The organism is Mesorhizobium sp. M0587 (assembly GCF_040320945.1).
Classification (GTDB): Bacteria; Pseudomonadota; Alphaproteobacteria; order Rhizobiales; family Rhizobiaceae; genus Mesorhizobium.
Genome location: NZ_JAMYQP010000001.1, coordinates 229144 through 286814 on the forward strand (window position 1 = coordinate 229144; position 57671 = coordinate 286814).

At 61.6% G+C, this 57671-nt stretch carries 51 protein-coding genes and 1 pseudogene (2 of these 52 only partly in view); 21 read left to right on the forward strand and 31 right to left on the reverse strand.

Going from position 1 to position 57671, the window contains the following annotated elements; all coding sequences use genetic code 11:
* From sctQ to NKI49_RS01100, 7 genes are all read left to right on the forward strand, one after another.
* A protein-coding gene (gene sctQ / locus NKI49_RS01070) for a type III secretion system cytoplasmic ring protein SctQ (protein WP_352598169.1) crosses the window boundary here: on the forward strand, positions 1–9 show its final stretch. The gene continues 1050 nt to the left of window position 1, outside the view; only the last 9 of its 1059 coding nucleotides appear in the window; its start codon lies off the left edge, out of view; the stop codon is at positions 7–9.
* Positions 2–655, forward strand: coding sequence for a type III secretion system export apparatus subunit SctR (gene sctR, locus NKI49_RS01075; protein ID WP_352598168.1), 654 nt, complete (start codon positions 2–4; stop codon positions 653–655). The genes sctQ and sctR overlap by 8 nt, the downstream gene beginning before the upstream one ends.
* 19 nt (positions 656–674) lie before the next feature.
* Positions 675–944, forward strand: coding sequence for an EscS/YscS/HrcS family type III secretion system export apparatus protein (locus NKI49_RS01080; protein ID WP_352598167.1), 270 nt, complete (start codon positions 675–677; stop codon positions 942–944).
* 9 nt (positions 945–953) lie between these two features.
* The gene (gene sctT, locus NKI49_RS01085) at positions 954–1769 is read left to right on the forward strand and encodes a type III secretion system export apparatus subunit SctT (RefSeq protein ID WP_352598166.1); all 816 of its coding nucleotides are present in this window, start codon (positions 954–956) and stop codon (positions 1767–1769) included.
* Between the two features lie 115 nt (positions 1770–1884).
* On the forward strand, positions 1885–2763 hold the full coding sequence (locus tag NKI49_RS01090) for a D-glutamate cyclase family protein (protein WP_352598165.1): 879 nt from the start codon (positions 1885–1887) through the stop codon (positions 2761–2763).
* Between the two features lie 46 nt (positions 2764–2809).
* Complete coding sequence (locus tag NKI49_RS01095; protein WP_352598164.1) at positions 2810–3130, forward strand: universal stress protein; 321 nt, start codon at positions 2810–2812, stop codon at positions 3128–3130.
* A gap of 92 nt (positions 3131–3222) precedes the next feature.
* A complete protein-coding gene (locus tag NKI49_RS01100; RefSeq protein WP_352598163.1) occupies positions 3223–3735 on the forward strand; it encodes a hydrolase in 513 nt (170 codons plus the stop codon).
* Here NKI49_RS01100 and arcC read toward each other — a convergent pair.
* The 4 genes from arcC to arcD are packed head-to-tail and all read right to left on the reverse strand — an operon-like array spanning position 3732 to position 8385.
* A complete protein-coding gene (gene arcC / locus NKI49_RS01105; protein WP_352598162.1) occupies positions 3732–4673 on the reverse strand; it encodes a carbamate kinase in 942 nt (313 codons plus the stop codon). The genes NKI49_RS01100 and arcC overlap by 4 nt on opposite strands.
* 1 nt (position 4674) lies before the next feature.
* Positions 4675–5676: an ornithine carbamoyltransferase gene (argF, locus tag NKI49_RS01110; protein WP_352598161.1), complete on the reverse strand. Its 1002-nt coding sequence runs from the start codon at positions 5674–5676 to the stop codon at positions 4675–4677.
* Between the two features lie 17 nt (positions 5677–5693).
* Positions 5694–6908, reverse strand: coding sequence for an arginine deiminase (locus tag NKI49_RS01115; protein WP_352598160.1), 1215 nt, complete (start codon positions 6906–6908; stop codon positions 5694–5696).
* Between the two features lie 10 nt (positions 6909–6918).
* Positions 6919–8385 carry an arginine-ornithine antiporter gene (gene arcD, locus NKI49_RS01120; protein ID WP_352598159.1) on the reverse strand — a complete coding sequence of 489 codons (1467 nt, stop codon included), beginning with the start codon at positions 8383–8385 and terminating at the stop codon, positions 6919–6921.
* A gap of 304 nt (positions 8386–8689) precedes the next feature.
* On the opposite strand from arcD, the gene NKI49_RS01125 reads away from it, so the two are divergent.
* Complete coding sequence (locus NKI49_RS01125; RefSeq protein WP_352598158.1) at positions 8690–9142, forward strand: pyridoxamine 5'-phosphate oxidase family protein; 453 nt, start codon at positions 8690–8692, stop codon at positions 9140–9142.
* A 157-nt stretch (positions 9143–9299) separates the two neighbouring features.
* Here the strand turns inward: NKI49_RS01125 and NKI49_RS01130 are convergent, their stop codons facing one another.
* From NKI49_RS01130 to NKI49_RS01170, 9 genes are all read right to left on the reverse strand, one after another.
* Positions 9300–9890: an NAD(P)H-dependent oxidoreductase gene (locus NKI49_RS01130; protein ID WP_352598157.1), complete on the reverse strand. Its 591-nt coding sequence runs from the start codon at positions 9888–9890 to the stop codon at positions 9300–9302.
* A 32-nt stretch (positions 9891–9922) separates the two neighbouring features.
* Positions 9923–10309: a hypothetical protein gene (locus NKI49_RS01135; RefSeq protein WP_352598156.1), complete on the reverse strand. Its 387-nt coding sequence runs from the start codon at positions 10307–10309 to the stop codon at positions 9923–9925.
* An 83-nt stretch (positions 10310–10392) separates the two neighbouring features.
* Positions 10393–11646 (reverse strand): MgtC/SapB family protein, encoded by a 1254-nt coding sequence (locus tag NKI49_RS01140; protein ID WP_352598155.1) that lies wholly within the window; start codon positions 11644–11646, stop codon positions 10393–10395.
* Between the two features lie 13 nt (positions 11647–11659).
* A complete protein-coding gene (trxC, locus tag NKI49_RS01145; protein WP_352598154.1) occupies positions 11660–12109 on the reverse strand; it encodes a thioredoxin TrxC in 450 nt (149 codons plus the stop codon).
* Positions 12110–12278: 169 nt separating this feature from the next.
* The gene (locus NKI49_RS01150) at positions 12279–13835 is read right to left on the reverse strand and encodes a bifunctional aminoglycoside phosphotransferase/ATP-binding protein (RefSeq protein ID WP_352598153.1); all 1557 of its coding nucleotides are present in this window, start codon (positions 13833–13835) and stop codon (positions 12279–12281) included.
* A gap of 53 nt (positions 13836–13888) precedes the next feature.
* Entirely contained in the window at positions 13889–14287 is a 399-nt protein-coding gene (locus tag NKI49_RS01155) for a c-type cytochrome (RefSeq protein ID WP_352598152.1), read from the reverse strand.
* Between the two features lie 215 nt (positions 14288–14502).
* Entirely contained in the window at positions 14503–14949 is a 447-nt protein-coding gene (locus tag NKI49_RS01160) for a pyridoxamine 5'-phosphate oxidase family protein (protein WP_352598151.1), read from the reverse strand.
* Between the two features lie 53 nt (positions 14950–15002).
* Positions 15003–15437, reverse strand: a complete 435-nt coding sequence (locus tag NKI49_RS01165; RefSeq protein WP_352598150.1) for a DUF2267 domain-containing protein — start codon at positions 15435–15437, stop codon at positions 15003–15005.
* Complete coding sequence (locus tag NKI49_RS01170; RefSeq protein WP_352598149.1) at positions 15434–15667, reverse strand: hypothetical protein; 234 nt, start codon at positions 15665–15667, stop codon at positions 15434–15436. The genes NKI49_RS01165 and NKI49_RS01170 overlap by 4 nt, the downstream gene beginning before the upstream one ends.
* A 28-nt stretch (positions 15668–15695) precedes the next feature.
* Between NKI49_RS01170 and NKI49_RS01175 the strand changes: the two genes are divergently transcribed.
* Entirely contained in the window at positions 15696–16505 is an 810-nt protein-coding gene (locus tag NKI49_RS01175; RefSeq protein ID WP_352598148.1) for a universal stress protein, read from the forward strand.
* Positions 16505–19157, forward strand: a pseudogene (gene mgtA, locus NKI49_RS01180) (magnesium-translocating P-type ATPase). Before NKI49_RS01175 ends, mgtA begins: the two are co-directional and overlap by 1 nt.
* A 1429-nt stretch (positions 19158–20586) precedes the next feature.
* Here mgtA and NKI49_RS01185 read toward each other — a convergent pair.
* On the reverse strand, positions 20587–20817 hold the full coding sequence (locus tag NKI49_RS01185; protein WP_352598147.1) for a hypothetical protein: 231 nt from the start codon (positions 20815–20817) through the stop codon (positions 20587–20589).
* A 177-nt stretch (positions 20818–20994) separates the two neighbouring features.
* On the opposite strand from NKI49_RS01185, the gene NKI49_RS01190 reads away from it, so the two are divergent.
* A complete protein-coding gene (locus tag NKI49_RS01190) occupies positions 20995–23208 on the forward strand; it encodes an autotransporter family protein (RefSeq protein WP_352598146.1) in 2214 nt (737 codons plus the stop codon).
* A gap of 240 nt (positions 23209–23448) precedes the next feature.
* Here the strand turns inward: NKI49_RS01190 and NKI49_RS01195 are convergent, their stop codons facing one another.
* On the reverse strand, positions 23449–24048 hold the full coding sequence (locus tag NKI49_RS01195; protein WP_352598145.1) for an NADPH-dependent F420 reductase: 600 nt from the start codon (positions 24046–24048) through the stop codon (positions 23449–23451).
* Positions 24049–24163: 115 nt separating this feature from the next.
* Complete coding sequence (locus tag NKI49_RS01200) at positions 24164–24898, reverse strand: SDR family NAD(P)-dependent oxidoreductase (protein ID WP_352598336.1); 735 nt, start codon at positions 24896–24898, stop codon at positions 24164–24166.
* Between the two features lie 256 nt (positions 24899–25154).
* Between NKI49_RS01200 and NKI49_RS01205 the strand changes: the two genes are divergently transcribed.
* On the forward strand, positions 25155–26051 hold the full coding sequence (locus tag NKI49_RS01205) for a LysR family transcriptional regulator (protein WP_352598144.1): 897 nt from the start codon (positions 25155–25157) through the stop codon (positions 26049–26051).
* 125 nt (positions 26052–26176) lie between these two features.
* On the opposite strand, the gene NKI49_RS01210 is transcribed toward NKI49_RS01205, so the two are convergent.
* The gene (locus tag NKI49_RS01210; protein ID WP_352598143.1) at positions 26177–27046 is read right to left on the reverse strand and encodes an SDR family oxidoreductase; all 870 of its coding nucleotides are present in this window, start codon (positions 27044–27046) and stop codon (positions 26177–26179) included.
* Between the two features lie 103 nt (positions 27047–27149).
* On the opposite strand from NKI49_RS01210, the gene NKI49_RS01215 reads away from it, so the two are divergent.
* Positions 27150–28043 (forward strand): LysR family transcriptional regulator, encoded by an 894-nt coding sequence (locus tag NKI49_RS01215; protein ID WP_352598142.1) that lies wholly within the window; start codon positions 27150–27152, stop codon positions 28041–28043.
* A gap of 130 nt (positions 28044–28173) precedes the next feature.
* On the opposite strand, the gene NKI49_RS01220 is transcribed toward NKI49_RS01215, so the two are convergent.
* Both NKI49_RS01220 and NKI49_RS01225 read right to left on the reverse strand, forming a co-directional pair.
* Positions 28174–28443 (reverse strand): hypothetical protein, encoded by a 270-nt coding sequence (locus tag NKI49_RS01220; protein ID WP_352598141.1) that lies wholly within the window; start codon positions 28441–28443, stop codon positions 28174–28176.
* A 29-nt stretch (positions 28444–28472) separates the two neighbouring features.
* Positions 28473–29453, reverse strand: coding sequence for an NADP-dependent oxidoreductase (locus tag NKI49_RS01225; protein ID WP_352598140.1), 981 nt, complete (start codon positions 29451–29453; stop codon positions 28473–28475).
* Between the two features lie 505 nt (positions 29454–29958).
* Between NKI49_RS01225 and NKI49_RS01230 the strand changes: the two genes are divergently transcribed.
* From NKI49_RS01230 to NKI49_RS01245, 4 genes are all read left to right on the forward strand, one after another.
* The gene (locus NKI49_RS01230; RefSeq protein ID WP_352598139.1) at positions 29959–32508 is read left to right on the forward strand and encodes a caspase family protein; all 2550 of its coding nucleotides are present in this window, start codon (positions 29959–29961) and stop codon (positions 32506–32508) included.
* The gene (locus NKI49_RS01235) at positions 32505–32864 is read left to right on the forward strand and encodes a hypothetical protein (RefSeq protein ID WP_352598138.1); all 360 of its coding nucleotides are present in this window, start codon (positions 32505–32507) and stop codon (positions 32862–32864) included. Before NKI49_RS01230 ends, NKI49_RS01235 begins: the two co-directional genes overlap by 4 nt.
* Positions 32865–33114: 250 nt before the next feature.
* A complete protein-coding gene (locus NKI49_RS01240) occupies positions 33115–34221 on the forward strand; it encodes an OmpA family protein (RefSeq protein WP_352598137.1) in 1107 nt (368 codons plus the stop codon).
* A 7-nt stretch (positions 34222–34228) separates the two neighbouring features.
* The gene (locus NKI49_RS01245; protein WP_352598136.1) at positions 34229–35473 is read left to right on the forward strand and encodes a caspase family protein; all 1245 of its coding nucleotides are present in this window, start codon (positions 34229–34231) and stop codon (positions 35471–35473) included.
* A gap of 47 nt (positions 35474–35520) precedes the next feature.
* Here NKI49_RS01245 and NKI49_RS01250 read toward each other — a convergent pair whose 3' ends face one another.
* Entirely contained in the window at positions 35521–36099 is a 579-nt protein-coding gene (locus NKI49_RS01250; protein ID WP_352598335.1) for a DUF6931 family protein, read from the reverse strand.
* A 192-nt stretch (positions 36100–36291) separates the two neighbouring features.
* Here NKI49_RS01250 and NKI49_RS01255 point away from each other — a divergent pair, with 192 nt between their 5' ends.
* Positions 36292–36828: an OmpA family protein gene (locus tag NKI49_RS01255; protein ID WP_352598135.1), complete on the forward strand. Its 537-nt coding sequence runs from the start codon at positions 36292–36294 to the stop codon at positions 36826–36828.
* Positions 36829–36839: 11 nt separating this feature from the next.
* Here the strand turns inward: NKI49_RS01255 and NKI49_RS01260 are convergent, their stop codons facing one another.
* The 8 genes from NKI49_RS01260 to tagH all read right to left on the reverse strand — a co-directional run bounded on the left by NKI49_RS01260 (position 36840) and on the right by tagH (position 51671).
* Entirely contained in the window at positions 36840–38468 is a 1629-nt protein-coding gene (locus NKI49_RS01260) for a caspase family protein (protein WP_352598134.1), read from the reverse strand.
* A gap of 449 nt (positions 38469–38917) precedes the next feature.
* Positions 38918–41287 carry a M23 family metallopeptidase gene (locus tag NKI49_RS01265; protein ID WP_352598133.1) on the reverse strand — a complete coding sequence of 790 codons (2370 nt, stop codon included), beginning with the start codon at positions 41285–41287 and terminating at the stop codon, positions 38918–38920.
* Positions 41284–41694 (reverse strand): DUF1036 domain-containing protein, encoded by a 411-nt coding sequence (locus NKI49_RS01270; protein ID WP_352598132.1) that lies wholly within the window; start codon positions 41692–41694, stop codon positions 41284–41286. Before NKI49_RS01270 ends, NKI49_RS01265 begins: the two co-directional genes overlap by 4 nt.
* Before the next feature lie 105 nt (positions 41695–41799).
* Positions 41800–44298: a serine/threonine-protein kinase gene (locus NKI49_RS01275; RefSeq protein ID WP_352598131.1), complete on the reverse strand. Its 2499-nt coding sequence runs from the start codon at positions 44296–44298 to the stop codon at positions 41800–41802.
* A 5-nt stretch (positions 44299–44303) separates the two neighbouring features.
* Entirely contained in the window at positions 44304–45077 is a 774-nt protein-coding gene (locus NKI49_RS01280; protein ID WP_352598130.1) for a PP2C family protein-serine/threonine phosphatase, read from the reverse strand.
* A 160-nt stretch (positions 45078–45237) separates the two neighbouring features.
* Entirely contained in the window at positions 45238–48792 is a 3555-nt protein-coding gene (gene tssM, locus NKI49_RS01285; protein WP_352598129.1) for a type VI secretion system membrane subunit TssM, read from the reverse strand.
* Positions 48793–48814: 22 nt separating this feature from the next.
* Entirely contained in the window at positions 48815–50314 is a 1500-nt protein-coding gene (gene tssL, locus NKI49_RS01290; protein WP_352598128.1) for a type VI secretion system protein TssL, long form, read from the reverse strand.
* A gap of 301 nt (positions 50315–50615) precedes the next feature.
* The gene (gene tagH / locus NKI49_RS01295) at positions 50616–51671 is read right to left on the reverse strand and encodes a type VI secretion system-associated FHA domain protein TagH (RefSeq protein ID WP_352598127.1); all 1056 of its coding nucleotides are present in this window, start codon (positions 51669–51671) and stop codon (positions 50616–50618) included.
* Positions 51672–51921: 250 nt separating this feature from the next.
* On the opposite strand from tagH, the gene NKI49_RS01300 reads away from it, so the two are divergent.
* Genes NKI49_RS01300 through NKI49_RS01310 form a run of 3 tightly spaced genes read left to right on the forward strand, consistent with a single transcriptional unit; the run spans position 51922 to position 55755 of the window.
* Positions 51922–54249 (forward strand): type VI secretion system Vgr family protein, encoded by a 2328-nt coding sequence (locus NKI49_RS01300; RefSeq protein ID WP_352598126.1) that lies wholly within the window; start codon positions 51922–51924, stop codon positions 54247–54249.
* 10 nt (positions 54250–54259) lie between these two features.
* Positions 54260–54688 (forward strand): DUF6484 domain-containing protein, encoded by a 429-nt coding sequence (locus NKI49_RS01305; RefSeq protein ID WP_352598125.1) that lies wholly within the window; start codon positions 54260–54262, stop codon positions 54686–54688.
* Positions 54688–55755 carry a HEAT repeat domain-containing protein gene (locus NKI49_RS01310; protein ID WP_352598124.1) on the forward strand — a complete coding sequence of 356 codons (1068 nt, stop codon included), beginning with the start codon at positions 54688–54690 and terminating at the stop codon, positions 55753–55755. The genes NKI49_RS01305 and NKI49_RS01310 overlap by 1 nt, the downstream gene beginning before the upstream one ends.
* On the opposite strand, the gene NKI49_RS01315 is transcribed toward NKI49_RS01310, so the two are convergent.
* The 3 genes in view from NKI49_RS01315 to NKI49_RS01325 are tightly spaced (at most 2 nt apart) and all read right to left on the reverse strand, a layout consistent with a single transcriptional unit that may run on beyond the window.
* Positions 55742–56728: a type VI immunity family protein gene (locus tag NKI49_RS01315; protein WP_352598123.1), complete on the reverse strand. Its 987-nt coding sequence runs from the start codon at positions 56726–56728 to the stop codon at positions 55742–55744. The genes NKI49_RS01310 and NKI49_RS01315 overlap by 14 nt on opposite strands.
* Positions 56729–56730: 2 nt before the next feature.
* A complete protein-coding gene (locus NKI49_RS01320) occupies positions 56731–57264 on the reverse strand; it encodes an SMI1/KNR4 family protein (RefSeq protein ID WP_352598122.1) in 534 nt (177 codons plus the stop codon).
* Positions 57258–57671, reverse strand: the 3' end of a protein-coding gene (locus NKI49_RS01325) for a DUF4150 domain-containing protein (protein WP_352598121.1). 522 nt of this gene lie beyond the right edge of the window; only the last 414 of its 936 coding nucleotides appear in the window; the start codon falls outside the window, past its right edge — the gene reads right to left on this strand; its stop codon occupies positions 57258–57260. Before NKI49_RS01325 ends, NKI49_RS01320 begins: the two co-directional genes overlap by 7 nt.

The window sequence follows — 57671 nt, forward strand, 5'->3', positions numbered from 1 at the left end:
AATGCTTGAGAATTCGCCCAACCTGCTTGGGATTCTGATCGCTGTCGGCTTCGTCGGATTGCTGCCGCTGGCAGTCGTCACGATGACGGGCTTCCTGAAAATTTCGGTCGTGCTGTTTCTCATCCGCAACGCGCTTGGCGTCCAACAGATGCCGCCCAATCTGGTGCTTTACGGCATAGCGCTCGTGCTCACGGTCTACGTCACCACGCCGATGCTGACCGAGATGTCGGGCCGGCTTCAGGAAGGGCAAGTTCAGTTCCAGACGACGGACGACCTCGCCAGGGCGGCGCAACTGGTCAGGGAACCATTGCAGCGGCATCTTATGAAATTCACCCAGCCGCAAGAGCGGCAGTTCTTTCTCGACGGCACCACTCGCCTGTGGCCGGAACAAGCGCGGCAGAACCTCAAGGACGACGATCTCTCGATCCTTGTTCCGGCCTTTGTCGCATCCGAGCTTACCCGTGCCTTCGAGATCGGCTTCCTGCTTTATCTCCCTTTCCTCATTATCGATATCGTTGTTGCGAATGTCCTGATGACGCTCGGCATGATCATGGTGTCGCCGGTTCTCATCTCGATCCCGCTGAAACTGTTCCTTTTCGTCGCCATTGATGGCTGGTCGCGGCTGATGCATGGCCTCATTCTGAGTTACGGCTGACGCCGCTGGGGGATTGTGCATGAACAATGACTTCATCCTGGCGAAGATCCAGAGCGCGCTTCTGACGGTGCTGCTCGCGTCCAGTCCGGCGATCATCGCGGCGCTTGCCGTCGGCATCCTTGTCGGCCTTGCCCAGGCGCTGACGCAGATTCAGGACCAGTCGCTGCCTCAGACGATCAAGCTCGTCGTGATCCTGCTGGTCATCATGGTCTTCGGTCCGCTGCTTGGCCAGCAGATCGCGGAGCAGGCCTCGACGGCGCTGGACGAATTCCCCGTCGTCACGCGCTGAGGCTGGCGGATGCCGGTCGAACCAATCTTCGCATCTGTCAAGGAACTGCAGTTCTATCTTCTGGCAGGCGCTTTCGCGCTCGCACGCCTGACCGGTTTCATGCTCCTGATGCCGCTCTTTTCGCGTGTGCCGCTAACCGGGCTTCTGCGCAACGGCGTGGCCCTGGCGCTCGCGGTTCCGGTCTTTCCGATGATCGTGACCAAACTGACGAACACCGATATCACGACGACGATGATCGTCCTGTACATGCTCAAGGAGGTCGTTGTCGGGGTGACGCTCGGGCTGGCAATGGGCATACCGTTCTGGGCGGCGGAGGCCGCGGGTGACATCCTGGACCTGCAGCGCGGTTCCACGATGGGGACCCTGATCGATCCGATGATGACCCATGAGACGAGTGCCACCGGCACTTTGCTCGCCGTCATCATGGTCACGATCTATCTGGCTGCCGGCGGCCTGCAGCTTTCCCTGAGCGGCCTCTACGACAGCTACGGCCTCTGGCCAATCGACCAGCTTCTGCCTGTGTTCAGCAAGGATGCCGCCAGAATATTTCTCGATCTGCTCAACCGCATCCTGGTGATGGCACTGACCCTTGTGTTCCCGGTCGTCATCAGCATGCTCTTGTCCGACATTGTGCTGGCTTTCCTGGCGCGCGCCTCGCCGCACCTGAATGTCTTTGCCCTCTCGCTGGTCGTCAAGACGCTGGTGTTCAGCCTCGTCCTTGTCCTCTATGCGGCTTTCCTGCTCTTCTACATGAACCGGGATCTTGGCTTCCTGCACGAAGCAACCCGACAGATAGAAGCAATCGGCTGCCGCAGCTGTCAATGACAACAAAAGCTCTATGAGTGGTGGCTAATAATAATGAAGTCTCCTTCGCCGACCAATAAACACAATTTATCGACTAGGAAAGATTCTGGTGATTTGACAAGCGGGTGATCCGTCGATGATCTTACGCGCTCTCGACGTGTCTCTGAAACATACATATGCCTCGGATGCCATGGCCCGCCAGACCTCTTCATTGTTCCATGACAATTTGCGACTGGTCGATGCAGACGGATTGCGCAGACTGGTTAGAATGGGGGCCTATGAAGGGCATACGGGAGGGCTAGCGCGCGGCAAGCTGCAGGCCAATGTTGTGATTGTGCCCCGCAGCTTTGCCGGCGACTTCCATCAATTCTGCGTCCGCAACCCGAAGCCCTGTCCATTGGTGGGCGTGAGCCGCGCCGGCAGCTCATTGCTCCCAGCCCTGGGTGATATCGATATTCGCACCGATGCACCCCAGTACAACATCTATTGCTTTGGCGAGATGATCCGTCGGAAGACCGACATCATCGACCTGTGGCGAGATGACTTTGCCGCTTTCGCGCTCGGCAGTTCACTCACCGTCGAGGCAGCACTTGCCGAAAAGGGCGTGAAACTCCGACGCGTCGGCTTCGGAAAAACCTTCCCCAAGTTCCGGACCAGAATCGACACCTGCCGCGTCGGACCATTCGGTGGCGAAATCGTCGTCTCGATGCGCCCGATCAGATTGTGCGATGTCGACAGGGTTCGCGCCCTCACCGCACGCTTCCCTCATGCCCACGGCTCTCCCATCCATGTCGGAGAACCCGGGATCATCGGAATAAGCGACTTGATGGCTCCCGACTGGGGCGATGCAGTGGAAATCGTGGAGGACGAGGTCCCCGTATTCTGGGCCAGCAGCCTAACCGCGCAGGACGCTGTTGCGCGCGCCGAACTCGCGATCTCGATCACAGTGTCTCCGGGCCATATGCTGATCACCGATGTGGATGCTCAAACCCAAGCAGGTTGCATGCTCTACTAGCAGTCCTCCATCACGCCAGAGGCGCGAACGATCATCGCTGCTGCCGGTGTCGATCGTCAGCCTCACCGACCTTGGCGATATCTTTGCCGGTGCGGCACTCACCAGGGTCCTCGTGGTGGCAACGCTGGTCTGCTGCTCGGGCTGGAGCGAATTACTGCACGCGCAACAAGCGGTCAGCCCCGCCGATGCCATCCTCAACTATGCCGCGCACAATGACGTCGGGCACATCGTCGTTGGAGCCCGGGCATCATCGGCAATCCGCCGCCATCTCGGCAGTGTCTCGACCAAGGTCGTGGCACAAGTCCTTTGCTCCGTTTCAGTGGTCCGATTAAAGGCAGTCGAGGAACAAGGGCGGCGGCCGCTTTGATGCGCTTCGATCAGGATTCAGGGGCGTCTTGACAAGGATCAAGGATGGGTGGGCTCATTGCCGTCAGATGGCTGCTCAAATGAGGAACAGCCATGAAGACGAATGAAACGCCTCGATACGACGCGAGTGTCAATACAACCGGTTGCTGCCCCAAATTCAATCCCGAGGGTTGGGACAGCCAGGAACTGCACTTCAAGGACAAGCGGTTCGTCAAAGCCACAACCCACAGCGTCATGCATATCCCGATGAACATGGGCAGCGTGTTCGCACGCGTTAACAGGCACTTGAAAGACGCCGGCGCTTCCGACGATCTCGATCAGTTTATCGTTCTCAGTAAGGATGTCTCGCCCTGGACCAGCGAACATCTGTTTGCGGTCTCGAAACCTGTCGCCAACGAGGAGATGACCACGCTGAGCGGCGACTATGTGACCAAATTGTTCGAGGGGCCGTACAGCCAGGCGAGGACCTGGGATAGTGAAATGCGGCAGATTGCGCGCGATCGAAACACAGAGCCGGGTGATGTGTATTTCTTCTACACGACCTGCCCGAAATGCGCGAAAGCCTATGGCAAGAACTATGTCATCGGTGTCGTGGCAGCAACCTAGGATCTCGCAAGCTCGATGGGCGAGGGCAGGGCGCTGGCTTCGAACCAGGTGCCGAGTTCCCCTCCGACAATTTCGACGGCATCGTCGAGCTTGCCGATTGCAGCAGGCTTGCCAGTGGCTTCAATGAATTCGATTGCAGCGCTGACCTTCGGTCCCATGGAGCCGGCCGGAAAAGTCCTGCCCGATAGCTCCCTGGGGCTCACGCGCCGGAGCGCCCGAGCGGCCGCTGTTCCGTAGTCGACATAGACGGCGTCGACATCCGTCAGCATAAGCAGCATGTCCGCCTTCAACTCGCGAGCGAGAAGCGAGCTTGCCAGGTCCTTGTCGATGACGGCTTCCACGCCGCAAAGACTGCCGTCATCCCGGGCTATCACCGGAACCCCACCGCCGCCGGTGCAGATGACGATCACGCCGCGCTCGACCAGGAACGAGATCACCGAAGCTTCCAGGATTGCCAGCGGCTTGGGCGAAGGCACGACGCGTCGCCATTTGTCGCCATCGGGCGCGATTTGCCAGCCGCGTTCGGTGGCAAGCTTGCGTGCGGTTGCCTCATCGTAGACCGGGCCGATCGGCTTCGTCGGGTGAGCGAAGGCCGGATCGCGCGGGTCCACCGTCACCTGCGTCAGCAGGGTTGCGAACAGCCTCCGCTTGAGGAGGTTGCCGAGTTCCTGCTCGATCACATATCCGATCATGCCGGCGCTCTCGGCCCCGAGCACGTCGAGTGGAAACGCCCCGGCGCCCGGGCTGGCAGCGGCCTGGAGCGCGAGCAGGCCCACTTGCGGGCCGTTGCCGTGCGTAACTACAACCGAGTGTCCTTCGCCGATGAGTTCCGCGAGCACGGATGCGGCGCGTTTGATGTTGGCGCGCTGGTTCTCCGCCGTCATCGGTTCGCCACGGCGTAGCAGTGCGTTTCCGCCCAATGCGACGACGATAAGCATCTCAGTTACCGATCGTGGCGACGAGCAGGGCTTTGATCGTGTGCATCCGGTTTTCGGCCTGGTCGAAGACGATCGACGCTGCCGACTCGAACACCTCGTCGGTGACCTCCATGCAGTCGATACCGTATTCCTTCGCAATGAAGGCGCCGATCTCGGTTTCGGTGTTGTGGAATGCCGGCAGGCAATGCATGAATTTCACGTGGGGATTGCCTGCAGCAGCCATCACTTCGCTGGTGACGCGGTAGGGCGTCAAAAGACGAATACGCTCGGCCCAGCCGGATTTGTCCTCGCCCATCGACATCCACACGTCGGTATAGACAAAGTCGGCCTCCTGCACGCAGCCCGCTACGTCTTCATCGAGCCGGAAACGGCCACCACTGCGTTGCGCTAGGTCTCTGACATGGGAGCAGAATTCCTCGTCCGGCCAGAGTTCCTTCGGCGAGGCGATGCGCATGTCGATGCCGACCTTGGCTGCCCCAAGTGCCAGCGACAGCGCGACATTGTCCCGACCCTCACCGACGAAGGCGACGGTCATGTCCGAAAGATGCTTGTGCGTGAATTCGCGCATAGTCATGAGGTCGGCAAGGATCTGCGTCGGGTGCGCCTCGTCGGTAAGACCGTTGTAGACGGGTACGCCGGCATGCACGGCAAGCAATTCGGCCTGGTGCTGGCCAAAGCCGCGATACTCAATGGCGTCGTACATGCGGCCGAGCACACGCGCCGTATCCTTCATGGATTCCTTGTGGCCGATATGGCTGCCGGTGGGACCGAAATAGGTGACATGGGCGCCCTGGTCATAGGCCGCCACCTCGAACCCGGTTCGGGTGCGGGTCGAATCCTTCTCAAAGATCAGCGCGATGTTCTTTCTGACGAGACGCGGTATCTCGTGACCGGCGAGCTTGGCTGCCTTGAGGTCGGCGGCCAGCTTGAGAAGAAAGCGGATCTCGTCGGCCGTTAGATCGTCCAGGGTCAGGACGGAGCGGCCGTGAAGATTGATCGACATAGAGATTTCCTTTCGGATCAAATCGGGTCGCGGGCAATTGGACAGGTCATGCAGTGCCCGCCGCCGCGCCCGCGGCTAAGCTCGGCGCCTTCGACCGTGATCACTTCAATTCCTGCACGGCGCAGGAGGGTGTTTGTATAGACGTTGCGGTCGTAGCCGATGACCACACCTGGCTCGACCGCAACAACGTTGTTGCCGTCATCCCATTGCTCGCGCTCGGCCTCGTAGCGGTCGCCACCGGTGGCGATGATCCGCAGCGATTTCAGTCCAAGGGCTTCGGCAACAACAGCCGTGAACGGCTTTGCCTCATCGGTGACCTCGATCGCCGCCGCGCCATCGCCCGGTCGCAGCGAGAAGGTGCGCAACCGGTCGACCACTGGCGGATACATGGTTACGAGGTCGCGGTCGCAGAAGGTGAAGACGGTGTCGAGATGCATGAAGCTGCGATCCCGTGGCATTAGGGCGGCAATCACCCGCGTCGCCTCGCCGGCCGCGAACAGGCTGCGCGCAAGGCCGCCAACGGCTTGCGGCGTGGTGCGCTCCCCCATGCCGACGAGAACTGTTCCGCCTCCGATCGGCATGACGTCGCCGCCTTCCAGGCTGGTGCCTGTTCCCAAATCCGGCGACACGAAGGGAATACCGCTGTCGCGAAAGCGGGGATGGAAACGGTAGACGGCTTCGACATTGGCCGCCTCCGGACGCCTGGCAGGCCAGTACATGGAATTGACCGAGACCGAACCGTAGATCCAGCAGGAACTGTCGCGAGTGAAGAGCTGGTTCGGCAGCGGCGGCAGCACGAAATCCTGGGGGGCGAGCGCCCTTCCGGTCAGGCCTTTGGGCTCGAACGGAAGCTCCGCCCGCGCAATGCCGCCGACAAGGCAAGATGCCAGCGGCTCCGACGGCATCTCGTTGAGCCATCCTCGCATCTCGTCGACCATGTCCAGCCCGACGACGCCGGGATGTACCCGCCGGTCGAGAAGCCAGTCGCGGGCCTTGCTCAGGCTCATCGTCTCGGCCAGGAGTTCGCCGAAGGAATGCACCAGCACGCCGCGCTCGCGCAGCGCGTCGACGAAGACATCGTGCTCCTGGCGCGCGCGCTTGACCCACAGCACGTCGTCGAAAAGCAGCGCCTTGCAGTTCTCCGGTGTCAGCCTGCGCAGGCTGAGATCCGGGCGATGGACCATCACCTCGCGTAGACGGCCGACTTCGGAATGAGCACCCAGGCTTGTCATCTCGATCCCCTCAAAGCGGGCTGACGGCGCCGGTCCACATCTCGTAGACGGCGAGGATGGCGACGGCGACAAGGGCTGCGGCGAGCGCCGCTTCCGCAGGATGGAAAATGCGCTGATTGGTTTCACGGCGGGCCCAGATGTAGAAAAAGATGCCGGGCGCATAGAGGATCGCGCACATGAACAGGTATGCGGGCCCGGCCGCGTAGACGAGCCACAGTCCGTAGACCGTCGCCAGCAGTCCTGCGAAAAGAGGGCCGGCGCGTTGCTCGTCGCCGCCATAACTTTCTCCGGTCAGCGCGAGCTTTGCCGCGTAGGCTCCGGAAAAGATGTAAGGCACCAGGATCGCGGCCGACGCGATGTAGAACAGCGCCTGATAGGTGCTTTGGGCGAAGAGCGTGATCACCAGGAATGCCTGGACGAGCAGATTGGTGATCAGAAGCGAGATCGAGGGCACACCGCGGTCGCTTTCCCAGCCGAAGAATTTCGGCATCGTGCCGTCCTTGGCGGCGACATGTGGAATTTCGGCCGCAAGCAGCGTCCAACTGAGGAAGGCGCCGATCACGGACACGACAAGCGCGATGTTGATCAGGATGGCGCCCCAGGGGCCGACAACCGCCTCCAGCACCCCCGCCATGGAGGGGTTCTTCAGCGCGGCGAGCTCAGGCTGGCTGAGAATGCCGAGCGACAGCAGCGACACCAGGGCGTAGAGCGCGAGGCAGGTGAAGAAGCCGAGCACGGTCGCCGTAGCTATGTCTTTGCGGCGCTCGGCCCGGCCGGAAAATACGCTGGCGCCTTCGATGCCGATGAACACCCAAAGCGTTACCAACATCGTGCTCTTCACCTGTGCGGTGATCGAGCCGAGACTGGCGTTGCCCAGACCAGTGAAATCGAGTGACCAGACTTGCAGTTTGAAGGCGACGGCAACAACCCCGACGAACAGGACAATCGGAGCGATCTTCGCCACCGTGACGATGAGGTTCACGACAGCGGCCTGCCGGATGCCGGCGAGAACCAGGACGTGGATCAGCCACAGCAGGATCGATGCGCCGAGCACCGCCTGCCAGGTGTTTCCGTCGCCGAACGCCGGAAAGAAGTAGGACAGGGCGCTGAATACGATCACCGCGTAGGAGACGTTGCCAACCCAGGCACTGATCCAGTAGCCCCAGGCGCTGTTGAAGCCGATGAAGGGACCGAAGCCGGCCTTGGCGTAAGCGTATGGCCCGGCATCGAGCTCGGGTTTGCGGGTTGCAAGTGATTGGTAGACGAAGACCAGCGCCAGCATGCCGACGGCGGTGATCGCCCAGCCAATCAGGATTGCGAGGGGACCAGCACCTGCCGCCATGTTCTGCGGCAGGCTGAACACGCCGGAGCCGACCATCGAACCGATCACCAATGCGGTCAGGGAACCCAGTCGAAGTTTTGTTGGCGCCGCGGTCGCGACCTTCGGAACAGGGATGTTGAAACCAGCCGTAGTCATGATGCTCTCCCAAGAATTGCAGGCTCTGATGGGAGGCAATGAACAGGAAAAGGGGACCGGCAGCTTTGATGCGGGTCAAATCCATTTACGGAGCAGCGAGTGGTGGGTCCGAATCCAATTGCTCCGAACGACCGAGTTCGAGCCTTTGCGATCGTTCAGTTGCGCGCGTCGGATGACGCGATCTGGCCCGGACCAGCCATTGCGGCTGAGAGGCGTCTGCCGGCTATTTGCGTTGATGTGGGTCAATGCCAGGCGACTACGGTCCTACTATCGTCACGGTCAGCAATGAGTTTGGAGACAACCGATGGACGAAGAGGTCAGAAATAAGATCCTGACGCTGTTGGATCAGCACCGGATCATGACCATTGCAACGCTGAGGCAGGACGGCTGGCCACAGGCGACGACCGTCGGCTACGTGAACGAAGGCCTTACCCTCTACTTCCTCTGTGGTCTGGATAGCCAGAAGGCGGCGAATCTAGCGCGAGACAATCGCGTGTCCTTGACCATCGATCACGACATGCCTCAGGTGATGGAAATCACCGGACTTTCCATGGCCGCGCACACGCAGCCGGTGGTAGACCGGGCCGAAGCAGAAAAGATCCTGCGGATGCTGCCGCTGAAGTATTCGGAGCAAGTCTTGCTCCCAGGCCCGATGCCGACTCCGGAGCAGGTCCGCATATTCCGCGTGATGCCTACAGTCATCTCCGTGCTCGACTATTCCAAGGGGTTTGGCCACACCGATCTCGTCACCTGCTGATCGCTCTCCTTGCCAAGACAAGCTTTGGATATGAGCGAGGCCGCCAAATCTGCCGGCAAGGTTTGTGCATTCATATCTGGCGGCCGGCACATCGGCGGATGACCGCCAGCGGCGCAACGTGCTTGTTCCGGCAGAGGAGCCGAACGGCAATATTCACCTAAAGCGCTCGCTGGCCGAGTTTGCTCATCTGGCTGATCCACTTCTCGCGGGTCGCATCGCTGGCGCCGGCGACCATGCCGAACAAGGTCTCGCGCACCGGACTGATGCCGACAAAATGCAGGATGTTTCGCCGCATGCCGGCGATGCCGTGTCCGAGGAACCATAGGCGGTAGAGAACTGAGGGCATGCCCATCGTCACCACGACGCGCGCAGAACGACCGCGAAGCAGTGTCTTGGTGAAACCGCCGCCCTTGTCCGGGTAGGCGAAAGCCGTCCCTGGCCGCATCACCTGTTCCAGAAATGCCTTGAGCATGGCCGGCATGGTTCCGAGCCAGAGCGGAAAGACAAAGACGATATGCTCAGCCCAGACGATCGCTTCAGCTGCATCCTTCAGGGCGTCGGGAACAGCACCATGCTCGAACTCCCGCATCGTGCGCAGCATCGGAAAATCAAATGCTGCCAGATCGACCCGGCGGACGGCGTGCCCTGCCTTTTCCGCACCCTCACCATAGGCGTTGGCAAGACCGCGGCAGAGCCGATCCGGGGACGGGTCGGGATGACCGACCACAATGAGGATGCGTCGGGACATGGTCTACTCCCACCGAGCCCGGCCTCGAAGCATCAAGGCCGTTCGACCCGTGCCACCTGATAGGTGTGCATGGCGCCGTTGCGCTCGATCGACACATATTCGCCGGTCACGAACCGTTCGTCGCCAAGATGAAAGCCGATCTCATCGTCGCGATCGCCTTCGGCATAGTCGAAATACCACTGTCCGCCTGGCTTGCGCCTCAGCCGGCCGATCAGGTCTTCCTCGCCGGTGCGAAAGCGGCGAACACGGCAAGAGGCCCTGTGCGATTTCCACTCTTCCGCATCGATCCGGGCTTCGCCGGTCAATGGAGCCAGCAGGTCATAGCCCTCTTCGCGATCACCTTCCGGATGGCCTTTTTCGCGGGCGAGCAGCAATCGGACATGGCGGAATTTTGGGGTGAGGTCCTTCAAATTGGTCATCGTGAACTCCTTTTGAGGAGTCCATAGAGCCGCAGCTGGGCCTGTCCCTTGATCCGCATCAAAGTGGCTCAAGAACCGCGCTTTTATCCCGGACCAAGCAACAACATGGCGCCGTAGCCGGCGGTCGCAGCGGCCAGGGTTGCGCCGGCCAGCGGCGCCCAGAACCTGATCGGACCGGCAAATACCGCCAGTGACAGGCGGCCGATCGCATTTGCCGCCAGCGCCGCCAGCACCGCCTGACCGATGGTCTCGACAGGGACCGAATGCTTGACCAGCCGCAAGGCACTGAGCACCGAGACGTCGACATCGAACGTGCCCGCCAGCGCCGAGGTCGCCAGCAAGCCGCGGCCGCCGAATTGAGCGGCCAGTGCAGCGCTCGCGGTCGCCACAACCGCGAAAAGCAGGGCGAACAGCAGCAGTGGACCCAATTCGAATGGGTTGCGCGCTATAGCGCTACCTTCACCATTTCCGCTGTCGCGAGCGAGCAGCAATGCTCCGCAGACAGCGAAGGCGAGCGCCGCGGCAATCGCCGGAATGCCGGCCGAAGCGAATACGCTTGGCTCGATGATCAGAATCACGGCGCAGATGCGGAGCACCGAAACCATGGCCGCCAGCGAAGCCGCCCCGGCAAGCGGCAGGGGGTTGCTTGCCGACATGGCGTTGCGGGCAAGCGCCATGGTTACGGCGGTGGAAGAAACGATCGCACCGGAGAGCGAACTGACCAGCAGACCACGCGTGGTCCCCAGCACGCGAACGGCGACATAGCCGGCGAACGATATCGAGGCCATCAGCACCGTCAGTAACCAGACTTCCCAGGGATTGAAACCGCCCCACGGGTCCATCGTCCGGTTTGGCAGCAAGGGCAAGACGATCGCCGTCATCACTGCCAGGATCAGCGCGGAACGAAGTTCGACCCAGGTCAGTCGCTTCAGAAGACCGTGCAGGACCTCGCGGCTGGCCAGGATTGCCGCCAATGCCGCCCCACCGGCAGCAGCCGCCCGATAATCACCGGCGACGGAAAGCGCGCCAAGTGCGAAAGCGCCGAGGCCAGCGATCACGCCTGTAACGCTGAAATCCTCGTCATGGGCAGCCTCGCGCGCCTTGTACCAGGCGAAGACAGCGGCAAAAGCGATGAATCCGCCGACCAGCACCGATACCGCATCGAGCGCTTCGGCGAGTGCGGCCAGAGTGCCGCCGAGGAGGCCGGATATGCCGAAGGTGCGAATGCCGGCCGTGCGGCTGCGATCGGGTGCATCCCGCTCTTGCCAGCCGCGTTCCAAGCCGACGAGAAGACCTATTGCGAGCGCCAGTCCAAGGCGGGCGATGAGCGGATCCATTGGCGCGGCGACTTCAGGCGGCGACCGTCGGCAGGCGGTCGCGAACCCACCTGACGATCTGACTTGCCGTCATTGCGCCTGATGTGCGCGCGATTTCGCGCCCACCGTGAAAGAGGATCATGGTCGGGATGCCGCGAATGTCGAGCCTTGCCGCGACTGCCTGCTCATTGTCCGAATTGAGTTTGATCAGACGAACATGCGGCTCCAGCTCGTTGGCCGCAGCCTCATACGCCGGCGCCATCATCCTGCAGGGGCCGCACCAGGGTGCCCAGATATCGACGACAACGGGCAAGCTGCTGCGCGCGATCTGACAATCGAAAACCCGCGTGTCGACATCTTCAGGATGCCCCGAAAACAGCCGGTTCCCGCACTTTCCACATTTCGCCTCCATGGCATTGCGGGCCGGCGGCAGGCGGTTGACCCCACCACATTTGCTGCAAACCACCAGATTCTGCTGTGCCATGGCCACTCACCGATTTTGCTGTCATCCACTATGCGCGCCCGAAATGTCGATCGCCAAGGCGCGCGTCCAGGATAACCGCTACGTCGATCCCCTCCTGAAGCAGCGCGCCGGCCGGCCTTGTCGAGGCAACCCTCGAACTCCGTTGAGGCCGATCGCCCTGCCGCACCGGTCAGGAGGCTGTGCGCAGGGCCTTGGAAGTATTGCCCTCGGAAAACCTTCCTCTCAAATCCGCGACAGTGTCGGCGAGCTTTCGATCGGCGTTGATCTTTTGCCAACTGGACTGGGTGGCATTTCGCTGCAATTGCCGCGAGAGGATATCTATCGTGGCGTCTGACGGACCGCCCTTGCGTTCACTGACCCGTTGCCAAAGAACGAGCGGGTCCGCTTCCAACCAAAATCCGGAGAATGTGATAGCCCGGCCGCGCGCCGCTTTCTCGATCCGCTCACGATCGGCCGGTCTGTCGAAAACGGCATCGGCGACGACCGAGCCGCCCTCGGAAAGGATCAGGCCGGCGCGCCATGCCATTTCGTGGTAGACCCGGTCAGAGACCTCCGGCCGGTAGGCTCGGTCCGGCAGCCTGGTCTCTGCGGGCACTCCATGCATGGCTTTGCGGATGCGGTCGCTTTCGACGATGCGGGCGCCGGGCGGCGCACCGACATGGGCGGCCAGCGCCTCTGCAACGGTCGTCTTGCCGGAGCCACTGAGGCCGCCGATGGCGACGAGCCGGGGCGGTGTTTCCTGGAGAAATGTTCGAGCAAGTTCGAAATAGGATCTCGCCTCGGCAATCAACTTGTCGGAATCGGCACTGCCTTCCGCGACCTGCGTTGCGGTGACATGCGCACGAACAGCAGCTCGTACCGCCATGAAGAAGGGCAGCAGGATGAAACCGTCCTCATCGTCGGCTTCGTCGAGATAGCGGTTCATCACAAGATTGGCGAGTTCCGGAAAACCCCGGTGCCAAAGGTCCATCAGCAGGAAGGCAAGATCGTACAGAACGTCGATGCTGGCGATCTGGTCGCTGAATTCGATACAGTCGAAGAGCCGCGGTTCGCCGTCGAAGAGACAGGTGTTGCGCAGGTGGAGATCGCCATGGCAGCGGCGGACCTTGCCGGCGGCTTCCCGGCGGTCGAGCAATTCTGAGTGCCGGGCGAGAGCGGTACGGAAGGCTCCGGCAAAGCTAGTGACCTCTGCTTTTGTGAAAACATGGCTGGTGGCAAAGCCGGCCTCGTTGATGTCGAGCACGCCAGCCATGTTGGACGACCCGCTGCCATTGTGAATTGTTGGCGCGGCACGGTGATAGCTCACGACCATGCGCGCAACCGCGGTTATCAGCGCCGGTGTCAATTCTCCGGCGGTTGCCATCCGGTCCAGAAGTCTCGACTGATCGAAGCGGACCATCTCGATGGCGGCGTCGGCCATTTGCCCCATGCCATCGAAAGCCAGCTTGCCGTCGGCTTCGCGCGTTATGCGGCGCACCCCCAGATAGAGTCCGGGCGCCGTTTTCGAATTCAGGTCCACCTCCTTCTCGCAAGCGGCCAGCCTGAGCGCCGGCGCCGAGAAATCGACATAGGGCAACTTGACCGCGCGTTTCATCTTGTAGGCGCGTTCGCCCGTCAGAAAGATACGCGAGATATGGGTTTCGATCACCTCGACCGGTCTGGTGGCGCCATAGGAGGCAGGATCAAGCAGGAACGCGGTAACGGCTTGCTGGTCGTCAACAGCCATGGCCGGCCTCCTCGATACCTGTGTCTTGCGGAGAGTGTTTCCGCCATCTGCATTCATTGCTGCAACGTCTCGACATAACCGGCCAGATCATGGATCCGTTCCCTGGTGACGATTTCCCCGGCGTTCGGGCCATACTTCTTCACGTCACCGGGAAGGAATTGCCGGCCCCAGACCGGCATGTCGCGATCGCCGTGCTCCGGCACCATGGCGCGGCCGTCGATCACGGCAAAGACGCGCCAATAGGGGAATTCGCCGCCATTGCGCCTGGAGAGGCGCGTCAGGTCGCTCGGCCGCTTCAACAGCTCGTCGCCCAACGGTCCATCGCCCTTGCCTTCAGGACCATGGCAGACGACACACGAGTTCATGTACTCCGCCTTGCCGTCGCCGAGTTCCTGGGCGCTGGCCGCGTCAAAAGCCAGTCCTGCCAGAGCCACCGCGATCAGGACTTTCATCTGCGTTTTCCCGATTGATCGACTGAACCTACAGCCTTGGCTTGCGCGCACGTTGATGCGGATCAAATGCCGTCGCAGTCACGGTGTTTGACTAAGCGCAATGAACGCACTAGGCGCCCTCGCTAACGACTGAGATCACGACTGAACCACCACTCGAATGAGGAGTTGCCTGACTTTCAGGACCACTGCTCACACCAATCGATTGGTCGATCGACCTACTCGCTTGCTTCTCGTCCGGACACCTGCTCGATGAGGATCCGGAAGAAGACATGCGGTGCACTGTCGGCCGTTGGAGGAACGGCCGGCTTGAGTGCACCCGGTTCCCACCAGTCCGCGTGCTTGCTCAACACCGACCAGGCATGATCCCGCTGAAGCTTGTGGCCGATCCGATCAGGCAGCTCTTCGTACCGGCCGTCGACGACGACGCTTCTCCATCCTCGCCCTTGGCCATGTTCGTCGACCTGGACGGACACCAGTGGATTGGCGCGCATCCATTCGATCTTCTTGCCAGGCATGGAAAACCCGTAAAGATGAGCATCCGCATGGGCGTAGTAGAAGGGCACGACGTAGGGCTGCCCGTCTTTCGCGCAGGCCAGGCGGCCAACACGATTGGCTGTCAGCATCTTGGTGCACTCCAGGGCAGAAAGCGTGCGGATCAGCATGACGTGACCTCCTATTTCTCGCGGTTGTCCTCTTCCCGGTCGCGAAACACGGGTCAATCCACTGGCCACAATTTTCGAAGCGACTTCTTCATCGAGTTTCTGACCTGCACAATTTCGCCATGCGAAATATGACGGTCGAGAAGCTTGAACACCGCGTTGATCGCGATATCGAAATCGACGTCGTCATCGTAGCCGAAACTGGTTCTGACGCTGAGGACAAAATCACTTTTCTTGCGCTCGCACGCAGGCACTGATGGATTCCAGCCTTCGAAGTAGATGCCACGAATCAAAACAGGCAGTTGCGCCGAGAGATCGGCCGTTTCCGCAATCGATAGCCAGTCTCGCACCGTATGCAAAACTGACCTCAGGAGGCGGCACGCGCTCGGTTCGCTCCAGCAAAGATCCCTGGCAAGCTCGTTGACCCACTGCTGCGCCTGCTGGGCAGCGTGGGTGAAGCCGGCAAAGGAGGTATGGGACATCTGGCTCATGACGTGCTGCCCTCAGGCAACATGCTGGACGCCCATGGCGCTTCGTCGACGTTGATAGACTGCATCGCAATTCCCCTATGCGGTCGAATGATATTCCCGTCGCCACGGCGATCCTTGATCACGATCAAAGAGCAAACAGGATGCGAGCCCTCTCGAAGGCGGCCCGCAATCGGCACGTGTTTGACCGGCATCAAGGCGTCGAGCGCCAGCAGGTGCACTTCATCGACCATTCGACCGCATCATCGAAAGGCGCCGGCTATGTCCTACAAGTCGATCATCGTGAACCTTGCCGTGGATGCACCTCAGACGGCCATGGTGAAATTGGGGATCGAGCTTGCGGAGCGGTTTGGCGCCCGTCTTATCGGTCTGGCGGCAGCGGATGTCCCACCCTTGGTCGCGACTGGCGACGGCATGGCCTACGAAGGCGAGATCATGCAGATCCAGCGCACGGAAATCGAAAAGCGGCTTGCCGAACTGCGAGCCGAATTTGAGAGGCTGGTTCCTGCTTCGATCTCTGGCGAATGGGGGCAAGCTGTTTGCAGTCCAACCCGCTTCCTGAGCGTTTCGGCCCGAGCGGCCGATCTCATCGTTACCGGTGAGGCAGGAGACAATGTGTTTCGCACCGTCGATATCGGCAGTCTGGCACTCGGCGCCGGCCGTCCGGTCCTGATCGCCGCCAGCAATGTCGAACATGTCATGGCGAAAACCGTGCTGGTTGCCTGGAAAGACACCAGGGAAGCGCGGCGGGCGATAGCAGATGCGTTGCCTTTCCTGGCCACAGCCAACGAGGTTGTCGTCGCCACGATCGATACGGACCGCGACGAGAGCATTCGTGACAGCCTCGCCGATGTCGCGGTCTTTCTTGAACACCATGGCATCAAGGCCCGAACGGAACTGATCGTTGGCGAGGCTGACGGCGATCGGTTGCTGACATTTGCGCGGTCGATCCATGCCGACCTGATCGTCTCAGGCGCTTATGGGCACAGCCGTCTGCGGGAATGGGCATTCGGCGGCGTCACCCGCACGCTGATCGACGGGAGCAGCATCAACCGCTTCATGTCGTATTGATGATCTCCCGTATCGTACCCGGCGAAGTTGACCAGCAATCCGTCCCCGACGGCGGTGCCTATTGGTCGATCGAGACCAATGACCTCCTGCGACGCCTCGATACGTCTGCCTTGGGCCTTGCCACTTCCGAGGCCGCATCCAGGCTTGCAGAATTCGGCCGAAACACTCCGGCCTCGCGGCCCGGCACGACGGCGTTGACCGTCCTTGTCCGGCAATTCCGCAGCCCACTGGTCCTGATCCTTATTTTCGCGGCCACCGTGTCGGCTTTCGTCGGCGAGGGGCAGGAGGCTGCAATCATCGGTGCGATCGTGCTGGCAAGCTGTATCCTCAGCTTTACCCAGGAGTACGGCGCGTCGCGTGCTACGGAAGCGCTGAAACGGCGCATTTCGCGCAAGGCTGTCGTGTTGCGCGATGGTGTCGAGTGCTCGGTTGCTGCCGAAGATATCGTGCCGGGCGATGTGATCCGGCTTTCCGCCGGAAACCTCATTCCTGCGGACGGCATCATCCTGGACGCACGCGATTTCAATGTCAGCGAGGCCGTGCTGACAGGCGAAACCTTTCCTGTCGTGAAGGCACCTGGACGGGCATTGCCAGAGGCTTCCCTCGCACAGCGCACCAACGCGGTCTTCACCGGCACATCGGTCCGCAGTGGCACCGCAACCGTGCTTGCGGTAGCCACCGGCACCAGCACCGAATTTGCATCCATCGCCGCGGCCTTGGAGCGTCAAATTCCCGAAACGGGGTTTGCCCAGGGTATCAGGCTGTTCGGCTATCTGATGACCGAGATCATGCTGGCGATCGTCATCCTGGTGTTCTTCGCCAACCTGATGCTCCATCGACCGCTGATTGAATCACTGCTGTTTTCGCTGGCACTCGCGGTTGGCCTCACGCCGGAACTTCTTCCGGCGATCATCAGCGTGACTCTAGCTCGAGGTGCCCGGGCGATGGCGGCCAATGGCGTCATCGTGCGCCGTCTCGATGCCATCGAGAATTTGGGCAGCATGGACCTGCTTTGCACCGACAAGACCGGAACACTGACCGAAGGCGTCATCCACCTCGATGGATGGCTCGATGTCGACGGCAATCCGTCGACGGATATCCTGCTTTGGGCACGTCTCAACGCGACCATGCAGACCGGACTGAGAAACCCTCTGGACGAAGCGATCGCTGGTGCGCCGGGTCAGGGCGCGTCATCGGCTGCCTTCACGAAGGTCGACGAGATCCCCTACGATTTCGTCCGCAAGCGGTTATCCGTTGTTGTCCGGATCAAGGATGCCGACGATCTCCTGATCACGAAGGGCGCCGTACAAAATGTCCTCGAAACCTGCAGCTTTGTCCGTACGGTGAAAGGGCTGGAGCCCCTCGATGAGACGCACAGTGCGGCAATCGATGAGAAATTCCGGCGCTGGAGCGCGGACGGCTACCGCGTTCTAGGCGTGGCAATCCGTCGATTTGAAAGCCGGAATGCATTTGGCAGGAAAGATGAGATCGATCTCGCCTTCGCGGGCTTCCTGCTTTTCCTCGACCCTCCAAAGGCAGGCGTCAGGGAGACGCTTGCCGCGCTCGCCCACCGTGGCATCGCGGTAAAGGTCATTTCGGGCGACAACCGTTACGTCGCTAAGCATCTCGCCGACGCGGTCGGCTTGCGAACTGACAGGATCATGACCGGTGAGAACCTGTCGAAGCTGACGAAGAGCGCGCTTTTCGCAAGCGTGCAGCACACCGATCTCTTCGTCGAGATCGATCCCAACCAAGGAGCGCATCGTTCAGGCATTCCGGAGCCGTGGCCATGTCGTCGGTTATCTGGGCGATGGCATCAACGATGCGCCCGCTTTGCACGAGGCCGACATCGGCATCTCCGTCGACACCGCAGTCGATGTCGCCCGCGAGGCTGCCGACATTATCCTTCTCAAACAGGACCTGGGCGTACTGGTGCGCGGTGTTGACGACGGCCGCAAGACCTTCGCCAACACGATGAAATATATCTCCATCACAACCAGCGCCAATTTCGGGAACATGATCAGCATGGCTGTCGCCTCGCTGTTCCTGCCCTTCCTGCCGCTGCTGGCAGCGCAGATCCTGCTCAACAACTTCCTGTCGGACATTCCCTCTCTGGCTATCGCCGGCGACAATGTCGACGCAGACCAGCTACGCCGACCGCGTCTCTGGGACATCGGTTTTGTCAGGCGATTCATGATCGGCTTTGGCTTGGTCAGTTCGCTATTCGACTTCGCAACCTTCGCTTTTTTGCTGTTTGTTGCACATGCGACAGCGGCTGCCTTCCAGACCGGATGGTTCGTCGAGTCACTGCTGACGGAGCTCGCCATCGTGCTCATCGTGCGCACGCACAGGGCGTTCTGGGCTAGCCGTCCTAGCCTCCTGCTTGCAGGCCTTACGCTTGCAGTGGCGGCTGTTGCGATCATCATACCTTACGTGCCCGCAGCAGCGCGCTTCGGCTTTGTGTCGCTGCCACTGCCCGTGCTTGTCGGACTCGTCGCGATCACCATGCTCTATCTGTTGGCCTCGGAGGTAACCAAGCGCTGGTTCTTTGATCATGAGAGCAGACACTCCCATCGATCGAGAGCAGGCCGGGCCGCCGCCAATAGGACCGTACCTCGTCCGACCCATGTCCGGAGAGTTGCTCATGAGTGAGGACTCCGGGCATGGCAAGAAATGCAGCCATACAGCCCCACCGCGGGCCATCGAAAGACCGTGAGGCCAGCCCATGGCGACCCATGCGTCGGCTTTCGAGCGGAAAGCAAAGAAGAAACCCAGCCAGGTCAATAGAGTGGAGCGAGCAAAACACCGCTCCAGGGAGAGGTAATAGGAGCTGTCGGTCTCTATTATCGCGGGCGGGATATCTATCGAAGCTTCGGACTTGTTCAGCCAGATCGCTAAACTGCTAACGAGCCAGAGTTCATTGCTGCGGACGCTTCCGTGGTAATTATGTCACTCCGACCAAACTTTGCGCCCGGCCAACCGCATTAGGTCGTCCTCTACGGCAGGTTTATTCGTAGACCTAAAATCCGACCAGACGGCCAAGCACTCGGCTAAGCATTTAGCATCATTATCGAATTCAAACCAAACCGCCAATCGCAGAGGCGATAAGCCGCCCAGATTTCGCGCGCCGATGACGGTCTTGTCTATTTGCTCATAGACAACGTTCTCTGCTCTTCAAAAATCCTCCGCACCTTCCTCCACCAATCCGGTGGCGGTTTGCGGGTGCGCAAGTCAGCGCGAGCCGAGGATCCAATGCCGACATTTCACCCCAGCGCGACCGCGGAACGGGCGACCAGCCGGGCGCGCCCAAGGGGTTTTGATGTCGCATAAGCGGGGGGATAGAAGAATGAGCAAGAGCATTTCCCGGACGGCTCGCGGTGCGCCCATGCGCGCTGGCCGACTGACCAAGTGGAAGGACCGGGCTGCGAGCTACGCGCCTTCGGTCTGCTTGGCCTGTTCGGTCGCGATGCTGGGCGCGGCATTGGGCGGCGGTGCGGGACAGGCATGGGCGGAAAGCGTTACCACGGCATGCGCAAACGTCGGCGGCAACAGCTACGTTTGCAATGGAGATGGAACACCTGTGGGCGATGCAAACCCATATGCGACAGGCTTGTCGGGCACGCCCGATTCCAACCTCACGCTGGACGGCACGACCATACCGCTCAGCATTAACAATACCGTTTCCTCTAATGGCGCCTCAACGATAACAGTTATCGGAAATGTCAGCGTAACGAGTCAGAACAATATACCAGTTGTTGGCTACACGGCCATATTTATACATAGTAATACAGCAGGCGGCGACGCCGTTATCAACTACACGGGAACGGGATCAGTTGTATCGTTGAGTCCTACCGGCGGCGATGCAATTCGTGCGCAGGTTGGTCCCGCCATCGTCAACGCAGCCGGAAATGCCATCGTCAATTACACAGCCACTGACAGCAGTGCATTTGTCCGCGCGTCTCGCCGAGGTCTGGTCGCAATAACTAGCGTCGATTCCAACACAGGGGGGGCGACAGTCAATTACCGTGGTGACGGAACAATTCAAACGGATGCCATTGGGTCATATTCGGCCGGAATTCTTTCAGGCATATTTCGCGCAGGTGGTGGCGACGAGGCTCTCGTCACCTACGAAGGAAACGGCCTCATCCAGGCCGGGAACGTCGGCATCTGGGCTGTTGCATCTACCGGCCAGGATGACGCCCGCGTAACCTACAATGGCAATGGCGTGATCAACGCCGGAGTAGGTGGCATTACTGCGGACACTGGTGATGGCGTGAGCTTCGGTAATGGCGACGCGACCATCGTCTATCAAGGCGGCACCGTACAAGCTGGGCTATTTGGGCTGCGGGCCAGAGCGAGTGGATCGGGCCGCACTGCAACCATAGATCTTATAAGCGGTACCGTTTCGGCGAATGGGGTCAATGGCGACGGCATCGGTGCGTGGGGTTATCGCGGGTCGGTTTTTGATGTCAACGTGACGAGTGCTGCTGTGACCGGCGGTACCGGGTTTGGCGCCGGCATCCACACGGTGGCGGCGGCCGGCGGCACGGTCGATGTCGCCTCGGGCGTCATCATCAATGGCTCCGCTTCGGGCATCGCTATCCGCGACGGTGATGCCAATTCGGATGGCACGGACGAGACCGGCGGTAACGTCGTGGTCACCTCGGCGGGCGCGTTGACCGGAGACGCGATCCTCGGCTTGGGCGACGACGTCTACAATTTGACCGGCGGTTCCCAGGCCGGTTTCGTCTGGGGCGACGATGCGGTCGCCTCGGCCAATGACGGCAATGATACGTTCAACTGGTCGGGTGGCACTTTGACGGGCGGCTTCCATGGCCAGAACGGCTCGGACACCGCGCTCGTCACCACGGCGAACTATAACGGCACGCAGCTTCTGGATGGCGGCGACGATGTCTCCATCGCCGACGGCTGGATCGACAGCCTGACGCTGAATGGGCTTACCGCTTCCGCCAATGGGACCAACCTGATCAACTGGGAAGCGCTAACGGTCAATGGTGGCCAGCTCACCATTCTCGATGGCGCCATCACGGTCGGCTCGGATCCCGGCTACGGCATGTTCCTGACCGGCGCCACCAGCCTTGAGGCACTCGATGCGCTCGCCATCACCGGCAATCTCGATATCGGCACCGGCTCCACCTTCATCGGCACCGGCGGTGGCGCGGGCGTTTATTCCGTCAGCGGCAATGTCGGTAATGCCGGCATTATCGACCTGCAGGACGGCACGGTCGGCGATGTCTTCAGCGTCAGCGGCAACTATACGGGTAGCGGCGGTACGCTGGCGCTCGATACCTATCTCGGCACTGACGGCTCGGCCTCCGACCGGCTTGTGGTGGCGGGCGACACCTCCGGCACCACCCTGCTGACCGTGACGAACGCCGGCGGCCCCGGCGCCCAGACGCTCAGCGACGGTATCAAGGTGATTCAGGTCGACGGCGCCTCGAACGGCACCTTCCAACTGACCGGCGACTATGTGATCGGCGGCCAGCAGGCAGTGGTCGGCGGCGCCTTCGCCTACACCCTGTGGAAGAACGGCGTCGTCGACCCCGCCGACGGCGACTGGTATCTGCGCTCGCAGCTCCAGCCCGTCGATCCTGACGTCCCGGTGCCCCCGACCGGCCCGCTCTACCAGCCCGGCGTGCCGCTCTATGAGAGCTACCCGCAGGCACTGCTGGCGCTGAACGGGCTTCCCACCCTGCAGCAGCGCGTCGGCAACCGCCACTGGAACGAGCCCGCTGTGCCTGCCAAAACTGTATTTTGCAAGGATAGTTCGCAAAACTACAGGTGTGCTGTCACTCCCGAGCAGGCCGATTACTACGCCGGCTCGCAAGGGAAAGTCCTGATCGAGCAGAGCGCGTTCTGGAGCCGGGTCGAGGGCACCCACACCGAGATCGAATCCGACCGCTCCACCAGCTCCACCGACTACAGCCAGAGCATCTGGAAGCTGCAGGCCGGCCTCGACGGCAAGGTGATGGAGAATGACAGCGGCAAGCTGATCGCCGGCATCAACGGCCAATACGGCCGCGTGACGCAGGATATTACCTCGTTCTACGGCACCGGCGAGATTTCCACCGAGGGCTACGGCATCGGCGGTACGCTGACCTGGTACGGCTATAACGGCTTCTATGTCGACGCTCAGGCCAGCGCCACCTGGTACGACAGCGACCTCGATTCCGACTGGATCGGCCAGCTCACCGACGGCAATCACGGCTTCGGCTATGCCTTCTCGACGGAGGCCGGCAAGCGGTTTGACATGGGTGGCAAGTGGACCCTCACACCGCAGATGCAGCTGGCCTATTCCAATGTCGACTTCGACGCCTTCACCGATCCGTACGGCGCCACCGTATCGCTCGACAGCGCCGACAGCCTGATCGGCCGCCTCGGCCTCGCTGCCGAGTACAAGGACACCTGGACCAGCAGCTCCGGCGACATCCGCCGGCTGGCGGCCTACGGCATCGGCAATCTCTATTACGAGTTCCTCGATGGCACCCAGGTCGACGTCTCGCAGACCGCCTTCGTCAGCAAAAAGGACGCGTTGTGGGGCGGCATCGGCCTCGGCGGCAGCTATAATTGGGGTGACGACAAATTCTCGGTCTATGGCGAGGCGCTGGTCGCCTCCTCGCTGGAGAATGTCGGCGACAGCTACAGCTACGGTGGCACTGTCGGCTTCCGGATGAAGTGGTAGGCGCTCACGCCCCTAGAGCCTTCCACCAACCCAAGCCACCCCGGAGCCACCCGCTCGGGGTTAAGGGAGTACCGTGGAGTAGGGTCAGATAGCAGAGGACGCTCAAGCGAATCCTAGATGTTAGAGCGGTTCATCGTTTCACGGAAAACGGTGAACCGCTCTAACTCTTGTTTCAACTTTCCTGGAATTTGCTCTAGCGCGCGACCAGTTCTCGGCGTCGATCACACGGCCGCAGATCGATTACTGCTCTTTCTTGAACAGATCCTGGAAGATGAGCTGGCCCCAAGCGCGGCCGCGTGCGTGCACCAGCGCGCCACCCTCGTTGAGCTTTCCCAGCTTGACGGGTGCGAACCCGAGTTGTTTGGCCAAGGCCGCCACGGGAGCGATCGCGTCCTCGTCGTCACCAGACAGGAAGACGACCCGGTGCCCGCCCTCGACGATCGGATCGGCAGCCAAGGTGGCCGCAATCAGGTGATTGAACCCTTTGACGAACTTGGCGCCGGTGAATGCCTTCGCGACGAAGGCGGAGGACGGGAGACCGTCCAGCTCTTCAGGGACAGGAAACGCGTTCGTCGCGTCGATGACCGTCTTGCCTTCCCAGCTCGGCAGGGCCTTCGCAACATCGCGATGCTCCCCGAACGGGACCGCCAAGATGATTGTGTCGGCCTCGAGTGCATCCCGCAGCGACTTGGCGACGACCATGGGTCCAATCGCCCGAGCCTGCGGCGCCAACGCCTCGGGCGGCCGGCGGCTCGCGACGGTCACCTCGATGTTTTTACGGGCGAAGGCATGGGCGAGGGCCTGGCCTATCTTACCGAATCCTACAATCGCATAGCTCATAATACTTCTCCGATATTGTGTTGATATTAATTCCCGGCCCTCAACGGCGCTGGGTTATCTGCCGATCCCTACGGCGCTCCGAATAATCGAATGGCGCCCATCCAGGCGTAGCGCGTCAGAGTTGGGCTAGGCCGCCGTCGACGGCGACCTCGCTGGCGGTCATGAAACTGCTGTCCGACGACGCGAGAAAGGCAGCCACAGCCCCGATCTCCGCCGGATCGGCCATGCGCTGGAGCGGAGTCATCGCGCCATAGGCCTTCTGGCCCTCCTCGCCCAGCGCCTCCTTCGCGAGTTCGGTCGCCGTCGCCCCTGGCGACAACACGTTTACCCGGATGCCGGTGCCCTTCAGGTCCTCCGCCCAGGTCCGCGCGAGGTTACGCACTGCCGCCTTGCTCGCGCTGTAGGCGGTCATTGCCGGGGCGCCCGTGGTGCCGGCGCTCGATCCGGTCAGGATGATCGAACCACCCTGGCCCATCAGCGGCAACGCCTTCTGGACCGTGAAGATCGCACCCTTGACGTTGGTGTCGAAGGTTTCGTCAATGTGTTCGGCGGTGATCACGCCGAGCGCAAGCTGGCTTCCCGCCCCGGCATTGGCGAAGACGATGTCGAGGGTTCCACGCTCGGCCTTCACCGCCCCGTAGAGTCGGTCGAGGTCGGCCAGATCGGAGACGGAGCCCTTCACCGCGCGAGCATTGGGCCCGAGGTAGGCCACGGCGGCGTCGAGCGCTTCCTGCCGGCGGCCGAAGATGAAGACGAAGGCGCCCTCCTCGATGAAGCGCTTGGCTGCGGCGCGGCCGATGCCGGTAGCGCCACCGGTGATCACGGCAGTCTTTCCATTCAGTCTGTTCATGTCATGCATCCTTTGATCGTTCGGGGACGCCCCCGAGAGCCTCGAAATGGGTCCGCCGGCGTCAGTTGTTGAGTGCGGAGGCGCGCACATCGGTGGTGCAAAATCGATCCGGCTGGACGACTCACGCCAGCCGCGACGATCGGCCGTTCGGAATTGGCCGCACTCGTCGACATAGGCTACGACGGCCACCCGTACTGCTGTTCGATGTGTTAGATACCGGCTTTGGAAGGCGCACCGCGCGGTGCGGGATTGCACCATGATCGACTGGGATGACGTTCGCTACTTTCTTGCCGTCGCGCGCGGAGGCTCAGTGCGGGCCGCCGCCGAGCGCCTCGGCGTGAATCACTCGACCGTGCTGCGCCGCATCACCCAGCTCGAGGAACGCCTCGGGGCGCACATGTTCGAAAAGCTGCCTTCGGGCTACCGCCTGACGGCTGCGGGCGAGGAGGTCCTCGATCTCGCGAACCAGATGGAAGCGTCGTCGCACCAGCTGGAGACGCGCGTCTTGGGGCGCGACCAGAGCGTGCGCGGGCTTCTGCGGGTGACGCTGGCGCCGCCCCTCGCGACACATCTGCTCATGCCGGACTTCGCCGATTTCGCGCGTCTGCATCCGGACATCGAGATGGAAATCTTGTCGTCCGGTGAGCTGGCAAATCTGACCAACCGGGAGGCCGACGTCGCGATCCGCGTCGTCTACGACCGCAAAACCCTGCCGCTCAATCTTCACGGCCTGAAGGGACCGGAGCTGTTCGGCGGCGTCTACGTGTCCCGCGATCGACTAGCCGCATGGCGTGCGGGCGCGCCTGATCCCATCCGGTGGATCGTCATAAGCATTCATGGAATCCCGGACTGGGCCAGCGAGGGTGAGGTTCCCACCACGGGGGTTCCATTCAGGATCTCGGACGCCGGGGCGCAGATCGTTGCCGTACGGCAAGGGCTCGGGATGACGACACTGCCGTGCTTCGTTGGCGATGCCGACCCCCTACTGGTGAGGGTGCCGGGTACCGACCTGCACATGTACGGAACGGTTTGGCTCCTCACACAGGGGGAGACACGCAAGACGAAGCGCGTGCGGCTCTTCACTGAGTTCGTATCCCGCAGGCTCGCCGCGTACGCGCCGCTTCTCGCGGGGCTGTCCATACCGCGCGACTGATGCACGGCAGGTCGCCGGCGATGCTTGCCGCAATCCGGTCGGAAGCCTCAATAGGGAGAAAAGCACTGCATGCTGGCGGCAAAGCATGGGACGGGACGGTTCGCCGCCCGCCGCGCCGCGCCTCATCAGGCCGACGCTGCGATCTCGGTGGCAAAGTCGCGATAGGAGCGCAACGGGCGACCGAGCATGGCGGTCAGGCGGTCAACATCCCCTGCCTCCGGGACCATGCCCTCGACCAGGAAGCGCTCGGTCATGAGACGCATGTCCAGCGCCATCCAGCTCGGCGCGTAATTCCGGAGGTTCTGCTCGAACCCAGCGGTATCGTCGCCGCCATAGTGGATCGCCCGCCCAAGAGCTTCCGACCAGATGGCGGCGACATCGGCGCCGGTCAGCGTGTCGGGACCAACGACGTTGATCCGCTCGAGGGGAAGCGGCTCATTTGCCTGTTCACGGCGAACAAGCTCGATGGCCGCGATCTCGCCGAGATCGCGCGCGTCGACCATGGCGAGGCCTTTATCGCCGATCGGCATCGGATAGACACCGTGACCGAGCACCACGTCCTTCACCGTGTGATCGTTGTTGATGAAGTATGCAGGCCGCAGAATGGTGGCGTTGAAGCCCATCTGCTCCAGCATGCGCTCGACACTGAACTTGCCCGCGAAATGCGGCACGTTTGCGTAGACGTCGCTGTGGAGCACGGACAGATAGACGATCCGCTCGATCCCGGCCTCACGGGCCAGATTGAGGGCAATCAGCGCCTGGGTAAACTCGTCGGGCACCACGGCGTTGAGCAAGAACAGGGTGGACACGCCCGAGAACGCCGTGCGCAGCGCATCGACGTCGAGCAGGTCCCCTTGGGCGACGGTAACGCCGGCTGGTAAATTGGCCTTCGAGGGATCGCGGACGAGCGCGCGCACATCGGCGCCACGCTTGATGAGATGATCGACGACATTGCGGCCGACGGTTCCGGTCGCACCGGTAACGAGGATAGTCATGTATGTCACTCCAGCTTGTTTCAAATCGCTGACAGCTATTTAGGAGTCCACAAATGCACCGGTAGCTGCCATTTATAGACACCCTGTCTCACTGGTGGAACATATGGACCTGCTCGCCTTGGCCGACTTCAATCTGGTTGCACGTCATGGTGGGTTCGGGCGCGCCGCGCGCGCCGCAGGTCGCCCCAAGGCGACGCTCTCCCGGCGCGTCGCCGAACTGGAGAATAGCCTGGGCCTACGCTTGTTCGAGCGCGGAGCGCGTGCGCTGAAGCTCACGCAAGAGGGAAAGGCCCTGCATGAGCGAACCAGTCGCTTGCTGACGGAAGTGGAGGAGACGGCCGCGGCGATTGCGTCGGGAGACCGCGAACCGCGTGGAAATTTGCGGATCAGTGCGCCATTGCTCTTCTCTCAGCTTGCGATGGGTAGGCTGGCGGCAGGCTTCTCGCTCAAATATCCCGACGTTATCCTGGAAGTCACGACCGAAGACCGCGCAGTCGACATGGTGGAAGAAGGGTATGACCTGGCCATTCGCGTCAATCCGCGTTCCGATGAAAGCCTGGTGGGACGGGTCTTCATGCGTGATCGGCTTGTGATCGTGGCGAGCCCGCAAGTGGCGCGACCGCGAGACGGAGAGGCCGTTCCGGCTGTCGTGCGGACCTCCGACAGAGGACTTCCGTCGTGGAACATCATCCCGGATACGGGGCCGACGACGATCGCGTTCACCCCGGTGCTCAGCCTGTCGTCGCTCATCATGGTTCGCGATGCGGTCGTCATGGGTGCGGGTGCGGCACGGTTGCCGGTATCGCTGGTGAGTCATGATCTGGCCGCCGGCAGATTGGTGCATTGGGCGGATGTGGATGCCCCAGATACTGCCTTGTGGACGCTCTACCCGTCGCGGCGCCTGTTGAACGCCCGCGTCTCCGCCTTCCTCGACCATCTGAGGGAAGCCTTTCCAAAAGGCACTCCCGACGAATTGGCAGCGTTCATTCGGATTTGAAGCCGCCACGGCTACCATACTGTCGGCCGACGTCGTCGGCCATGTCGCAGGGCCGGCTTGATCCAATGGCGCAAGCGACGACCGCCCGATGGTGGCTGCTGCGGTCCGATGAACTACAGCAGCCGGCGCATCAGTCGGCTAGCCGCGGATAATCCGTGTAGCCGGCCGCGCCACCACCATAGAAGGTGGCCGGATTGGATTCGTTGAAGGACGCGCCCGGCCGCAGACGCGCGACGAGATCGGGATTGGCCAAAGCCCAACGGTCGATCGAGGTCATGTCTGCCTGGCCCGAGACGATGTCCTGGTCCAGGGCTTCGCGCGTGCGCCCGAGCCGCAGCACCATCAGGTCGTGAGGCTGGTCCATCCGGCCCACGCGGACCGGATTCCAGATCGTCGTCATGATAGATTCCTTTAAGTTTGAACGGGGCGTCAGCGGGTGAAGTCTGCGACGATCTTGCCGGGTGCGTGGCCGGTGCGATTGCGCTCGATTGCAGAAGCCAAATCATCGAAACCCACCACTTCGGCGAGCGTCGATTGCAAGGTGCCAGCGGCGACCTGCTGGACGATCGCGGCCAGACGCGCGGTGTCGGGCTTGTTCGATAAGAAGACGCCGTGGCGGTCTGGCGGCGTACGCGATGCGAGGTCCGTAGCGGCGATGCTTACGAGAAGGCCGTCGGGCGACAGGAGTGCCCAGGAGCGGTCCACGACCTCACCGCCGACGAGGTCGACGACGAAATCGATGTCGCGCGCAAGCAGCTCGAAGTTCTGCTGCCGGTAGTCGATCACCTTGTCCGCGCCGAGGGCCAGGACATGCGGCAGGCTCCTGGTCGAGGCGGTGGCATAGACGGTCGCTCCGGCCGCCTTGGCGAACTGGACGGCAAAGCCGCCCACGCCGCCGGCCGCGCCATGGATCAGCACCCGCCGTCCGGAGAGGTCGAAATCCGCGGCCTGAATGACATGCCAGGCTGTCATCGCCGCGACCGGAATGGCCGCCGCCTCCACGTCCGACAGGGTTGACGGCGTCAGGACGAGCTTCTCGGCGTTGATGACGAGATGGTCGGCGTAGGCTCCGACGCCACCGAGGGCGGCCATAACCCGATCCCCGGGCTTCACGCCCGTGACGCCGGGGCCGGTCCGAAGCACGACGCCGGCCATTTCGATGCCAAGCGTCGCGGGCAGGGCCAGCTTGAAGGGTCCGCGGAGGTAGCCTTCACGGATTTTCCAGTCGATGCCGTTTACCGCGGCCGCCTTGACCGACACCAAGACCTCGCCCGGACCTGGCTCGGGCGCGGATACGCTATCGACTGTCAGGGATTCGGCGCCGCCATAGGCTTGAAGACGTAAGGCCCGGCCGTGGCCAAGCGGTTTGGAATTGGAATCGGCCCGGTTGAGGTCAGCGGATTGTGTCATGTAGGTTCTCCTTCTTGGCGGAAGGTATGCGTTCGAAATCCGCGCTATAAGTCGCCGAAATTAGACAGTCCGTCTCGCTGGAGAGACACTTGATGGACCTCCCGGGTGCCTTCGCAGGTAAGGAATTTAACCTCGGTTTTGCGTAGCATCGGCAGCGGCTGCCCAGATTGCTTCCGCGAGGGCCTCGGGCCTGGCGTCGTCTGCGCTACCCGCCGCAGCTTCGTAACGCTGATGGCCTTCCCTGCACTGCAGCCGTCGCCGGATGAGATTCGCAAATGCGTCGGCCCCGGACTCCGGTGCGTTTCGACACTCATTGCGTTTCGACACTCATTGCGGATGGTTCGCCTCTGAGCTAATTTAGAACTTACTTGGATGGAGAAGTGCCTGCTGTCGCGACGGCTTTCACTCTGTTGCCGTCTCGGCAGATTGTGAGTTCTTCAACGGACCTTGATACCGCAAGCTGGGGGATTGTGGTTGTCGGGTAGCAGCGGTTGAGGCAGTTGCCATGCTCCGGCTTTGCGGGCTTATCGCGGTCTTCCTCGTAGCGATCTTTACGGCTTTCGACGCGTCGGCCGATCGAAGGGTCGCCCTGGTGATCGGCAATTCCGAATACCGGGAAATCCCCGCCCTCAAGAATCCGGACAAGGATGCCGACGACGTATCCAAGACGTTCCGGCTGGCCGGCTTCGAGGTGTTCGTCGCCAAGGATCTCACAAAGCTGCGGTTCGAGGAGCAGTTCCGCAACTACCTCGCGGCGGCCGACGGCGCCGATCTGTCCGTCGTCTACTATTCAGGTCACGGGTTTCAGATCGGTGGTGAGAATTTCCTGATCCCCGTGGACGCCTCGCTGAAGAATGCGGCCGACATAGAGGTCCAGGCGGTCAAGCTGAACGATGTCCTGCAGCAATTGCGCGCGAAATCGAAGATCCAGGTGATCATCCTCGATGCCTGCCGCAACAATCCGTTTCCGCGCAAGGATTATTGGCTGAGAGACCAGCTGATCACGGCGGGCAACACCGGCCTTGCACAGGTCAAAAGCTCCTTGAACACGCTGATTGCCTTTGCCACCGAGCCAGGGGCGGTTGCCTATGATGGAGCGGGAGACCTCAGCCCGTTTTCATCTGCATTCTCCAGGCGCGCACTGGCTCCGAACCAGGAGATACGCACGGTCATGGCCGCGGTGCGCCGCGATGTGGTCGAGGCCACCGACGGCAAGCAGGTTCCGTGGGAAAACTCCTCGCTCATCGACGAGGTTGTCCTGATGCGCCGCACCAGCCGGCCCTCGCTGCCGCCGGTTCTGGAAAAGGTCGTGCCGTCGGGTGTCGGCCCTGTTGCTCTGGACCTGCCGGAACCAGTCGATGTCGATGGCGGAGCCATCACCGTAAGCATCGAGAGACCACCCGCTTTCGGGCACCTGCTGCTGGACGGCAAGGCTGTCGCGGTCGGCCAGCCTATCCAGGGCAAGGATCTGCCGCGTTTGGAAATGGATATCCCCAAGGGGAACGCCGCGCAGGACGAGGTGGATATGCTGGCCTACGCCACGCATGACAATTGGGGCGGCCAAACCCAGGGCATCCTGGTGTTTCGCGTCAGGAGTGGCGAAGGCGCCCAGGGCGAACGGATTGTGGCCTCGCTTGAGACCGAGCAGAAACAGCAGGTGCTGGAGCGCGGCATCCATATCACCGGCGCCGCCGAGGCGATCGAAAATCGCGAGATCAGCGTCCCGGTGGGAGTAGGCCCGGTTTCGCTGAAGCTGGACTTCCCGACCAAGGACCCCGCCGTCAGCCTGAAACTTGCGAGCTACCCGGCGACGGGTACGCTGTCCCTGCCGGATCGTGCCCTGTCGCCGGAGTCGAGCCTGATGGCGGACGAGGTCGACCAGCTGCGCTACGAACCCCAGATCGGTGCCGCAGAGCCGGTCGAGGTCGGCTTTGAGATCCGGGCCGCCAGCAGCTCATCCAAGCCCGCCACCATGAAGCTGTCGCCAAGCGTCGATCCTTGTGATCAGGCTGCCGGCGAGCCTCTCGATCTGCAAGGCGTAGTCCCCGGCCTGCTGCCGAACGAAATCGGCGCGAGCGCCGTGGAGGCCTGCGAGGCTGCGGTGAAGGCTTATCCGGATGTGCCGCGCTTCCGCTACGAACTCGGTCGCGCGCTGCTGGCAGCCGGCAAGCTTGATGAAGCCAAAAAAGCCATCGGGGAGGCCGCCAAGAAGGGGCACGTGCGCGCTTTATATGAACTCGGCTATCTTTACACCACGGGAACCAGAGTTGCGGTCGACCAACAAAAAGCCAACGCCTTTTTCGCGGCCGCATCGGACAAGGGCGATCCCTATGGGATGATGGCATGGGGCCGTTCCTTGTTCAACGGTATCGGCGTCGAGCGCGATACCAGCAAGGGGCTGGACCTGCTGCTCAAGGCGGCGGCGATGGGCCACACCTACGCCATGAACGCACTCGCCGAGATATTCACCGAGGGTCGCAACGGCGTGACTGCCGATCAGGCCCGCGCCGTCGCCTTCCTGGAGGCCGGGGTCCAGCGCCAGGACATGTATTCGATGAACCTGCTCGGCCGCAACTACCTGTACGGTCAGGGAATTGAGAAGAACCCACAGACCGCATTGGCGCTTTTCCGGCGAGCTACAGCGCTCGGCCAGCCCTTCGCTCCGAGCCACCTTGCTCGCATGTACCGCGACGGCGTCGGCGTGGAGCGCGACCTCGCGGAAGCACAAAGATTGTTTGAGATGGGAACGATGCGGGGCGATCAGTTCGGTGCCATGGACCGCGCGGCTCTCGAAACGCAGAAGGGCGACAAAGCCGATCAGGCGATCGCCGTGCGATTCCTGGCATTCGCTGCGGCGCTGGATTTTCGGAACCAACTGCCAGAGGCCCGGGTGAACTTGGCAAAATTCGGCACCAAGGCGAAAACAGCGGCGTTGAAGCAACTGCGCGGAGAACTGAAGTCGAAGCTTCCCGTGTCAGGTTCGCTGGATGATCAACTGGTCGGCGCGGCCAGACGGGCCTGGGAGGAAGCCAACCCGCGTCGGGACGTGTTTTGATCAACGAGGAGACAATAATGGGCAGGGCATTGAAGCAAGCACTCATCGGAACGACTCTCTCCGGCGTCTTGGCAGTGCTCATGGGCTGCACGTCCCTAATGCACAAAGCCGAGCCAACGCCGGTGGTGGCAAAGTCTCAGCCGAAAGTCGTTCGCACGACGCCTCCGCCTAGGGTTAAACAGACGAAGGCGGCGGCAAAGGCTACCAAGAAAGTTGCCACGCCGGTTGAGGAAAAGGCTGTGAATGAGCCTGTCGTAATCGTTCCTACCACAGGTGGTGGGAGTGGAGCCGGCGCCAGCGGAGGCGGCACTGGAGGCAGCAGCACCGGAGGCAACAACAGCGGCGGTCCCTGGTGAGGAGAAGGCTGGCGCTCGGGCATTCCCCGGGGGCGGCCAGATAGGGAAATCACTGCTAACCAGGGCCGCAATCACCCCGATGCTGACTTCGTGTCCGGATGTTCGCCTTTTCCCTCCCTTTTCGTCAAAGGCGTACGCGTATTTTCCCCTTTGCGGAAGACCAGTGGAGTTGCTCGCCAAGCAGTCGCAAGTGCTCTATGCTCCCGCTTGGTGTCGTGTCGATACGGTGGTCCTGGGCAGGGGGCGTTCCATGTTCGAAGTCGTCGCATTCTGGTGGAAAACGGGGTCCAGGGACCTCACCACAAAAGGTCTCGGCCTGATCGTCGCGCTTTGCGGCTTGCTGCTGCTCGGCTCGCAAGCCGCCAACGCCGCGCCGAACTGGACGCTTGATCCGTCCGCTTCGGTCATCACCTACCAGTCGGTCAAGAAGAACACGATCGTCGAGACGAACAAGATCAGGAACATCACCGGCACGCTCAGCTCGGCGGGTGACGCCAAGGTCAGTTTCGACCTCAATTCGGTCGATACCGGCGTCGACCTGCGCAATGTCCGCATGCGCTTCCTGTTCTTCGAGACATTCAAGTACCCGACGGCCGAACTGACGGCGAAGGTGGATCCCGCCGCATTCGCCGATCTCGCGACAAAGCGCAGGGTGAAGTCAACGCTGCCTTTCCGTCTCAATCTGCATGGCGTCGACAAGGATCTCGAGGCCAGCATCGTCGTCACCATGATCGGCGACAACATGGTGTCGGTCGCTTCGGAAGCTCCGGTCGCTGTCCATGTCGAAGATTTCGGTTTGCTGCCGAATGTCGACAAGTTGCAGCAGGCTGCCAATGTGACCAATATCGTGCCCACGGCGTCGGTGTCGTTCGACTTCGTCTTCACCGCCGACGGCAGCAAGCCGGCCGCAACCCAGACAGTCGCGGCCAGTTCGGCCGAGGTGGGCCCAGTTGCCACCGATGCCGCGAAGGCGAATTTCAGCGACGAGGAATGCCTGAACAGGTTCGCCGTGCTCTCGCGCACCGGCGCCATCTACTTCCGCCTCGCCAGCGCGCGGCTCGATGCGAAAAGCCGCCCATTGCTGACGGAGGTCGAAGGCGTCGTCGGAAAATGCCCGAGCCTCAAGGTCGAAATTTCTGGCCATACCGATGCCGACGGTTCGCCGGAGGCGAACAAGCAGTTGTCGGAGCGGCGGGCCCAGGCGGTTGCCGATGCGTTGATTGCCGCGGGCGTTCCGCGCAACCAGATCAGCGCCGCCGGTTATGGCGAGGAGCGGCCGGTTGCCGCCAACGACACGTCAAAGAACAAGGCACTCAATCGGCGGATCGAATTTTCCGCCAGCAAGCTCGTGAACTGAGGCTCCGGTGAGGTTCGATTTGATCGCCCGTTGCGGTGGCCTCTTTCGCGCCGCCGGCCTTGCGGTGCTCGCCTTGCTTTTGACTTCGACGATCGCCAATGCCGAGCGCCGCGTCGCGCTTGTCCTCGGCAACTCCCAGTACCAGCACGCGGCGCCGCTCGCCAATCCGGTGCACGATGCCCAGGCCATGGCCGAACGCCTGAAGAAGCTCGACTTCGAAGTCGTTTCCGGCTTCGATCAGACCAAATCGCAGACACAAACAACCATTGCCCAGTTCGCAAAGCAGGTGCGCGGCGCCGACATCGCGCTGTTCTTCTACGCCGGCCACGGCTTGCAGGTCTCGGGCAAGAACTACCTGCTCCCGGTCGACGCCGCGCTGGAGGACGAAACCTCCCTCGATTTCGAGGCCGTGTCGGTTGATTTCGTTTTGCGCCAGATGTCGCGGGAGACCAGCATAAGGTTGGTGTTTCTCGACGCTTGCCGCGACAACCCCCTCGCCGAGGTGCTGGCGAAGACCGCAGGCGTCAACGGCGCAAGCAGCGGCCTTGCCGAGATCCCGATAGAGAATGGCGGCGCCGGCACACTCGTCGCCTTCGCCGCCAGTCCCAATCAACTCGCCTATGACGGGTCTGGCCAACATTCGCCCTTCACCTCGGCGCTACTCCAGAACATCGGGGCACCCAACGTCTCTATCACCGAAGCGATGAACAAGGTGACCAGCGACGTCTTCAAGGCAACCGCCGGCAAGCAGCGTCCCTGGATCAACCTTTCGTTGACCACGGAGGTCGTCCTGCACAAGATCGATCTCAATGCGCCATTGATCGTGGGCGAGGCGAGCGCACCTCAGACCGAAGGTGGTTCCGAGGCGCGCAACACCGGCGCTGCAAGCGCGCCGGGCCAAAGTGACGACCAGCTTGCGCTCGATGTGCTGCGTCGGAAGATCCCCAGGCTGGAGTCGGACGCTCCGATCTCTTTCGACCATCCAATCGATTTCGGCGATCCGGCAATCGACGGCAAGAGCATCGCCCAGCTGATCAAGGGCAAGCCACTGTTCAGCCCGGTGGAGGGATTGGACAAATCGGTCTGGGAGGGCAAGCACTGCGACGGCTGCCATCAATGGAACGAGTCCAGGCTGTGCGACCAAGCGAAGAATTTCGCCGCCAACGATGTCTCTGTTTTGCGCCTGCAACATCCGCTTGGAACGCGCTTCAAGGTGGCGCTTGCCAAATGGGCTCAGGGCGGCTGCAAGTAAAGCTGGACGAAGATGGCATCCGTCCAGTTTCTGTCGGGATGGAGGCTCTAATAGGCATCCGCCGATTGGCGCAGCGCCTCGATCTCGGCCATCTGGATGCCCATTTCGACAAATGCCGAAAGAACGGAAAACCTGTCCGCGAGCGCGACACGGGCCAGTCCGGCCAAAATTCCGGCATTGACTGCATGAGCGGCAGGAAATGGCTGCAAGGCCGATACCATGGTCTCGGCCATGGCCGAGCCATTGTCACGCCATCCCGCAGCCAGCGCAATCCAGCCGGCCGGGGTCGTTGGCGGTGTCGCCGCGGCTGAGCTGATTGTCGCCCGATGGCGAGGACTGTCCGGTTCGCCTACCCAGTCGCGAACATGCGCAAGCAATTCGTGATCGGTCTCATGAAGCAGCTCTGTAAGGTGGCTCAGGCATTCATGCGCCCACCATACCGCGGCCCGCTCGGGAAGCAGGTAGGCACAGAACGTAATCGCTTCCTCGGGAACGCGCCCGGCGAGGAGGTCGCGGCAAAACGCGATCGAGGGCTGTTCGGTTGGAAGGGCTCTCATGTCCCGGGCAGCAGCAGGACAAGCCATGAAAAGATCCCGTGCCGTTTTGAACCGGAGCCCATTGGCCATGACCGCCACGCTTTCATCGAGAAGCTTCGGCCACTCAAGCCTCAGGCGCGGCGCTGGTCAAGTCTCAACCGGTGATCCGGCAACAACCGCCGGCACTATCCCTGCTCCCAGCTTTTATCGACAGACAATTGCCCTGGAATTTGGTACGATCACCCATCATCGAAATCGGATGCTCAAACAGGAGTAACCGTTATGCAGTGGGGCAGTTCAGCCTTTGTGTTGGCGGTCGTGTTTTTCCCGACCCATGCTTTCGCCGACCCGGTCCAGAAATCAGAAGACATCGTGAAGTTTTTTGCTGGTGCCGCCGACCTCGGCAAGTCGCGTGGAATTTGCGTCGGGACCGAGGAGGAGTGCAGTGGCAAGACCAAGGCGAAGGACGCGCCGGCAGAAAAATCCAGCCTCGATATGCTGATCAATTTTGGATTGGATTCGGCTGAACTCGACGCGACAGCGCGTAGTGAACTCGACGAGTTCGCCACGGCCCTGAAGGACAAGCGGCTAAGCACGTTCAGCTTCGTCGTCGAAGGGTTCACCGACGCCACCGGCACGGTGCATTACAACGAAGGCCTCTCGCAACGGCGCGCGCAGTCGGTGGCGGCCTTCCTGACAGCCCGCGGCGTCGAGGCTGCCCGCATCGACGCGATCGGCATGGGCGAAAAGAATCCGCGCAGTCCCAACCCGTACGATGCGGTTAACCGCCGCGTGGAAATGCGGATAAAGACGCAGTAGCGCGCCTGCCGTCACGGCTTGAGCGCGCCGCCCACTGCAATGCCGGTCCCGAAGATAAGCGCTTTGGTCAGGAAGTCATTGTTGTCTTCAGGCGGCGGCGGATCGTCTCTTTGCACCACGGTTTCGCGGTTGCGACGTTTCTGAACGATCTGCTGTTGCTTACGTGGTTTCTGGACCGCCGGCCGCTGCGTGCGAACCTTCTGCACCACCTGCTTTTTCGGCTGCGCCGCGCGGGCTTGATCGTCAGCGTATCTGGCGCGCACGGCTGCCATCATCGGATCTGTCTGGATCACGAGGAACGACAACTGCTCGCGCGTCAGATAGTTGGTTTGCGGCAGACCGTTCTTCGCCTGCCAGATGCCGATCGCCTGACGGGTCTGAGGGCCGATGTTTCCGTCGACGCGGCCAAGCTCGTTGCCCAACGCTTCGATGCGCAATTGCAGGTCGATACGTCCTTGGCGATCAAGCCCGATCGCGCTTTCCGTCAGTTCCGTGCCCGGGGTTTGCTTCACCTCGTCCGAAACGCCGACCGAGGTGCGCACGGCAGAGCCGGAACTGGCGTTCGCCTGATCCGTATCGAGTGCCGCGATCTGCCGGTTTTGGGCTTTCGGGTCGTTCAATTCGTCGATGTTCAGCCGCGCCACGGTGGCGAAACGGCCGTTCGGAAACTGGTCGAGATAGGCCTCGTAGAACGGAATTGAATTGCGCTTCGAAGCCTCGTCCCAAAGGCGTTGCTCGACTTCCCAGGACGGAGGATCACTGGCAACAGTGGCGGGAGGGGATGTTGCTGCCGCATTCGATGCCGCAGCCACGGGATTTGCGGCAGGCGCCGCTGCCGCAACGGCTTTTCCCAGGAAAACCTCGCGTCCCAGCGATGCGTTGTGCCAGGGCCTCTGGCGACCTTGCGTGGTTTCGGTCACCTCGCCGCGCACGCGCGTCAGCGCGCTCTGGATTTCCACGCCGGGTTCGGTCAGATGCCTGGCGAGCGCCGTGGAGTACGGGCTGTCGACGCCGTTGCCGTCGAACGCGATGGCGCCCGGATCCGTTGCGTAGGCAATCAGCAGGCCGCCGGTTCCGACGCCGTCCGATTTTGCTTCGACCGGCGCCAGACCGGTGCCCAACGAGGTGGAGCGGCTTTTCGGCAGCGAGGCCGCCAGTGTCCGTGCCAGCGGATTGTCGCGGCAGGCATCGAGGATGATGACGCCAATTGCCGGGTCTGGTGGCAACGCAGCCATCAAGTCGTCGATCTGGATCGTGCGGGTCTTGAGATAGGCCGGCGAGGTCAACTCGGCGTCGACCGGTATCATGTAGTTCTTGCCGTCGACCTGCATGCCATGGCCGGCATAGAAAATGACCGCGAGGTCCGCATCGTAGGATTGTTCGGTGAACCGGCTGATGAGGCTGTGCATGCCCGCATTGTCCTGGTCGACCCCTTCGATCACCTCGAAGCCGGCGTTGCGCAGCGTCGATGCGATGAGGTGGGCATCGTTGGCGGGGTTGGGCAGAGTAACCGCATGAACGTATTTGCTGTTTCCGATCACCAGCGCGACGCGCTTGGCGTCGGGCGCGGCGGCCTCAGCGCTGAACGCGGCAAGGCAAAACAGGATAATGCCGTTCAGAAGGACAGCGAACGCTTTCATGGATCAACCCTCCGCCCACCGGGGCGCACTATTGATGTCTGCGCATGCTAAATCTCGTCAGCGACAAGGTCGCTTATGCCAAAAATGGCTCTTGGGCGTATGTGATCCTGACCGCCGTTTTGGTTCACAAAGCTCGAAAAAACTTACCCTATAATAACACTAGGCAGCAGGAGCACCAATAGTCTGAGAGACCCATCCAGTGCAACGAACCCAGGTCAACGGGTTCTCCGGAGGGTTGGTTGAGAAGCGTCAAACGAAAAAAACCTGCCTGTGCAGTGCGGTCGTTGGCGAAACCTGCACCGTGAATGAATATTTGCCATAGCTGCGGCTACGAAGTCAAGGAAAAAAATCCTACAATGAAAGCTGCCGGCACCGCTGGTGTTGGCGTCATCAGGCCTTTTGCCAAGCTGAGTTCGGAGCCCTGGAGACCCATGCCGCGACGGGCAGGTTCAGAGCGTATTCTGAATCGAGCTTATGAGGGCCGTGACGGACTGCTTGTATTTTTCGAACTCCGGCGATGTCTGGCGGATCTCGCTGGTCGTTGTCTCCGGGCCAGCTTGCGTGGCTACACGGCTCAGCTTTTGGCCCATTTTCCTTTCTGCCCAATCCACCACATAGCTGGCGGTCTTGCCGGTGAGAAACGGGTTGGCCTGGATGACGGCCGATCCCAGTACGGCGCTCAGTTGCGCCCCACCCGACGCCGCCAGCACCTGATGCGCGCCTTCCATTCCCAGGAAATGACAGAGATAGAGCCGACCGGCTGTGATCTGGTGGCCGCGTGCCCGAAGATAGGCTTCGCCTTCGCGTGCCAGATTACGCACCATCTCGCGCGAGATCGTGGCGTCGTAGCGCAGAGCGAGCAGGTCGGCGGTCGACAGCGTTCGCGCAAGTTCAGGGCGGTAGGTGTTCATCATCCTGATCCAGGTCTTCGTTATGAATTGGCCTGCGCCGGTTGCTGAAGAATTTGGATTCTTGGCACGGGCGCTGCCACCACTTTCGACATGAACGATACGTTCGGTCAGCGTTTCGACAGCAGTATCGTTCGTTGCCACCGCGGCGGCGGTCACCGTGCCGAGCGGATCGATCGCCTCGCCATTCTGATAGAGTTCGAAATGCAGATGCGGCCCGGTCGACAGGCCGGTGGTGCCGATATAGCCAACGATGTCGCCGGCCTTCACCTTTGTGCCGACACCGCTTGCGATTGCGAATTTCTGCATATGCGCGTAGCGCGTCTCACGTCCGTTGGCATGCGCAATCTTGAGCAGGTTGCCGTAGCCGCCGCCGTCGCCCTGGAAGGTGATCTCGCCGTCGAAGGCGGCTGCGATCGGCGTACCCACGGGGGCCGCCCAATCGACGCCCTTGTGGATGCGAACAACTCCGAGAATTGGGTGCTTGCGTGGACCGAAGGTGGACGTCATGACCCCATTGACCGGCGTGACCATGCCGTTGGTGACCGTCAGCGAGCGAACTTGGTCATCGCCGGTAACGCATGCAAACTGACCGTCACTCTGCTGGAAGACGAAGCATTCGAGGCTCTTTTCAGTACCCTGCACACCGACATACAGCACGCGTCCGTCGGTCTCGCTCTTACCGCGCGGCGTTTGCGAATAGATCAGGACAAGGCGCTGATCCTCGCTGGCGAAGGCGTCCAGATCCTGTCCTCTCGACAGGTACATGATCGCTTCGCCGATCACGCTGGTTGGAACTTTGTTGCGTGCCGCCGTCGAATAGATTGCGTCGAGCAGGCGATACTGCCGCTTGTGCGCGCCTTCCTGCGGTGCGCCCGAATAGTTGAACAGATCTTCGCGGACCCAGGGATCGACACCCGATACGAATGCCCCAGCGGCGTTGCGCGTCAGCGTTCCGACAAAGACGTTCTTGGCGTAGATCGACACCTGCATGAGCGACATTGTCGGCGTCTCGCGCGTCGGCCTGAAACCACGTATGGCGACGACATAACCCGGTTCCAGGCCTCCCCGGTTGAAAAGCGCCTTCAGCGCTTCGCCTGCCAGCTTGGCGTCCTCGGCCGAGAAATGCGCATCGAGCGCAACGCTGTCCAGGCTGCGGTCATTGAGGATTTTCACGAACGTGTCTTCGGTCGCTTCGAACCGCTGGTACTCTTTCGTGACGATTGCGACGCTCGTGTTGTCTTCGATCTGCGTCTTCTGGAATGCGGGGAGGGCTGCCTCGCCTGCATCGATCGTTTCACCCCAGCCGGCTTCGGGATCGTCGGTGCCCATCTGCTGTCCCGCCGCAGCCGGAGCCTCGTCGGGAGCAGGCGAGGGCTGAAGATCGTTCTGCAGGTCCCCCGCCGGTGGCTGAAGATCGTCCTGCAGATCGTTGGACGGAGGCTGGGCGGCCTGCCGTTGCGCCTGGAAGAATGCGAAGTCCTCCTGCGTCGACGGTATCGTCGTCATGAATTTTTCGCTGGCGCTGAGCATCACATCCGACAGGATTTCGATCTGCGGAGAAACCCCGGCCTGATCGAGATTCGCCGGTCTCGCGATCGAATGGCCTTTCGACGTGGTGTCGGCGTCGGGGGCAAGGGTAATCCACATCGGATCCCCGGCAAGGTCGATGATGGCAGGCACATAGACCGATGCATCGGCCGGCACGTCGTCCACCCCTTCGACCGCGTGAAGGTCTTCGTCTTCGTCGCCGAACGACCAATAGTCCGCGGTGAGGTAGAAGCCCACGGCGATCGACAGCAAGACAATCGCAGCAAGACCGGCAAGCAGCCGGCGCCAGAGCTTGCGTCTGCGCAGCGCAAGGCGCGCCTGCTTCTTCTGCCTGAAGCTCGTGTCGATACTGTGCGTCACGGGCTGCTTCCGGTCAGGAAGAACGTCCACCGCGCCTGTTCGAGCGTATCGACTTCGAGGAATTGCGCCGCGATGTGGCCGCGCTGCCAACATTCGTCGATGCCGCGGATCGAGAAACGTCGTCGCTCGATACACATTTCGGTCGACCCGGCGAGGATCGCATGGCCAAACACGTCCGTGGCATAGATGTAGATGTAGCGGTTCGTCAGTTCTTCGCGGATGACGTTCACGCATTGATTTGCGCCGATGGTCCACCAGCCGTCGGTCTGGTCCGCATTGTCGATCTTCTGGGCGACCGCGAGATTGACGACGTCGAGCGTCTGGTTGCAGACCGTGAATTCGGCGCGTGCTTCGCCCGATGACAGCAGAGCCAGCAGCGCGGCGCCCCAGATGATCGCGAGCTTCATGTGGCCCGTCAGGGCAAGCAGGGCTCGAAGCGGATCACGCCGCTTTGTCGGCAGGTCGGCAGACGAGGGAAGCAAACACGAGCAGCGTTCCATTGGGCGCCCATGCTACCCGCCGAGCCGGAAATACTTGGCAGTGGCTGAAAATTGAGATCCGTCGGTCTCGATTTCCTCGAGAATTTTGGGTAGCAGCACCGAGGCTGGCGTGGGCGTGGAGAACGCAGCCGCCTGAATATCCTGAGGGCCCGTGATCACCATTATGATCTGCGGCACTGCCTTTCCGGCCGCCTTGTCCGCGGCGCCGAGACCAATCGGGATGCTGAAGGTAGCCTTGTCCGATTGTGCGACGACGCGGTCGTCCAGATTGAACACCATGCCTTTATGGTCGATCAGCAGCACACTGGAAATGAGGCCGCCACGCGTCACCAGCGTGCCGCCGATCGGCGTTCCGTTCGGCACCGATGTCCGGTCGAGAACAAGCTGCGGCTTATCGGCCGCGGACTGTCCCAGAAAGCGCAGAAAATTGGTGACTTCGCATTGGCTCGGCTCAATGAGACGGACGCTGATGTCCGGCTCGACATGGAATTTTGCCTGGAAATCGCCCAGCATCCGTTCGAATGGCCGGACCGCCGTTCCAAATCCTTCGATCGCGGCGGCCTTCTCGGTTGTCGAAGTCATGGTCGCATAGAAACAGTCGCCGCCGCCGAAGTCGCGAACCCAGGAGGCTCGTTGCGCGATGTTGTCGTCGACAACCGGGGGGATCGCTGGCTTGGGCACGTTCAAGGCGACGACAGGTTGGTCCGGCGGTCTGATTGCCGGTGACATCGCCTGTTGGTTCCCGGTGCTCGCGGCATCCGTCTGGCTTGTAATGGGTTTGGGCGCCGGGGGTTTGGGCGCCGGGGGTTGGGGCGCCGGCACGGCCACCTTGGGCGGTGCCGATTGGCTGATCCGTGGTTCAGGCTTTGGGGCCTCCACAGCTTGTGACTGGGCCGGCGGCGGTGCTGGGACCCTTTCTGCTGCTGATGGGGTTGGAGCCGTTGCGTCAGGCGGCGGAGCCGAGATTTGACTGTCGCTGGCCATCGTACCCGGCTGGATTGCCGGCTTTTCGGGCGGCGGCTGCGCGTCCGTCGCGGATGGCTTCGGGGGGGCTTCGGTCTGCGAGGGGCCTTCGGTGGGCTTCGCCGGCTGCGGCTTTTGAGCCGCCGAGGCATCCGGCTGATTTTCAGCCGGCGGTGCGCTGGCCTCTGTTTTCGTCCGCGTAGGCGGAACTTCCTTTGCCGGCTCAGGGGCGTTCGCGACTTCGTCCGTCGGGGCCGGCTTCAAGGTTTCCGGCGCAGGCTTCGATGGTTCGGGCGCGGAGAGCGATGTCTTGCCGGCAGTCGGCGGCGCCGACGTCATAAAGCCGCTCAGATACAGGCCCGCACCCGAGGCGACAGCCAGCGTCGCCAAGGCAGCAATGGCTATGATTCGGGTCTTCGCGGGCTTTCCGGGCACATCCGCCGTGACCGCGCGCGGAGGGCCGACGACCGGGGAAGGCTGCGCTGCGGACAAATGCGCGGGCCGGACATGCGGGACGAAGCGCTGTTCGCCCGGGCCCGTGGCCATCGGCGCGTCATGTCCCGCGGCGTTGCGTTCCAAGACATTGGATGGCTGGGGCTGGCCCTTGGGATCAGGAGCAAGGGTTTGCTCGGCTGGCGGCAAAGCCGGCCGGTTGCGGGGTATGATGGACGTCGGCGGCGTTGTTCCCTCGTCTTCGCCACGCGTCATTCTGGCGATGTCCGCCATGCTGACCGGCCGGTCTCGCGGATCCGGTTGCAGCATGGCTTCAACGATGTCGCGAAAATCGTCGTCGATGTCGGAGAGATCAGGCACCGCCCGGCGCTTTTCGATGATCTCGAATTGCGATCCGCTCATGTCGATCGGTTTTCCACGCAGAGCGGCAACCAGCACCAGCCCAAGGCTGTAGATGTCGGACTGTTCGCTGACGTCGCCGCTGTACAGCCCGAGCTGTTCGGGTGAAACATAGTTGTACTTTCCGGCGAACTTTCCGCCGATCAGCGTCTCCCCACCTACGGTCGCCGATCGCGCGATACCGAAATCGATGATCTTTGCGCGGTCCACCCGGCCCCCTGGCAGGATGATATTGTCCGGCGAGAGGTCGCGATGGATTGCTCCCGCCTGGTGCACGGCGCTCAGGCCGGATGCGAGGCGATGGCAGAGCTTGCGCACCTCTTCCGTCGGCATCCCGCCACGTCGCATGATGTCGAACAGCGACTCGCCATCGACGAATTCCATGGCAAGGTAGGGACGGCCGATCCCGGGATCGATGGTGAAGACGTGGTATCGCACGACCGCATCATGCGACAGGTGGTTGAGGATCGAGGCCTCCTTGCGGAACAAGGACAGGATCGTCTGGTCACGGGCAAACTCGGGCAGGACGATCTTGATCGCGACGTGGTCTCCGGTCTGGATGTTGTGGCCGCGGTAGACCTCGCCCATGCCGCCGAAGGCGATCCGCTCGTCGAGTTCATAGATGCCGCTGAGCTGCGTGCCGACGGCGGTATTGGCCACCTGCGGCGATATTCGCGTCTTGTCGTCGGCGCTCATCTGCCTCAGCCCTCCGCTCTGGACAAATCGGCATGAAGCGATTGTCCGTTGCGCCCTTGTCCGATCTTCACCAGCACAATGGTGACGTTGTCCGTTCCGCCCCGCGCCAGCACCGTTTCCAAAAGATTTTCGCATGCCGCTTGAGGTGTCGCCGATATTACGGCGGCCTCGATCTCCGCGTCGGTGACATGCGCCGTCAGCCCATCGGTGCTCAACACGAAAATATCCCCCGGCATCAGTTCGCCTTGCTGGAAATCGATGACGAATTCGTCGCTGACGCCGACCGCATGCGTGATGACATTGCGGCGTGGCCAGGTGAGCGCCTCGGCCGCACTGATCATGCCTCGGTCCAACAATTCCTGAACTTCGGTGTGGTCCTTCGAGATCTGCGAGATCGAGGCGTTGCGGATCAGGTAAACGCGGCTGTCGCCCGCCCACAGGCAGGCAAACCGTCCGTCCATCGCCAACAGGGCGGCGACCGTGGAGCCGATGGTGATGCCGCGAGATTCCGATATGCCGCGGATCTCGGCATTGGCCCGGCTTAGCCTGTCCTCGAAGCGCGCCCGCAGATCAGGAGCAGAGCTGGCGATGCCGATCGTCGCCAGATGGTCGACAATGCTGGCAGAGGCGACCTCTCCGGCCTCATGCCCGCCCATCCCGTCGGCCACCACCCAAAGGCCGGCTCGCGGCTCGAGCAGATAGCTGTCCTCATTGTGCTCGCGGACACAGCCTTTGTGGCTCACGCCGAAACTGTCAAAAGGAAGGGCGACATCGCTCAATTTGCCACCAAGCGCTTCTCAAGCGCCCTCTACGGCGCACCGCCAGGCGCCCCGCTCGAGCTACTTTGCCACAGGCTAGAACATTAGAGTACCGAAATTAAGGTCTGGGCGCCTGAGGCACATGCAGGGTCTCACCGCACTCAAAGGCTCGAAGCCCATCTCAAAACGCCTTCGGACAGCTGAATCCGGAAAGTGCGGGAAGGAAGAAGGGGTTGGGCCCGGAACCAGTCTGGATCGTATAGGTGACGTCGCGCCCGCCGATCACGAACCGCGCTTCAACATTGCTGTCGTTGCCGGAGACGGTGGCCTTGTCCAGCAGCCGCTTCAGCGCCCATGGCCCTTCGAACTTGACGGCGGATTCGCGCCCCGGCATCTCCGGGATCAGGCTCAGACTGGCGGACCCGGAGGCCGTGCCGCTCGGCCAGGTCACGGTGCTCGGCGCGTTGCCCGCCTGGTTGCTCTGGACGGTTTGGCCGTCGACATCGAGCACCGCCGCATCCGCATCGCCATGCAGTGAGAACGGCGTGAAGCTCACGCTCACCGAGGGCACCGAACCGCCCTGGGGAAAAAAGCCGCTGCGGATTTCGGCCGCCAGCTGGAAGTCCTTCAACGTCGACTTCGACAGGTCGCGCCCGAAGCGCGCATCTTGTTTCCAGCTCCAGTCCTGACCGGTCATGTCTATCAGCGATGCGAGATTCTGTGCGAAGAACCGGTCCATCAGCCCGCCCGGGGCGAACAATTTCGCGAAATCCGCCATCGCGATGTCGTCGAGACCATTGCCGGCGAAAGGATAACGGCCGTTGACTGCCGCCTCGCAAGGCTGAGTGACCGTCTGGTCGAGCAGCTGGTTCAAGTTCGCCACCGAGGTCTCGGCGACATTGCCTTCAAACTCGTCCGCCGTCGCATTGACCATCCGGCCGAGTTGCTTGGGCAGTCGCGAGACATTGGCGCGAAGGGTGGCTATCTGGAGCTGCAGATTTGCGTTGGCGCGTTCAGTCTGGGAGGGAACGTCGGCCGCTAGTTGCAGACTCTGGTGGATATCGCGGAAATTCTGGGTCAAGGCATCGATCGGGCGGTGCCCGGCAGGACCGCCCACCAGGGCCTGGAACGATCTGAACTGCGCTTCTATGTCGGCCCCGGGGTTCTGGTTTTGCGCGCTTGCGGATCCTGTGCCGGCACGGCTCTGGGATTTTCCGGTGGCGATTTGAATGCCGATGCGAGCCAGACCCTTGGCCATGCTTGCGGCGTCCTGTGGCTGGCCTTGAACCGTGCTGGCCGCGCCTGAGTCTTTGCCGGAGGTGATGTCCCGCGTCAGAGCTGTTTCGCCGGCGATCGCCGTGAACAGTTGTTCGATCGGCGAGTTTGGCGAGGCGACTGCGGAAAGCGCGATGAAGTGCGGCTTGTCCTTCAGCATCGCTTTGAACTTCAACCCGTCGAGAACGCCGTTCCACGCCATTGCGAATTCCTTGCCATAGCGATCGAGAAGTTCGGGGCCAAGCCTGGGCAATTCCTGATCGATGCCGCCTTGCTCACCGCCGCCGCCGAGGATCCACTGGTCGTCGACGAGCGTCTGGGCGATGCGGGAGAGTTGCCCGAGATAGAAGCTGTTGAAGCCGGCATAGGTATAGAGGCCGGGAACACGAAGGCCTGACAAATCGCCGCCATCGAGACGCTCGAACACCAGTTGTGCTTCGGGGCCGCCTTTCTCGGAAAGAGAAAAATCAAGCAGCGCTGCCGCGTATATTGCGGATTTGATCAATGCGGAGGCACGGTCGGCGAGGCTCATCCGCCCGAGCGACCGTTGGGCGGCCTCGACGAGCGGCTGGTTGAGTTCGAAAACCGGATCATAGGCATCGTCCAACGCAAGCATGGCGCGCAGGTGCTTTTCGAGTTGCTCGCGTCCTTCGCGGTTGTTTTCACCTGGATACCGGTTCTGCTCCCAATCCTGCTTCATCCAGGAAATGATCAACGCGTCGTCGACCTTCGGCGCCTTGCCGCCAAGCATCAGATAGATTTTCAACGGCTCGTAGAGAGCGGCGGGATCAGCCATCTCAGCCTGGATAGTCCGCTCGGCCTGGATCAGCAGGCGCGATCGCAACATTCGTTCCAGCGCTTGCCGGTAGGCCGTCTTGGATGCCGAAAGAAGTCTCTCCCGTTGGCTGAGACCGAACGTCTCCTCGATGGGTGTCGGCACATCACTGGTCTCGAATCCAGTCGGCAGATTGCGCAACTGGTCGAGCGGCCCAATGACGTTTTCGAGGTCGACATCGGTCACCTCGGTACTTTTGAGCAGCGCGTCCGCCGTCGCGCGATACTGGCTCATGGCCTGTGTGTTGGAGGCGATCAGCGACCTGTTGGCTGTGAAGCTCAGGGCCAGGGTGCCGAGGGCCGCCGCAGCGATCAACGCGATGGCGCAAAGCACCCCAAATCTGGCGATCGCCGCACGTCTTTCAGCCGATTTGTCGTACGAGACCCATCCGGATTCGGCAAAGATGACGTTCGTCAACAGATCATGCAAAAAGAAGCTTTTGCCGGTTCCGGAAAGATGGGCGCGGGCATTGCCGCCGAAGCTGCGGCCGATCGCGCCCAACACCTGATCGATTGGCGTTCCCTCTTGCGTGCCTGATGAAAAATAGAGTCCACGCAGGCTGACATTCACCTGGCTGCGGGCCGGATCGAACAGGCTGGCGATAAAATTCGAAATTCGGCCTTTCAGCGCACCAAATTGTGCCGGAAAGCCAAAGACGGATATGCGCGCGACCGGGTCAGCTTCCTCCTGAAGGCGGTCGGGCATCTCCTCTACGAGGCGTCTTGCCAATGCATCGAATTCGGCCGGAGCCTCGCCGGCCATGTTCTTGTTGCGATCCGTGGTCTGGAACGTCGCGCCCCAGACCTTGCGCCGGCGGGGCTCGTCGAAACCGCCAAAGTAATCCATGAACCCGGAAACGAGATCAGCCTTGGTGAAAAGCAGATAAACGGGAAACTGGATTTTCAGCGTCTCGTGGATTTCCCGCAGGCGACTGCGTATCTCAACGACGTGAGCGTCAAGTTGCTGATCGTCTGAGCTGATGAGATCGGCAAGGCTGATGGCCAGGATGACGCCGTTTATCGGTTGCCGTGTGCGGTATCTCTTGAGCAGAGACAAGAAGGCGAGCCAACTCGTCTTGTCGCTTTGAGCATTGGAGTCCTGCGTTGTGTAGCGTCCAGCGGTGTCGATCAGCACGGCCTTGTCGGTGAACCACCAGTCGCAGGCGCGAGTGCCGCCAACCCCGGCCACTGGTTGGGCGTCACCCGAACCGGCCAGCGGAAAATTCAGGCCCGAATTGACCAGTGCCGTAGTCTTGCCCGCGCCGGGCGGGCCGATGACGATGTACCAAGGGATCTCGTAGAGGAAGTTGCGCTTGCCGCTCGACCGTTTGAGCGCGGCGATCGCCTCGTTCATGCGGGCTTCGAGCACCCGCGAGTCGTCATCGCGGCCGTCATTGCGTGCGACCACAGTTTCGAGTTCTTTTTGCGCCTTTCTCGCCTGCCAGAAACGCAGGCCGTAGAAAAGCGCGAGCGCTGCCACGATCACACCAATGATAGTCGCGCGCAGCCAGGCAGGTCCGAGAGGGCGGGTATCGGCGAAGCGGATCAAGGGTCCGGCAAACCACACCGCCGCCGCGAAGCCGGCCAGCGCGATCATGCTGAATATCCGCAGCAGCCAACGCGTCATGGCCGCTTCCACCTGGCCGTGCTCACAATGTTTCCTCTTTGGCGATCATCACATCGACACGACGGTTCCTGGCGCGGCCTTCCGGCGTGGCATTGTCGGCGATTGGCTCGTCCTCGCCCTTGCCGTCGACCGTCAGTCGCGAAGGATCGCTGAACTTCGGTGCCATTATCGTTTCGACAGCCTTTGCCCTGGCGACGGAAAGATCGAAATTGGACTTGAACGGGCTCGATTTTCGCGGCTTCACATTGTCCGTATGGCCGACGATCTTGATTGGTCCGGGCTCGGGTTCCAGGGCAGCGGCGATGTCAGCGGCAATGGGCTGGAACTCTGGCTTCGCCTCGGCCCTGCCGGACTGGAACAGCAGGAGATTGTTTATTTCGACCACGATGAAGTCGCCCTTCGTGCCGATGGTCAGTCCGCCGCCTTCGACTTCCTTGGCCAGTGCCGAGCGGATGCGATCGATCTGCGTGGTTGTGGCGGCGGGTGGGATGACTTTCACGGGCTCCGCCAACGGGGCCACGCTGGCCCGTTCGATGGCGATCGGTGTCGACGGGTTGAGTGCCAGCAATTCGCCAGCGGCGGCGTCGCCTTCATTGGTGATAGAGACCCGCAGCGCAAAGAATGCGGCAGTCAGCAGCGCCGACGCTGCTGCCGCTGCAACCCAGAGCGGCAGGCGAGCCGACGACTGCGCCATGGTCGCCGCCGAGCCCTGCCAGTGCGGCGAGACATCTTCGCCGGCGCGCGCCCTGAAGTAGCGAAGCGTCTCGTAGACGTCGCGTCGGACGCGCTCGAGATTGTTGTCTTCGCGCCTCACGCCCCGGTACTGGCCCTCGAACCCCAGCGACAGGCAGGCATGCATCAGTTCGAGGAGGTCGTAGTGCGCCTCCGGGCTGGCCAGTATCTTGTTCAGCGCTTCGAAAAAGCCTGTGCCGCTGGGCTCGACATGAAAGAACTGCGACAGCATGCTGTACTGGGCCCAAGCGCCTTTTTGTGGCCAAGGCAGGTTGCCGATAAGATCGTCCGCGGTTTCGCAGAGGGCAAATTTCGCAATCCGCGCATCCTCTTCGCCAACACCTGATTTCTGCAGTGTCGCGTCGAACTTGTCTATCGTTTCGGCGACATGTTCCGCCAACGGCTCCGCTTGTCTCTCGACGGGAATGAGCCTGAGCTGGCCGAACAGCATCAGCAACGGTGCGGCGGCTGCTAGGATCGGGTTTGCCGCGGAATATCTGACACTATCCGTGACATTGAGCAGGGTCTCCTGCCGCAGAGCTGAAGTCGACGCCGCTGCGGAAGCGCCTGCTGCTGCAACGGAAGGATAAATCACGGTCCCGGACGTCCAGCCCGGCGGTGTATGCCGGCCGACGCCGGGATCGAACACTGTCGATTCCTTGATTTGCGCGGGTTGCCCGCCATCCGCGGCAGGCTCCTGAGGGACCGGCGCCGGTTTTCGCTCACGCCGCGGAGCAGCGCGAATGACGGTCTTGCCCGCCGGGCCGAAGGGATCGTCCTTCGAACTCATCGCCGATCGTCCGTGCAGGCGGCGAGCCCGCGACTGGGCGAGACAGGCGCAAAATGGTTTCTGGTCAGGTGAAGGAAATGCTGCCCCTGCCGACCGTGGCAGTGTCCGCAGGGAGGTCGGCTACAAGATACTGTCCCGCCGAAAGATGACATTGCCGCAGACCCCCAGGTCGATCAGCCTTACCCGCTTAGCGAATTGTCGTATGTGATCGTAGTCTCAGAACCCGTCGATTGGAACCTATGCCGAGCGCCGAAGAGATTTTCTTGGCCGGCCACAGTTCCACAGGCTCCCTTGAAACGGTCTATTTTGGCTTGTCGGCCTTGGCATAGGCTTCGCTGAAATAGGCCAGGAATATGTCCAGCATGCCGTTCTCATGGGCTTCCTCCATGGTTCGCCACGTCGCAACGAAAGCATCCCAGGCTTGGCTCTTTTTCGAAGAGAACGACGTCGGGGGAAGCTTTTTGCCGATCGCTTCGGGGGACAGGTCGTCAAGCAATCGCGACAGCGCGGCTTGCATGGCGGCATAGGTGGCGAATTCGTGCGTCTTGAGATCGCGGAAAGCATCTTCGATACTGTGCCTGGCATCAAGGTAGCCGGCCCTGCGCCGTGCGAACATGATTTCGAGGATGTCGTCGGTTCCCGGGACGAATTTCAGGGGATTGTTGTCGGCAGCGCTGATCATTGTTCGCTGTGTGCTCTTGGCCAGCATTTTCGCGGCCGCGCGGGCTTTCAGCAGCAAGGTTAGTTCCTCTACCACCGTCCGCAGGACCGTGCCGATTTCGGCGGCAACTTCGTGTGGGTCGCGCGATTGAAGCAATTCCGGCGAGATGCCGGCCCCGATCGCAATTTCCCGCAGCACCTCGTCTCCTGTCGAGGGAAAAGGCGCGGGTTGCGACGAGAACGCTGGAATCCGCTGCCCGGGCCGCTGCTCCGCCGGAGTGAAGAACGGCTCGGCGGCGAATTCGAGCGGCCGGCCTGTCGCGGCCGGTACTTCTCGTTGTGTCGATTCGTGGCGGATTTGAGGATGACCGGTCGCGGGCCGCTCGTCGTCGATCGATACGAAGATGACATAACGGCCGATCAGCACCCGGTCGCCATGCCCCAGCCGATGCGGGCCGGTCATGCGTTGGCTCGATCCGTTGATGTAGGTTCCGTTGCGCGAGACATCGTGCAGCCAGAACGCGCCTGCCTCGTATCGAACCTCGCAGTGCCGGCCCGAGATGAACTTGTCGGGGTCCGGCAAGGTCCAGTCACAAGCATCGCGTCCGATTTCGAAGCTGCGATCCCGTGCCGCGTAGCCGGTCGGGACATCAGCGGGCAAGGGGTCGATATTGTTGATTTGCAGACTGATGTACATCCAGGATCGCCCGTCGAACGCTGATCGATACCCTACCATTCTAGCAGTTTGCGGGTACAACAGGACAGCAGCGTTTCGAGCCGATGCATTGACAGGGCGAGTTCAGTCATGGTGCGTCCTCTTTGGTCAGCAGGACAACATGTGTTAGGCTCAACATAGCTTGGTGCGGCGGGTTGAAAAAGTTCCTGGGCAGATGGCAGGCACTTCAAATCCACCGCGCTGACGGCCGCGTCCAGGAGGGGCACGACCCATGCCGAACGAACGTGCCACGGTTGTGCAGACACCGGTTGGCGGCGATCTGTTGACCTTCACGCATCTTGTCGGGCGCGATGAGATCAGCCGCTGCTTGGCCTATACGGTCGGGTTCGTCAGCACGGATCACGATATCGATCCGTTGAAGATGCTGGGTGGGCCGGTCTCGGTCGAAGGTGAATCCGACCCGAAGCGGTGGTTCAGCGGTCTCGTGTCCGAGTTTCGCTTGACCCGCATAGAGGACCGGCTGGCTTACTACGAGGCGGTGGTCAGGCCGTGGCTCTGGTTTCTCGGCAACACCACCGATTGCCGTATTTTCCAGAACAAGAGCGTCGTCGACATCGTCAAGGACGTTTTCAAGAAATACAGCACGGCGGAATTCGATCTGCGCCTGCAGGGATCCTATCCTCCACGCGAATACTGCGTGCAGTATGACGAGACCGATCTGGATTTCGTACAGCGGCTGCTCGAGCACGAAGGCATCCTGTATTTCTTCGAGCATGACGAGGGCAAACACACGCTTGTCCTGGCCGATGCGATGAGCAAGCTGAAGCCGGCGCCGGGCTACGAGAAAGTGCCTTATCACTTTGAGGGGCAGGGCTCCCGGCGCGATGTCGAATACATCACCGAATGGATACCGGGCAGTTCGGTGCGCCCGGGCGCCTATGCTCACACCGACTACGACTTCAAGAAGCCGGGCGCCGACCTGATGGCCAAGTCGGCCCAGCCGTTCGGTCACAAACTGGCTGCCGGCGAGAATTATCGCCAGCCCGGCGCGCATCTCGAAGTCGGCCGGGGCGACAGCCTGGCTGCGATCCGCCGCGAGGAAATCCAGGCCGTGCACCAGCGCATTGCGGCGGTCGGGACCGTACGCGGCCTGTTTTCAGGCTGCACCTTCAATCTGGATGGCTTTCCGCGCGAAGACCAGAACCAGGAATATCTGGTGGTCAGCGCCGAATACAGGCTGTTCGACCCGGGATACAGAAGCCACGCGGATGTCGACAGCGAGAACTTCAAGGTGATCCTCGGCGTGGCGCCGACCGGCTTGCCCTATCGTCCGCCGCGGATCACGCCACGGCCGATCATGCGCGGGCCGCAGACGGCAACGGTGGTCGGTCCGTCGGGCCAGGAAATATTCACCGACAAATACGCACGGGTGAAGGTGCAATTCCATTGGGACCGCCTGGGCAAGAAGGACGAGAACAGCTCCTGTTTCGTGCGGGTCTCGCAGACCTGGGCCGGCAGCGGCTGGGGCTTCATCCAGATACCGCGCATCGGCCAGGAAGTTATCGTCGACTTCATCGAAGGCGACCCGGACCTGCCGATCATCACCGGCCGGGTCTACAACGCCTCGCAGATGCCGCCCTACGGGCTACCAGCGAATGCCACGCAATCCGGCTGGAAGTCGAACTCCTCGCTCGGCGGCGGCGGCTACAACGAGCTGATGTTCGAGGACAAGGCCGGCTCCGAACTGGTCAATTTCCAGGCGCAGAAGGACCACCACCTTCTGATCAAGCATGACCGCACCAAGCTGGTGCAGCACGACCAGTCCGACCGCATCGATCACGACGCCAAGCATTCCGTCGGCCACAACCTCGACGAGGACGTCGGCAACAACAAGACCGTCAAGGTCGGCGTCGACCAGACCACGAACATCGGCTCGAACGATACCGAGACGGTGGGCGCCAACCGGTCGCTGACGGTCAACGCCAACGAGACCATCCACGTCGTGTCGAACTCGACGGAGAACATCGACGCCAACCATTCGCAGACGGTGGGGATCGTGCAGACTGTAAGCGTCGGCGCGGCCCGGGTCGATTCGGTCGGAGCGTCGGAGACACGCAGCGTCGGGGCAGTGCAGACGAACACGATCGGCGCGTCGCGGTCGGTCACGGTTGGGGCGGGGCAGGAGCACACCATAGGAGCCAGCGACAGCTGGACGATTGCTTCCGATCAGAGCGTGTCCATAGGCGGCGGCCACACCGAGAGCATCGCGAAGGATCAAGGCTCGACGGTCGGCGGCGCGCGCACGGCTTCGGTGGGCAAGGACGATTCGACATCCGTGGCCGGCGCGCATTCGCTTTCCATCGGCAAAGACAGTGCCATTTCGGTCACCGGCAATGGCACGATCAAAATCGGCAAGAAGCTGGTGATAGACGCAGGGGACGAGATTCTGATCCAGACTGGATCGGCAAAGATTATGATGAAGAAAGACGGCACGATCGCGATCGAGGGCAAGGACATATCGGTCAAGGGGTCGGGCAAGATCAGCATCAAGGCGTCGAGCGACATCACGATGAAGGGCTCGAAGATTGCGGAGAATTAAGGGGGCAGCGATGAGTGACGTTCGCAAACGCATTGATGGCGTGATGATCGGCATCTTTCTCGGTTTCGACGATGCCGCGTCGCCGCTGGTGGTATTCCCGGGCAATCCGGAAGAGACAGCCTTGCCCGCGCGCAGCCTGACTGCCCTGACGTCCGATATGATCGGCTCCGAGGTGGCTTTGCTCTTTCACGAGGGTGACCCCGCCAAGCCGCTGATCGTCGGCCGCGTCGTCGAACCGGCACGGAAGACCGCTGCGCCGCAAGTCGTGAGAGACGGCGAGCGCGTTCGCATCATCGGGGAAGAGCGCATCGAACTACGCTGCGGCAAGGCGACGATCCTGATGGAAAAAGACGGCCGCATCACCATTCGTGGCACTTATGTCACCAGCCAGGCGAGCGCCGCCAATCGTATCCGTGGCGGATCGATCGATCTCAACTGATGTTGGCGCAGAAACCAGAAGGGGCACCGGAGCAGCGGCAAATAGTGCCGGATGTCGTCAGACAGCACGCCGAGCAGGCCGCGTTCTTCTGGGCGCAGCGCGACACGCTGATGGAGGATGATCCGCCGGATCTTCATGTGGTCGCCGGTATCGACCGGCGCTTGGAAGCCAACCTGGATGGTCTGCGTATCGCTGGACCGGCCGCTTGGCCGTTTGTAGTGGCGGCGTATGAGGACTTCCCAGAAAAGGGCGAATTGTTCCTCTATGGATGGATGGCGATCGAGCAGGGTGACAGCTCCCAAATTGCCGAGGCGGTAGAGATGGCCCGCACATCCGAAGACGACGCCTACGGCCTGATCGGCGCGCTGGCATGGCACAAGGCAACGACGATCGCCCCGCTGGTGCGCGATTGGATCGGCTCCCCGGATGCCTTCAAGCGATTTCTCGGCGTGTCCGCCTGCCTGGAACATCGAGTCGATCCAAAGCAGATGCTCGGCCGCCTTGTTCGCGATCCCGACGTCCGCGTGCGCGCCACAAGCCTGCGCCTTGTCGGAACATTGAGGCGGGCAGACCTCGTGCAAGAGATGTCCGAAGCACTTGAGGCGGACCATGAACGGGTGCGGATATGGAGCGCCTGGTCGCTCAACGAGCTTGGCTCGGGCGATCTGGCGCAACCGGAACTGAAGAGACAGGTGCTGGCGAATGGACCAGATGCGCTTGCGGCACTCAGAGCACTGGTCAAGGCCGGGCCCGAAGCGGAGGTACGCGCCTTCATGGGCGGCTTGCTCAAATCACCCGAGACCGCGCCGCTCGCCGTGCGCGGAGCGGGCATGCTGGGCGACCGCACGATCCTGCACTGGCTGATGCATCAAATGCGCACGCCTGCACTTGCCGTGGCGGCGGGTGGTGCGCTCCTGGAAACCTTCCCGGAAGCGCGCAGTGTGGACGGGCTGTTCACGCTCGACCCGGCTGAGCTTGGCCCGGCCTTCGAGGAGCACTTTGGGGATTTTGGCGTGAAGGTGCCAGTGGCGGAGAAGGTGAAGGGGTGGGGTTCTATCCTGTCTTGAATATGCCGTCCGGCACCCAGGCCGAAGCCCTGCCAAAGCGATGCAGCCAGTCGTCCGTTGTGCCCGGGTTGTTGAAAAACCCCTCGCCATCGAGCGGACCCGTATCGGCCTCTGACAGCACGAAGTCTGAAATGGCCTCCCCATAGGCGCGATAGCCGGAAGCGCCCTCCGCCTGCCTATTGACATCAAGCGGCACGGGCCTGTTGCCGATCACATGAACGTCCGCGAATCGTTGCCGGTTCGAACGAATCCCGGATTCCTGGAAACTGGCGCCACGAGACAAAGGCAGATCGTTGGTTGAGGTCAACTCGTGACCGATGAGATTTATCCAGCACGGCGACTTCAGCCGATGCTTCATGTGCCTCGGACACATGTCCAGCATATCGATGTCGATGCCCAGATATCTGCGCGAGTGGGTATAAATCTTGGTAAAGGCGGCATAGGGCAACACCGGATTGAAACCAAAGACCGGCCCGCCGTGGCCGCTCAGCAATTCGATGTCTTCGGCGAACTGCCTCGCCAGGGCGACGAGCACGTTGGGGTCGGATTCCAGTGGCACCAAGACCCGAGCATAGGAAAAAAGGCCTTCGCCGGCATACTTCTCACGGACGATTGTCAGACTCCACGATCCAAGTGGGTCGTCGATCTCACGGCCGTCCCACAACCGGGCGACAAAGGCACGGTCTTCCCGGATCCGCTTTCGCACCGGCTCGAAGAATGGCATCGGCGTGCCGTCCACCTGCGCCTCATGTCCGGAACGGGTAAGGGCCGGCTCAGAAAGCCGAGACCAGACAGGAAGCTCCGAGATCCTGAAGAACTTGAGCTGTTCCGGCGGACAGAAGGCGAGAAATATCCTGACGATCCGCTCGAAGTTCGGGACGGTCACACGCCACGGATACACCGTCACCTCGAACGCGATCCTGACTAGATTGTCCGCAATCTTGCGCTGAAGGTCGAGCAGGGTCTCCGACATCGCTAATCTTCCTCGCCCGGATCGACCCCCTCCTTTTCCTGCCGGATCAGGTAGTCGAGCGTGTCTATGCGATCACGCAGGAAATCCGCGAATGTGTCGAACACGTCTTCCCGATCGACGTTGTCGTACGACACGAACTTTCCGGCGTCGGGCCCCTTCGGGAAATAGAACAGCATGTCGTCGACGCCCGGCGCGATCAGGATCGGCAGCGCGCCGGACTTGATCGGATTCTCGTCACTGAACTGATCGAAAAGGCCCGAACGTCCGCGCAGTATCTTGACCGTCTCCGGATTATTGCGATTGCCTATGCCGAGCAGTGGCGCATCGCCCTCAAACCCGGGCCACCCATCGTGCAGAAGCAGGAAGGCGCGATAGTCCTCGGGCAGGACATAGCCGATCTCCTTCTCGAAACGCCGAATGTCCTGCTCCGTAGCCGGCGGATTGGGCGGGTCGCTCAGGTCCTCGTCGAGGGCCAGAAGATCGTATTCCTTGCTTCGTTGTTGGAACTGTTCAATGAGTTCGGGCAGCGTCAGCATTTCTGATCTCCTTTACAGCAGGTTCCCTTGACCCCAGTGTGCTTGTTCGGTCCGCTGGTTTTTAACTGCCTCATGCAGGTACCCGACCATTCGTTGGCTCCCTGCGACATCCAAACCAAATTGCTAGTGCTGGTCGGAAGCCCGTTATGCTGGATCTCGATCATGTGATCCGGGCTGTAGCCCTTGAAGTCGTTTGCCTTCGCGTCTGCAAGCGTCTCCTCGGCACACTTCTTCGACATGGGATGGAAACCCATGTCTTCCGGCTTCCCCACGCCGCCGGCGCCCCGATCGTCTCGTGCGTAGCGGTTGATCGATTTGCACGCATTGTTACCCGCTGTGCGGTTGGCCTTATATGCTCTTCCAGCCTTTTTGACTGTCCTGCTGCCCTTGCCTTTCACTGCGTCGTC

What these genes read in the sequence shown, in the direction of transcription:
- sctR (WP_352598168.1), top strand. Translation starts at nt 2, where the DNA reads ATGCTTGAGAATTCGCCCAACCTGCTTGGGATTCTGATCGCTGTCGGC.
- NKI49_RS01080 (WP_352598167.1), top strand. Translation starts at nt 675, where the DNA reads ATGAACAATGACTTCATCCTGGCGAAGATCCAGAGCGCGCTTCTGACG.
- sctT (WP_352598166.1), top strand. Translation starts at nt 954, where the DNA reads ATGCCGGTCGAACCAATCTTCGCATCTGTCAAGGAACTGCAGTTCTAT.
- NKI49_RS01090 (WP_352598165.1), top strand. Translation starts at nt 1,885, where the DNA reads ATGATCTTACGCGCTCTCGACGTGTCTCTGAAACATACATATGCCTCG.
- NKI49_RS01100 (WP_352598163.1), top strand. Translation starts at nt 3,223, where the DNA reads ATGAAGACGAATGAAACGCCTCGATACGACGCGAGTGTCAATACAACC.
- arcC (WP_352598162.1), bottom strand. Translation starts at nt 4,673, where the DNA reads ATGCTTATCGTCGTCGCATTGGGCGGAAACGCACTGCTACGCCGTGGC.
- argF (WP_352598161.1), bottom strand. Translation starts at nt 5,676, where the DNA reads ATGTCGATCAATCTTCACGGCCGCTCCGTCCTGACCCTGGACGATCTA.
- NKI49_RS01115 (WP_352598160.1), bottom strand. Translation starts at nt 6,908, where the DNA reads ATGACAAGCCTGGGTGCTCATTCCGAAGTCGGCCGTCTACGCGAGGTG.
- arcD (WP_352598159.1), bottom strand. Translation starts at nt 8,385, where the DNA reads ATGACTACGGCTGGTTTCAACATCCCTGTTCCGAAGGTCGCGACCGCG.
- NKI49_RS01125 (WP_352598158.1), top strand. Translation starts at nt 8,690, where the DNA reads ATGGACGAAGAGGTCAGAAATAAGATCCTGACGCTGTTGGATCAGCAC.
- NKI49_RS01130 (WP_352598157.1), bottom strand. Translation starts at nt 9,890, where the DNA reads ATGTCCCGACGCATCCTCATTGTGGTCGGTCATCCCGACCCGTCCCCG.
- NKI49_RS01135 (WP_352598156.1), bottom strand. Translation starts at nt 10,309, where the DNA reads ATGACCAATTTGAAGGACCTCACCCCAAAATTCCGCCATGTCCGATTG.
- NKI49_RS01140 (WP_352598155.1), bottom strand. Translation starts at nt 11,646, where the DNA reads ATGGATCCGCTCATCGCCCGCCTTGGACTGGCGCTCGCAATAGGTCTT.
- trxC (WP_352598154.1), bottom strand. Translation starts at nt 12,109, where the DNA reads ATGGCACAGCAGAATCTGGTGGTTTGCAGCAAATGTGGTGGGGTCAAC.
- NKI49_RS01150 (WP_352598153.1), bottom strand. Translation starts at nt 13,835, where the DNA reads ATGGCTGTTGACGACCAGCAAGCCGTTACCGCGTTCCTGCTTGATCCT.
- NKI49_RS01155 (WP_352598152.1), bottom strand. Translation starts at nt 14,287, where the DNA reads ATGAAAGTCCTGATCGCGGTGGCTCTGGCAGGACTGGCTTTTGACGCG.
- NKI49_RS01160 (WP_352598151.1), bottom strand. Translation starts at nt 14,949, where the DNA reads ATGCTGATCCGCACGCTTTCTGCCCTGGAGTGCACCAAGATGCTGACA.
- NKI49_RS01165 (WP_352598150.1), bottom strand. Translation starts at nt 15,437, where the DNA reads ATGAGCCAGATGTCCCATACCTCCTTTGCCGGCTTCACCCACGCTGCC.
- NKI49_RS01170 (WP_352598149.1), bottom strand. Translation starts at nt 15,667, where the DNA reads ATGGTCGATGAAGTGCACCTGCTGGCGCTCGACGCCTTGATGCCGGTC.
- NKI49_RS01175 (WP_352598148.1), top strand. Translation starts at nt 15,696, where the DNA reads ATGTCCTACAAGTCGATCATCGTGAACCTTGCCGTGGATGCACCTCAG.
- NKI49_RS01195 (WP_352598145.1), bottom strand. Translation starts at nt 24,048, where the DNA reads ATGAGCTATGCGATTGTAGGATTCGGTAAGATAGGCCAGGCCCTCGCC.
- NKI49_RS01200 (WP_352598336.1), bottom strand. Translation starts at nt 24,898, where the DNA reads ATGAACAGACTGAATGGAAAGACTGCCGTGATCACCGGTGGCGCTACC.
- NKI49_RS01205 (WP_352598144.1), top strand. Translation starts at nt 25,155, where the DNA reads ATGATCGACTGGGATGACGTTCGCTACTTTCTTGCCGTCGCGCGCGGA.
- NKI49_RS01210 (WP_352598143.1), bottom strand. Translation starts at nt 27,046, where the DNA reads ATGACTATCCTCGTTACCGGTGCGACCGGAACCGTCGGCCGCAATGTC.
- NKI49_RS01215 (WP_352598142.1), top strand. Translation starts at nt 27,150, where the DNA reads ATGGACCTGCTCGCCTTGGCCGACTTCAATCTGGTTGCACGTCATGGT.
- NKI49_RS01220 (WP_352598141.1), bottom strand. Translation starts at nt 28,443, where the DNA reads ATGACGACGATCTGGAATCCGGTCCGCGTGGGCCGGATGGACCAGCCT.
- NKI49_RS01225 (WP_352598140.1), bottom strand. Translation starts at nt 29,453, where the DNA reads ATGACACAATCCGCTGACCTCAACCGGGCCGATTCCAATTCCAAACCG.
- NKI49_RS01230 (WP_352598139.1), top strand. Translation starts at nt 29,959, where the DNA reads ATGCTCCGGCTTTGCGGGCTTATCGCGGTCTTCCTCGTAGCGATCTTT.
- NKI49_RS01240 (WP_352598137.1), top strand. Translation starts at nt 33,115, where the DNA reads ATGTTCGAAGTCGTCGCATTCTGGTGGAAAACGGGGTCCAGGGACCTC.
- NKI49_RS01250 (WP_352598335.1), bottom strand. Translation starts at nt 36,099, where the DNA reads ATGGCCAATGGGCTCCGGTTCAAAACGGCACGGGATCTTTTCATGGCT.
- NKI49_RS01255 (WP_352598135.1), top strand. Translation starts at nt 36,292, where the DNA reads ATGCAGTGGGGCAGTTCAGCCTTTGTGTTGGCGGTCGTGTTTTTCCCG.
- NKI49_RS01260 (WP_352598134.1), bottom strand. Translation starts at nt 38,468, where the DNA reads ATGAAAGCGTTCGCTGTCCTTCTGAACGGCATTATCCTGTTTTGCCTT.
- NKI49_RS01270 (WP_352598132.1), bottom strand. Translation starts at nt 41,694, where the DNA reads ATGAAGCTCGCGATCATCTGGGGCGCCGCGCTGCTGGCTCTGCTGTCA.
- NKI49_RS01275 (WP_352598131.1), bottom strand. Translation starts at nt 44,298, where the DNA reads ATGAGCGCCGACGACAAGACGCGAATATCGCCGCAGGTGGCCAATACC.
- tssM (WP_352598129.1), bottom strand. Translation starts at nt 48,792, where the DNA reads ATGACGCGTTGGCTGCTGCGGATATTCAGCATGATCGCGCTGGCCGGC.
- tssL (WP_352598128.1), bottom strand. Translation starts at nt 50,314, where the DNA reads ATGAGTTCGAAGGACGATCCCTTCGGCCCGGCGGGCAAGACCGTCATT.
- tagH (WP_352598127.1), bottom strand. Translation starts at nt 51,671, where the DNA reads ATGTACATCAGTCTGCAAATCAACAATATCGACCCCTTGCCCGCTGAT.
- NKI49_RS01300 (WP_352598126.1), top strand. Translation starts at nt 51,922, where the DNA reads ATGCCGAACGAACGTGCCACGGTTGTGCAGACACCGGTTGGCGGCGAT.
- NKI49_RS01305 (WP_352598125.1), top strand. Translation starts at nt 54,260, where the DNA reads ATGAGTGACGTTCGCAAACGCATTGATGGCGTGATGATCGGCATCTTT.
- NKI49_RS01310 (WP_352598124.1), top strand. Translation starts at nt 54,688, where the DNA reads ATGTTGGCGCAGAAACCAGAAGGGGCACCGGAGCAGCGGCAAATAGTG.
- NKI49_RS01315 (WP_352598123.1), bottom strand. Translation starts at nt 56,728, where the DNA reads ATGTCGGAGACCCTGCTCGACCTTCAGCGCAAGATTGCGGACAATCTA.
- NKI49_RS01320 (WP_352598122.1), bottom strand. Translation starts at nt 57,264, where the DNA reads ATGCTGACGCTGCCCGAACTCATTGAACAGTTCCAACAACGAAGCAAG.